The 57,671-nt window shown below is 38.2% G+C and carries 56 protein-coding genes and 4 pseudogenes (2 of these 60 cut by a window edge); 35 read left to right on the top strand and 25 right to left on the bottom strand.

Annotated elements, in window-relative coordinates; all coding sequences use genetic code 11:
• The 5 genes and pseudogenes from AN486_RS01230 to AN486_RS01210 form a co-directional block, all read left to right on the top strand.
• Positions 1-824: the 3' portion of an AarF/ABC1/UbiB kinase family protein gene (locus AN486_RS01230; RefSeq protein ID WP_168634917.1), read on the top strand. The gene continues 862 nt to the left of window position 1, outside the view; the window shows 824 of its 1,686 coding nt (coding positions 863-1,686); the start codon falls outside the window, past its left edge; it ends in the stop codon at positions 822-824.
• Between the two features lie 21 nt (positions 825-845).
• Positions 846-1,574, top strand: coding sequence for a Stp1/IreP family PP2C-type Ser/Thr phosphatase (locus AN486_RS01225; protein ID WP_168634916.1), 729 nt, complete (start codon positions 846-848; stop codon positions 1,572-1,574).
• A 780-nt stretch (positions 1,575-2,354) separates the two neighbouring features.
• Complete coding sequence (locus AN486_RS01220; RefSeq protein ID WP_290598764.1) at positions 2,355-2,552, top strand: NblA/ycf18 family protein; 198 nt, start codon at positions 2,355-2,357, stop codon at positions 2,550-2,552.
• Between the two features lie 464 nt (positions 2,553-3,016).
• A pseudogene (locus AN486_RS01215) lies at positions 3,017-5,006 on the top strand (SUMF1/EgtB/PvdO family nonheme iron enzyme).
• Positions 5,007-5,694: 688 nt separating this feature from the next.
• Positions 5,695-6,528: a DUF4351 domain-containing protein gene (locus AN486_RS01210; RefSeq protein WP_168634914.1), complete on the top strand. Its 834-nt coding sequence runs from the start codon at positions 5,695-5,697 to the stop codon at positions 6,526-6,528.
• 48 nt (positions 6,529-6,576) lie between these two features.
• Here AN486_RS01210 and AN486_RS01205 read toward each other — a convergent pair whose 3' ends face one another.
• The 3 genes from AN486_RS01205 to AN486_RS01195 form a co-directional block, all read right to left on the bottom strand.
• The gene (locus AN486_RS01205) at positions 6,577-7,194 is read right to left on the bottom strand and encodes a hypothetical protein (protein WP_290598761.1); all 618 of its coding nucleotides are present in this window, start codon (positions 7,192-7,194) and stop codon (positions 6,577-6,579) included.
• A gap of 48 nt (positions 7,195-7,242) precedes the next feature.
• Positions 7,243-7,482 carry a DUF1902 domain-containing protein gene (locus AN486_RS01200; protein WP_053538473.1) on the bottom strand — a complete coding sequence of 80 codons (240 nt, stop codon included), beginning with the start codon at positions 7,480-7,482 and terminating at the stop codon, positions 7,243-7,245.
• Positions 7,483-7,642: 160 nt separating this feature from the next.
• Positions 7,643-9,754: a TIGR00300 family protein gene (locus tag AN486_RS01195; RefSeq protein ID WP_168634913.1), complete on the bottom strand. Its 2,112-nt coding sequence runs from the start codon at positions 9,752-9,754 to the stop codon at positions 7,643-7,645.
• 272 nt (positions 9,755-10,026) lie between these two features.
• On the opposite strand from AN486_RS01195, the gene AN486_RS01190 reads away from it, so the two are divergent.
• The 5 genes from AN486_RS01190 to AN486_RS01170 all read left to right on the top strand — a co-directional run bounded on the left by AN486_RS01190 (position 10,027) and on the right by AN486_RS01170 (position 14,158).
• On the top strand, positions 10,027-10,269 hold the full coding sequence (locus tag AN486_RS01190) for an antitoxin family protein (protein ID WP_168359798.1): 243 nt from the start codon (positions 10,027-10,029) through the stop codon (positions 10,267-10,269).
• On the top strand, positions 10,256-10,663 hold the full coding sequence (locus AN486_RS01185; protein WP_290598755.1) for a PIN domain-containing protein: 408 nt from the start codon (positions 10,256-10,258) through the stop codon (positions 10,661-10,663). Before AN486_RS01190 ends, AN486_RS01185 begins: the two co-directional genes overlap by 14 nt.
• 29 nt (positions 10,664-10,692) lie before the next feature.
• The gene (locus tag AN486_RS01180; RefSeq protein WP_290598753.1) at positions 10,693-12,024 is read left to right on the top strand and encodes a hypothetical protein; all 1,332 of its coding nucleotides are present in this window, start codon (positions 10,693-10,695) and stop codon (positions 12,022-12,024) included.
• 45 nt (positions 12,025-12,069) lie between these two features.
• Positions 12,070-12,438: a YlcI/YnfO family protein gene (locus AN486_RS01175; RefSeq protein ID WP_290598751.1), complete on the top strand. Its 369-nt coding sequence runs from the start codon at positions 12,070-12,072 to the stop codon at positions 12,436-12,438.
• Between the two features lie 109 nt (positions 12,439-12,547).
• Entirely contained in the window at positions 12,548-14,158 is a 1,611-nt protein-coding gene (locus AN486_RS01170) for a hypothetical protein (RefSeq protein WP_290598750.1), read from the top strand.
• Positions 14,159-14,259: 101 nt separating this feature from the next.
• Here the strand turns inward: AN486_RS01170 and AN486_RS01165 are convergent, their stop codons facing one another.
• A complete protein-coding gene (locus AN486_RS01165; protein WP_290598748.1) occupies positions 14,260-14,898 on the bottom strand; it encodes a peroxiredoxin in 639 nt (212 codons plus the stop codon).
• Positions 14,899-15,006: 108 nt separating this feature from the next.
• On the bottom strand, positions 15,007-16,443 hold the full coding sequence (glmM, locus tag AN486_RS01160; RefSeq protein WP_290598746.1) for a phosphoglucosamine mutase: 1,437 nt from the start codon (positions 16,441-16,443) through the stop codon (positions 15,007-15,009).
• Positions 16,444-16,656: 213 nt separating this feature from the next.
• Here glmM and AN486_RS01155 point away from each other — a divergent pair, with 213 nt between their 5' ends.
• The 5 genes and pseudogenes from AN486_RS01155 to AN486_RS01135 form a co-directional block, all read left to right on the top strand.
• A complete protein-coding gene (locus tag AN486_RS01155) occupies positions 16,657-17,373 on the top strand; it encodes a heme oxygenase (biliverdin-producing) (RefSeq protein WP_290598744.1) in 717 nt (238 codons plus the stop codon).
• 246 nt (positions 17,374-17,619) lie between these two features.
• Positions 17,620-18,411 (top strand): YdcF family protein, encoded by a 792-nt coding sequence (locus tag AN486_RS01150; RefSeq protein ID WP_290598742.1) that lies wholly within the window; start codon positions 17,620-17,622, stop codon positions 18,409-18,411.
• A 355-nt stretch (positions 18,412-18,766) separates the two neighbouring features.
• Positions 18,767-19,702 carry a cation diffusion facilitator family transporter gene (locus AN486_RS01145; RefSeq protein WP_290598740.1) on the top strand — a complete coding sequence of 312 codons (936 nt, stop codon included), beginning with the start codon at positions 18,767-18,769 and terminating at the stop codon, positions 19,700-19,702.
• A gap of 409 nt (positions 19,703-20,111) precedes the next feature.
• Positions 20,112-20,294 (top strand): chlorophyll a/b-binding protein, encoded by a 183-nt coding sequence (locus tag AN486_RS01140; RefSeq protein ID WP_027402141.1) that lies wholly within the window; start codon positions 20,112-20,114, stop codon positions 20,292-20,294.
• A 152-nt stretch (positions 20,295-20,446) separates the two neighbouring features.
• A pseudogene (locus AN486_RS01135) lies at positions 20,447-20,746 on the top strand (PAP/fibrillin family protein); the annotation flags it as partial.
• A gap of 289 nt (positions 20,747-21,035) precedes the next feature.
• Here AN486_RS01135 and AN486_RS01130 read toward each other — a convergent pair.
• Both AN486_RS01130 and AN486_RS01125 read right to left on the bottom strand, forming a co-directional pair.
• The gene (locus tag AN486_RS01130; protein WP_168634905.1) at positions 21,036-21,332 is read right to left on the bottom strand and encodes a hypothetical protein; all 297 of its coding nucleotides are present in this window, start codon (positions 21,330-21,332) and stop codon (positions 21,036-21,038) included.
• Between the two features lie 259 nt (positions 21,333-21,591).
• Positions 21,592-23,010: a hypothetical protein gene (locus AN486_RS01125; protein ID WP_290598736.1), complete on the bottom strand. Its 1,419-nt coding sequence runs from the start codon at positions 23,008-23,010 to the stop codon at positions 21,592-21,594.
• Between the two features lie 528 nt (positions 23,011-23,538).
• On the opposite strand from AN486_RS01125, the gene AN486_RS01120 reads away from it, so the two are divergent.
• Complete coding sequence (locus tag AN486_RS01120; protein ID WP_290598784.1) at positions 23,539-24,249, top strand: peptidoglycan-binding protein; 711 nt, start codon at positions 23,539-23,541, stop codon at positions 24,247-24,249.
• Between the two features lie 81 nt (positions 24,250-24,330).
• On the opposite strand, the gene AN486_RS01115 is transcribed toward AN486_RS01120, so the two are convergent.
• Positions 24,331-25,659 carry an S-layer homology domain-containing protein gene (locus AN486_RS01115; protein WP_290598734.1) on the bottom strand — a complete coding sequence of 443 codons (1,329 nt, stop codon included), beginning with the start codon at positions 25,657-25,659 and terminating at the stop codon, positions 24,331-24,333.
• A gap of 113 nt (positions 25,660-25,772) precedes the next feature.
• Here AN486_RS01115 and AN486_RS01110 point away from each other — a divergent pair, with 113 nt between their 5' ends.
• The 3 genes from AN486_RS01110 to AN486_RS01100 all read left to right on the top strand — a co-directional run bounded on the left by AN486_RS01110 (position 25,773) and on the right by AN486_RS01100 (position 28,369).
• Entirely contained in the window at positions 25,773-25,976 is a 204-nt protein-coding gene (locus tag AN486_RS01110; protein ID WP_290598732.1) for an AAA-like domain-containing protein, read from the top strand.
• A 732-nt stretch (positions 25,977-26,708) separates the two neighbouring features.
• The gene (locus AN486_RS01105) at positions 26,709-27,914 is read left to right on the top strand and encodes a histidine kinase (RefSeq protein ID WP_199924396.1); all 1,206 of its coding nucleotides are present in this window, start codon (positions 26,709-26,711) and stop codon (positions 27,912-27,914) included.
• Positions 27,915-28,108: 194 nt separating this feature from the next.
• Positions 28,109-28,369 (top strand): chlororespiratory reduction protein 7, encoded by a 261-nt coding sequence (locus tag AN486_RS01100; RefSeq protein WP_053538487.1) that lies wholly within the window; start codon positions 28,109-28,111, stop codon positions 28,367-28,369.
• Positions 28,370-28,486: 117 nt separating this feature from the next.
• On the opposite strand, the gene AN486_RS01095 is transcribed toward AN486_RS01100, so the two are convergent.
• Positions 28,487-29,389 carry a cation diffusion facilitator family transporter gene (locus AN486_RS01095; protein WP_027402148.1) on the bottom strand — a complete coding sequence of 301 codons (903 nt, stop codon included), beginning with the start codon at positions 29,387-29,389 and terminating at the stop codon, positions 28,487-28,489.
• 272 nt (positions 29,390-29,661) lie between these two features.
• Here AN486_RS01095 and AN486_RS01090 point away from each other — a divergent pair, with 272 nt between their 5' ends.
• The 4 genes from AN486_RS01090 to AN486_RS01075 all read left to right on the top strand — a co-directional run bounded on the left by AN486_RS01090 (position 29,662) and on the right by AN486_RS01075 (position 33,574).
• Complete coding sequence (locus tag AN486_RS01090) at positions 29,662-30,009, top strand: hypothetical protein (RefSeq protein WP_027402149.1); 348 nt, start codon at positions 29,662-29,664, stop codon at positions 30,007-30,009.
• A gap of 454 nt (positions 30,010-30,463) precedes the next feature.
• Positions 30,464-31,486, top strand: coding sequence for a hypothetical protein (locus AN486_RS01085; protein WP_233455367.1), 1,023 nt, complete (start codon positions 30,464-30,466; stop codon positions 31,484-31,486).
• Between the two features lie 107 nt (positions 31,487-31,593).
• Complete coding sequence (locus tag AN486_RS01080) at positions 31,594-32,148, top strand: Uma2 family endonuclease (RefSeq protein ID WP_290598726.1); 555 nt, start codon at positions 31,594-31,596, stop codon at positions 32,146-32,148.
• Positions 32,149-32,317: 169 nt separating this feature from the next.
• Positions 32,318-33,574, top strand: coding sequence for an FIST N-terminal domain-containing protein (locus AN486_RS01075; protein ID WP_290598724.1), 1,257 nt, complete (start codon positions 32,318-32,320; stop codon positions 33,572-33,574).
• Between the two features lie 60 nt (positions 33,575-33,634).
• On the opposite strand, the gene AN486_RS01070 is transcribed toward AN486_RS01075, so the two are convergent.
• The gene (locus tag AN486_RS01070; protein WP_053538490.1) at positions 33,635-34,738 is read right to left on the bottom strand and encodes a metallophosphoesterase; all 1,104 of its coding nucleotides are present in this window, start codon (positions 34,736-34,738) and stop codon (positions 33,635-33,637) included.
• 150 nt (positions 34,739-34,888) lie between these two features.
• Here AN486_RS01070 and trmB point away from each other — a divergent pair, with 150 nt between their 5' ends.
• The 4 genes from trmB (at position 34,889) to AN486_RS01050 (ending at position 37,265) form a co-directional block, all read left to right on the top strand.
• Positions 34,889-35,593: a tRNA (guanosine(46)-N7)-methyltransferase TrmB gene (gene trmB / locus AN486_RS01065; protein WP_052150053.1), complete on the top strand. Its 705-nt coding sequence runs from the start codon at positions 34,889-34,891 to the stop codon at positions 35,591-35,593.
• 410 nt (positions 35,594-36,003) lie between these two features.
• Positions 36,004-36,297, top strand: coding sequence for a hypothetical protein (locus tag AN486_RS01060; RefSeq protein ID WP_290598720.1), 294 nt, complete (start codon positions 36,004-36,006; stop codon positions 36,295-36,297).
• 204 nt (positions 36,298-36,501) lie between these two features.
• Positions 36,502-36,687 (top strand): hypothetical protein, encoded by a 186-nt coding sequence (locus tag AN486_RS01055; RefSeq protein WP_290598718.1) that lies wholly within the window; start codon positions 36,502-36,504, stop codon positions 36,685-36,687.
• Positions 36,688-37,022: 335 nt separating this feature from the next.
• Positions 37,023-37,265, top strand: coding sequence for a hypothetical protein (locus AN486_RS01050; RefSeq protein ID WP_290598716.1), 243 nt, complete (start codon positions 37,023-37,025; stop codon positions 37,263-37,265).
• Between the two features lie 308 nt (positions 37,266-37,573).
• Here AN486_RS01050 and AN486_RS01045 read toward each other — a convergent pair whose 3' ends face one another.
• From AN486_RS01045 to AN486_RS01030, 4 genes are all read right to left on the bottom strand, one after another.
• Entirely contained in the window at positions 37,574-38,149 is a 576-nt protein-coding gene (locus AN486_RS01045) for a Uma2 family endonuclease (RefSeq protein ID WP_039204034.1), read from the bottom strand.
• Positions 38,150-38,293: 144 nt separating this feature from the next.
• Positions 38,294-38,692 carry a photosystem II protein Psb27 gene (gene psb27 / locus AN486_RS01040; RefSeq protein ID WP_027402160.1) on the bottom strand — a complete coding sequence of 133 codons (399 nt, stop codon included), beginning with the start codon at positions 38,690-38,692 and terminating at the stop codon, positions 38,294-38,296.
• A 191-nt stretch (positions 38,693-38,883) separates the two neighbouring features.
• A complete protein-coding gene (gene cofH / locus AN486_RS01035) occupies positions 38,884-40,026 on the bottom strand; it encodes a 7,8-didemethyl-8-hydroxy-5-deazariboflavin synthase subunit CofH (RefSeq protein WP_290598712.1) in 1,143 nt (380 codons plus the stop codon).
• Between the two features lie 588 nt (positions 40,027-40,614).
• Positions 40,615-42,195, bottom strand: coding sequence for a glycosyltransferase family 39 protein (locus AN486_RS01030; protein WP_168634896.1), 1,581 nt, complete (start codon positions 42,193-42,195; stop codon positions 40,615-40,617).
• 808 nt (positions 42,196-43,003) lie between these two features.
• Here AN486_RS01030 and AN486_RS01025 point away from each other — a divergent pair.
• Positions 43,004-44,239, top strand: coding sequence for a glycosyltransferase (locus AN486_RS01025; protein WP_290598709.1), 1,236 nt, complete (start codon positions 43,004-43,006; stop codon positions 44,237-44,239).
• Positions 44,240-44,352: 113 nt separating this feature from the next.
• Here AN486_RS01025 and AN486_RS01020 read toward each other — a convergent pair whose 3' ends face one another.
• From AN486_RS01020 to AN486_RS01010, 3 genes are all read right to left on the bottom strand, one after another.
• Positions 44,353-44,634, bottom strand: a complete 282-nt coding sequence (locus tag AN486_RS01020; RefSeq protein WP_053541212.1) for a peptidase — start codon at positions 44,632-44,634, stop codon at positions 44,353-44,355.
• Positions 44,635-44,725: 91 nt separating this feature from the next.
• Complete coding sequence (locus tag AN486_RS01015; protein WP_290598707.1) at positions 44,726-47,317, bottom strand: cation-translocating P-type ATPase; 2,592 nt, start codon at positions 47,315-47,317, stop codon at positions 44,726-44,728.
• A 76-nt stretch (positions 47,318-47,393) separates the two neighbouring features.
• On the bottom strand, positions 47,394-47,621 hold the full coding sequence (locus AN486_RS01010) for an ATP-binding protein (protein ID WP_039201459.1): 228 nt from the start codon (positions 47,619-47,621) through the stop codon (positions 47,394-47,396).
• A gap of 61 nt (positions 47,622-47,682) precedes the next feature.
• Between AN486_RS01010 and AN486_RS01005 the strand changes: the two genes are divergently transcribed.
• Positions 47,683-48,108 (top strand): DUF4363 domain-containing protein, encoded by a 426-nt coding sequence (locus AN486_RS01005; RefSeq protein ID WP_290598704.1) that lies wholly within the window; start codon positions 47,683-47,685, stop codon positions 48,106-48,108.
• Between the two features lie 220 nt (positions 48,109-48,328).
• Here the strand turns inward: AN486_RS01005 and AN486_RS01000 are convergent, their stop codons facing one another.
• A complete protein-coding gene (locus AN486_RS01000) occupies positions 48,329-48,769 on the bottom strand; it encodes a hypothetical protein (protein WP_053538501.1) in 441 nt (146 codons plus the stop codon).
• Positions 48,770-48,870: 101 nt separating this feature from the next.
• Here AN486_RS01000 and petN point away from each other — a divergent pair, with 101 nt between their 5' ends.
• Together petN and AN486_RS00990 are read left to right on the top strand one after the other, a co-directional pair.
• Positions 48,871-48,957: a cytochrome b6-f complex subunit PetN gene (gene petN, locus AN486_RS00995; RefSeq protein ID WP_013189847.1), complete on the top strand. Its 87-nt coding sequence runs from the start codon at positions 48,871-48,873 to the stop codon at positions 48,955-48,957.
• 7 nt (positions 48,958-48,964) lie between these two features.
• Positions 48,965-49,126: a hypothetical protein gene (locus tag AN486_RS00990; protein WP_096666970.1), complete on the top strand. Its 162-nt coding sequence runs from the start codon at positions 48,965-48,967 to the stop codon at positions 49,124-49,126.
• A gap of 484 nt (positions 49,127-49,610) precedes the next feature.
• Here AN486_RS00990 and AN486_RS00985 read toward each other — a convergent pair whose 3' ends face one another.
• The 3 genes from AN486_RS00985 to AN486_RS00975 form a co-directional block, all read right to left on the bottom strand.
• Complete coding sequence (locus tag AN486_RS00985) at positions 49,611-49,853, bottom strand: DUF4327 family protein (protein ID WP_015079328.1); 243 nt, start codon at positions 49,851-49,853, stop codon at positions 49,611-49,613.
• 505 nt (positions 49,854-50,358) lie between these two features.
• Complete coding sequence (rbfA, locus tag AN486_RS00980) at positions 50,359-50,757, bottom strand: 30S ribosome-binding factor RbfA (RefSeq protein ID WP_290598696.1); 399 nt, start codon at positions 50,755-50,757, stop codon at positions 50,359-50,361.
• Between the two features lie 126 nt (positions 50,758-50,883).
• Positions 50,884-51,090: a DUF751 family protein gene (locus AN486_RS00975; RefSeq protein ID WP_072033605.1), complete on the bottom strand. Its 207-nt coding sequence runs from the start codon at positions 51,088-51,090 to the stop codon at positions 50,884-50,886.
• 65 nt (positions 51,091-51,155) lie between these two features.
• Between AN486_RS00975 and AN486_RS00970 the strand changes: the two are divergent.
• Positions 51,156-51,359: pseudogene (locus AN486_RS00970) on the top strand (DNA adenine methylase); the annotation flags it as partial.
• A 115-nt stretch (positions 51,360-51,474) separates the two neighbouring features.
• Positions 51,475-52,104: pseudogene (locus tag AN486_RS00965) on the top strand (DNA adenine methylase); the annotation flags it as partial.
• A gap of 361 nt (positions 52,105-52,465) precedes the next feature.
• Here the strand turns inward: AN486_RS00965 and AN486_RS00960 are convergent.
• From AN486_RS00960 to AN486_RS00950, 3 genes are all read right to left on the bottom strand, one after another.
• Positions 52,466-53,686: a HetZ-related protein gene (locus tag AN486_RS00960; protein ID WP_039201475.1), complete on the bottom strand. Its 1,221-nt coding sequence runs from the start codon at positions 53,684-53,686 to the stop codon at positions 52,466-52,468.
• Positions 53,687-54,093: 407 nt separating this feature from the next.
• A complete protein-coding gene (locus tag AN486_RS00955) occupies positions 54,094-54,753 on the bottom strand; it encodes an L-threonylcarbamoyladenylate synthase (protein ID WP_290598691.1) in 660 nt (219 codons plus the stop codon).
• Positions 54,725-54,901: a hypothetical protein gene (locus tag AN486_RS00950; RefSeq protein WP_290598690.1), complete on the bottom strand. Its 177-nt coding sequence runs from the start codon at positions 54,899-54,901 to the stop codon at positions 54,725-54,727. Before AN486_RS00950 ends, AN486_RS00955 begins: the two co-directional genes overlap by 29 nt.
• 36 nt (positions 54,902-54,937) lie before the next feature.
• Here AN486_RS00950 and larC point away from each other — a divergent pair, with 36 nt between their 5' ends.
• The gene (gene larC / locus AN486_RS00945; RefSeq protein ID WP_290598688.1) at positions 54,938-56,212 is read left to right on the top strand and encodes a nickel pincer cofactor biosynthesis protein LarC; all 1,275 of its coding nucleotides are present in this window, start codon (positions 54,938-54,940) and stop codon (positions 56,210-56,212) included.
• Positions 56,213-56,268: 56 nt separating this feature from the next.
• A complete protein-coding gene (locus AN486_RS00940; RefSeq protein ID WP_290598686.1) occupies positions 56,269-57,201 on the top strand; it encodes a YbhN family protein in 933 nt (310 codons plus the stop codon).
• Positions 57,202-57,421: 220 nt separating this feature from the next.
• On the opposite strand, the gene AN486_RS00935 is transcribed toward AN486_RS00940, so the two are convergent.
• On the bottom strand, positions 57,422-57,671 hold the end of the coding sequence (locus AN486_RS00935) for a TldD/PmbA family protein (RefSeq protein WP_168466530.1). Its footprint extends 1,091 nt past the window's final position; only the last 250 of its 1,341 coding nucleotides appear in the window; its start codon lies beyond the right edge, outside the window — the gene reads right to left on this strand; its stop codon occupies positions 57,422-57,424.

The following is a 57,671-nucleotide window of genomic DNA, read 5'->3' as shown; positions in this document are numbered from 1 at the left end:
ATAATGGTTTCTTCCACGCTGACCCCCACCCTGGTAATCTGGCAGTTAGTCCCGACGGCGCTTTGATTTTCTACGACTTCGGGATGATGGGAACAATTAAATCCAATGTCCGCGAAGGATTAATGGAAACCTTATTTGGTATCGCTCAAAAAGACGGCGATCGTGTGGTAAAATCTCTAGTTGATTTAGGAGCGATCGCCCCAGTTGATGACATGGGACCTGTCCGTCGTTCAGTCCAGTTTATGCTGGATCACTTCATGGATAAGCCCTTTGAAAATCAATCAGTGGCAGCCATCAGTGAAGACTTGTATGAACTCGCTTATGATCAACCATTTAGATTTCCAGCAACTTTTACCTTCGTCATGCGTGCCTTTTCTACCCTCGAAGGCGTTGGTAAAGGTCTAGATCCAGAATTTAACTTTATGGAAGTTGCCCAGCCTTATGCAATGCAGCTTATGACAGATAACAGTAGTTCTGAGGGGAATAGCTTCTTGAATGAATTAAGTCGTCAAGCAGTCCAAGTTAGTAGCACTGCTTTAGGATTACCACGGAGATTAGAAGATACCCTAGATAAAATAGAACGTGGGGATATCCGGCTGCGAGTTCGCTCCGTCGAAACTGAACGCCTGATCCGGCGGCAGAGTAATATACAACTGGCAATAAGTTATGCTCTTATTATCAGTGGTTTTACAATTGCTGGTACAATTCTCCTAGTTAGCCATTATGTCTGGTTAGCAAGCTTTATTGGTTTAATTGCCGCATCAGTTTCATTCATGCTGATTCGGTTGCTTTTACGCCTCGACCGTTATGATCGGATGTATTAATTAATTGTTCACGAAAAATCTATGAAACTTGAATCTACCGGTTGTACAGATCGGGGGCGTATTCGTGCTTATAATCAAGATTCCTACTATATTGATCCCGCAGGGCGATTCTTTATAGTCGCTGACGGGATGGGTGGTCATGCAGGAGGAGAAGAGGCTAGTCGCATCGCTACTGCCGAAATTTGTGCATATCTAGAGCAAAATTGGCAATCCCCCGAATCTTCCTCAAAACTCCTAGAACAAGCTTTATCCACTGCAAATAAAGCCATAGTTCAAGATCAGCAAAATCATCCTGAACGTGCTGATATGGGAACGACAGCCGTAGTAGTAGTTATCCGTCCATCTGAGTTACCTGTATGCGGTCATGTTGGTGATTCCCGTCTCTACCGTCTGCGAGAATCACAATTAGAACAAATTACAGAAGACCATACATGGATTGCCAAAGCCATGAAAATCGGTGATATTACTCTTGATGAAGCTAGGGTTCATCCCTATCGTCATGTTTTATCCAGTTGTTTAGGTAGGGAAGACCTGAATCAGATTGATATTCAGCAACTAACTCTGGAAAATGGCGATCGCCTACTCCTCTGTAGTGATGGACTCACAGAAGAACTCATAGATCAGAAAATCTTTAAATACATCAACGACGCACCCAATTTAGAAAAAGCTGCTCACACCCTAGTTGAAGCCGCCAAAGAACAAGGTGGACACGATAATATTACCGTTGTCCTTGTGTCCGTAAAAGCCTAATTTTCCAGTCTCCCCTCGTTCCCATACTCTGTATGGGAATGAACTCCAGAAGGCTCTGCCTTCAACAACAGATTTAGGCAGAGCCTCTGTGATAGCATTCCCAGTCAGAGACTGGGAACGAGATGAACCCTTCCCCCTTGCCTAACTAAAAAAGTAAATATACTTAACAATTTGTTCAAATTGAGCATTTTTTATATTAACAATTTGATAAAAATATTTTTAATCTCCAAAAATTACAACAGGAGCTTAAATTTCTATAATTTCCACAATTGACATATTGCACCTTGTAGTCTGTCTTAAATAAATAGCAAATAAGCGGTTAAGACATCAGAGAATCAAAATCAGTGCCAAGCATAAAACTTGCCTGTCCGTTGATTTCTCACCCATAACCTCTAAATAGCAATCAACCCATAACTACTGTAATTTAAAGAATTTCCACCAAAATCAAACCATCCAACTTGCACAAATCCGCTCTCTGCGGAGTTGATTCTTGTATCAATAGATTCAATACCAGCACATACCTCGGAAAAATAAATTCAAAAAGATGGGCAAATTGTCAAAGACTTGTTATCTTTCTTAATATAGAGAAACAAATGTTAAGCAAAATCTAGCCCAAGGATTACCTCTTCGGACTTTTATGTAATTCAACAGATTGCAAATAAAGGAACTAAGGAATTTAAATAACAAGCAACAGCCTGTTTTACCTTTAAATACTGACTTCCAACTTTTCAATTCTGTTATCAATTTCGACTTTAAACCTTGTTTGTTTTGGAGTTCATTATGAATCAACGAACTGAACTATCTTTGGAACAGCAATTTAGCATTCGCTCCTTTGCTACACAAGTCCAACACATGAGCCACGAACAAGCTCAGGATTTTTTGGTCAAACTTTATGAGCAAATGGTCGTCCGTGAAGCAACTTACCAAGAAATACTCAAACACCAATGGGGTCTAGAATCAGATCCCAATATGGCATAGGGTTACGAATGAGTAACTTCTCCTGTATCGCAGTGGGCGACCTCCTTCTCTTGCTCGTTTCCAGACAGGAAAAAAGCTGGGGATGCTGGGGCGTTAACTTCGATTACTACTACAGCATAGTGTAAATAGGTTGACACTCCCCGGTCCAAAGACGCGGGGATTCTATAGAGAGTTTCCCTTATAAGAATTTTAGATTTTAGATTTTAGATTTTAGATGAAAAAAATTTGGTATAAGAGGTTGTTTGAAAAGTATTAGATGAAACCGATAATCTCCAGAAACCTAACCCCCCTTCCCCCCTTCCCTACCTCTCCCTAGCCCTCTCCTTAAAGGCTACGGTGTACCACAAGTGGTATCTGCAAGGGTTGATGATGTATTTCATTTAAGTGCATACCGCTATATCAGGAAGGGACAGAAAATTACTTATGTTGTATGATAAAGGTTATACAGTCATCTGCCACAGATTATGATCTGCTGTTTAAACCCGGATTGTTCCCAAGCTATCAACCCTGATCATAACAAGTTCTGTCAAAGTTGCAGAACCCCGTTAATACCATTATTAATCAATCGCTTTCGAGTATTGCGGGTGCTTTCTGCTGAAGGTGGTTTTGGGAGAACCTATTTAGCGGAAGATAGCCAGAAACTCAATGAAACTTGTGTAATCAAGCAACTTGCACCTAAACAGTCGGGAACTTACGCTTTAAAAAAAGCTACAGAATTATTTATTGAAGAAGCTAAACGCTTACAAGATTTAGGAGAACACCCGCAAATAACAATGCTGTTTGCTTATTTTGAAGATAATGGTTTTCTCTATTTAGTACAACAGTTTATTAAAGGGGATAATTTATTAGATGAATTAAAACAAAAGGGTAAATATAACGAAAATCAAATTCGGGAATTATTACTAGATTTATTACCATCTTTAAAGTTTATTCATGAGCGCCAGGTTATTCATCGGGATATTAAACCACAGAATATCATGCGCCGAGCCAGTGATCGTAAGTTGGTATTAATTGATTTTGGGGCATCGAAACAATTAACTACCACAGTTCACACCCAAATAGGAACACGAATAGGTACTCATGGTTATAGTCCACTGGAACAAATTCAGCTTGGTGAAGCTTATCGAGCCAGTGATTTATTTGCTTTAGGTGCAACTTGTTTTCATCTTTTAACAGGGGTTCATCCTTTTAATTTATGGACAAGAAATGGTTTTAGTTGGGTGAATAATTGGCAACAACATTTATCTGTTTCTGTGAGTCAGGAATTGGGGCAAATTTTAGATAAGTTGTTGAAAATTGAGATTCAAGAACGGTATCAATCTGCGGATGAGGTCATCAAAGATTTACAAATTCCTCCTACAGTTTATGTACCTCCAGGGGGAAATCAAATTCCTCGAAATCAAATTTTGGGAAATTCTGGAAGTTCTCAAAATCAAATTTCTCAACATCAAATTTCGGGAAATTCTCCAACTACAATCAATCGTCGCGGTTTTATCTATCGAGGATTATTTTTAGGTGGTATAACTGTCGCATTTGTAGGACAAAGTTTATTTCCTGGGAAGAAAAATCAAACCTCAATTTCAGATACAGCAACTCCTGAAAATACACCAACACCTGAGAATACAACTTCCTCAAATAACCTGAAAACCTTTAGTTTTGAAGTGGTCAGCACTAACGCACGGGGAAATATCACCAACCGACGCAAGGAAAGCGCGAAATACTTTACAGAAGACTTAGGAAATGGTGTGACATTGGAAATGGTGGAAATCCCAGGAGGAACATTTATCATGGGTTCACCGGAAAACGAAGCAAGAAGGAATTCAACCGAAAGTCCCCAACATCAAGTTACTGTTCCTAGTTTCTTCATGGGAAAATATCAATTGACACAGGCACAATATCAAGCTATCATGGGTGGTAACCCTTCTGCATTCAAAGGCAATAATCGCCCAGTTGAACGAGTCAGTTGGAATGATGCAGTTAAATTCTGTGAAAAGTTAAGTCAAAAAACAGGAAAAAACTATAAATTACCCAGTGAAGCTGAATGGGAGTAGGCTTGTAGAGCCGGAACTACTACACCGTTTTATTTTGGTGAAAGCATAACCACTGATTTGGTAAACTATGATGGTAATTACACCTATGTTTCTGCACCAGAAGGCAAAAACCGTCAACAAACCACAGATGTAGGTTCTTTTCCCCCTAACGCTTCTGGTTTGTATGATATGCACGGTAATGTGTGGGAATGGTGTTTGGATGATTATATAGATAATTATAGTGATGCGCCTAGAGACGGTATTGCTTTGACAGGACGAAGCGATGTAAAACTGCTGCGCGGTGGTTCGGTGAGGCGGCTTTCCTGGAGATTGCCGTTCTGCTTATCGCAACTACTACGCTCTCGACAACGGCGACAACGGTATTGGTTTTCGGGTTGTGTGTGGTGGTGCGGCGAGGACTTAGTAGCCCTTTACACTCTTGCTCTTTTGCTCTTTTCTTTTCTTTCTCTTTTCCCTTCTTAACCCCCGCCGTTAGGCGGAAAAATAAAATTTTTTCTTTCGACAGTAAAGCAGATTGTGGTGTCTTTGCTTAGGATAGCACACATTTTTTAAATTGTCAGAATCAGGATATCCGGTTACTGAGCGAAGTCGAAGTACAGGATTTAAGGATTTACAGGATGTTATTGATAAATTGCTGGTTTTCCTTTGCGTCTTTGCGTGAAAATGAATATTCAATATTGTCAGAATCAGGATTTCCAGGATTTGAGGATTTACAGGATGTTATTGATAAATTGCTGGTTTTCCTTTGCGTCTTTGCGTGAAAATGAATATTCAATATTGTCAGAATCAGGATATCCAGGATTTAAGGATTTACAGGATGTTATTGATAAATTGCTGGTTTTCCTTTGCGTCTTTGCGCGAAACTGAATATTGTCTGAATCAGGATTTTTGTAATATCCATATCCCTATCCCTAAATTATTTTAAATGAATTGAGTATTTATAATTTTTATTTTGAAAATTTTATGTTGAAAATCGTATATATTAACATTAATCATAAACTCTTAAACCCTAAAAACACAACTCAAACAAACATCCTGGAAATCCTTAAATCCTGGATATCCTGATTCTGACAATTTAATTTTATAACCTCATGAGTTTTGACAACGTTTGTAAACTACTAGCAGAAAAATATCCCTTTGATTTTGCTAAATGGTTACTTCCCCAAGCACCAAAAACCATCAAAGTCTTAAAAACCGAATTGAGTATAGAACCAATTCGCGCTGATTTTGTCACCTTCTTACAAACAGAAAATCGGATTTTACATATTGAATTTCAAACCAACCCACAATCTAAACCTCCAATTCCTTTTAGAGAGTTAGACTATTCAGTGAGATTAATCCGTACATATCAAGTTCCTGTAACCCAAGTAGTGATTTTCCTGCAAGAAACAAATGATCCAATTGTTTTTACTGAAGAATATATTAACGAAACAACACGACACCGTTATCGTGTAATCAGAATGTGGGAACAAGATTCAGCTTTATTTCTCAATAATCTGGCATTATTACCATTAGCACCATTAACACAGACAAATTCACCTCAAAGCCTATTATCCCAGATTGCCAATAATGTTGCTAAAATTGCAGATAGGGAGACTAAACAGAATATTGCCGCTTACACAGAGATTTTAGCAGGTTTGCGATTTGAGAAAGACTTTATTCGTCAATTGTTAAGTGAGGATATTATGCAAGAATCAGTCATTTATCAGGACATTTTGCAGAAGGGAGAAAGAATTGGAGAACAAAGAGGAGAAGTTAAATTTTGTCTACGTTTACTTAATCAACGGTTTGGGGAAATTGATTCTTTAATAGTTGAAAAAGTCAAAGGTTTACCTGTTGAACAGTTAGAAAATTTAGGTGCTGCGTTGTTTAATATTTCTGAAGTTGCTGATTTAGTAACTTGGTTAAATCAACAAGATCATTAGAAATAATAATTTGTGGTGTTGGGTTTTGCAACCCAACCTACTTGATAATTATAAATTTTTCATTAAAGCTACTAAAATTTTCATTAAAATTTCTAAATCATTGGGGACACGATAAAGGTTTAAATCTTGAGTAATTTCTTTTGATTCCCGATGTAAAATTACAAATTGCCAAATATTACCAATAGAAACTGCACCATACAGGATAGGATTATCAATAGGAGACCAATTATCAAAGGCAATTAATTCTACGGCTAATTGGACAATTCCCCTTTCTAAATCGGCATTTTTAGCTTCAATAACTAATAATTGGTTATCAGCTTTAATATAATAATCAACAACTCCTTTTAATTGATTATTGATATTTAACCCATACTCTACTCTAACTTTAGCATGGGTATAGTGAATTAGTTCCATAATTACAGGAGCAATTAAAAATTCTCTTCTGGCGGTTTCACTGGTTAAACTAATATAGGGTAAACTTTCTTCAATACGATTTTTTAGATCTGTTAATCTTTCTAAATTTTGTTGAGTTGTTGGTAAAGTTAGAGATTGTGATTGAAACTTATAGCCAAAATATCCTATAATTTCATCTGGTTCATAATTCAATTTGAAATAATCAGCAAATGTGTAGGATTGATTAGAGTCAATTATTTGTATTTTTACCATAATTCTATTTTTAACTCTTCTCGATAGGAAAAACCCGCTAATCCCCCATTATACCTCCATAATTAACGGATATTCAAATTGAGAAGGTAAATCTTGTAAATGAAAATTATGATTTTTTTCTTTCTCCAATTCCAATAATACCTTAGCTACATCTTCAGCAATTTCTATAGCTTCTTGTACTGTTTTACCTTCTGCCAATAAACCTTGTAAATCATCACTTGTAGCTACAAAATATTCTTGTTCATCTTCAATAAATTTTTCAATTTTTAGTCGAATTAGCATTTGCATTTAGTTAACCTTGATAGTGAGTACAGGAATAAATGGTACTGCTTATATTATATTTTTCTGTGTCCTCTGCGCCTGGAGCGTGAAAAAAACTTCCAAACCAAAGACACAAAAACGCCCAGAAAAACCCTTTGCGTCTTTGCGCCTTTGCGTGAGATATTTCTTAACCTACATTAGCAACATAAGGACTTGTTAACTTATCCAATTGCTGAGTTAACAGACTGAGGAACAAACCCACATCAGTCACCACACCTACAGATTCTATTGAACCGCGATCGCTCAATTTTGTCACCACAGCCGGGTTAATGTCCACACAAACCATCTTCACACCTGCGGGAGTCATATTTCCCACCCCAATAGAATGCAGCATGGAAGACAGCATCAAAATCATGTCTGCACCTTCAATGATTTTAGAATATTCCTGTTGTGCTAAAATCAAGTTCATTTGGGTATCGGGTAACGGACCATCATCCCGAATTGAACCAGCGAGAGAAAAGGGAATGTTATTTTTCACACATTCATACATCACCCCACTTTTCACCACTCCCGCTTCTACAGCTTTAGCAATGCTACCAAAACGGCGGACGATATTAATGACTTTTAAATGATGTCGGTGGCCACCGCGCACAGCTACACCGCGCTTCATATCCACACCCAGGGATGTTCCCAGCAGGTTTTGTTCCATATCATGAACAGCGATCGCATTTCCACCCAAAAGTCCCTGTACATAGCCTTCTCGCACTAAGCGACAGAGATGTTCACCGCCACCTGTGTGAATTACCACAGGACCTGCCGTAACAACTACTTTACCACCGCTATCCTTAATTTTACGTAATTCCCAAGCCACCTGTTCCACGACTAATTCCACCCGTCTTTCGCTGGAAACACCGGAAGACATAAAGCTGAACTCTTGGGAATTGCGTTGTTCGCGTGATTCAGCTTTGCGGACGGTGCGGATACCTAAAACATCTACAACTACTTTGTCGCCGATTTCTAAATCCCGGAGGAGTTTGCATTTTGCTACTATACCATTAGCAGTTGTGGAAATAGCGATCGCCCCATCCATGCGTTGATTTTGCACCTTCAGCCATTCTCCATTTACACGAATTTCAGTAGGATAAATCGTGCTGACATAGAAATCATCAGGAGCAACACCCGCTTGGATCACAGGTTCTAATCTAGTATCTCGTTCGTCTTGGGGTAAATCAACTGCACCCAAATCAATCAACTGGGAGATGATTTCTTCCATCACTTCGTGAGATGGTGCAGATACCCTCACCTCAGCCGCAGATGTACTTTGACGTTGTTCTCCCAAGTTGAATTTGAGAACTTGGAAACTTCCCCCCATTTCCACAATTAAATCTAAAGCGCGGTTAATTAAACCTGCATCTAGCAAGTGTCCTTCCATGCGAATGACACGACTTTCTACAGAAGCATTAGCGTGAATTTCCTCGCCAATAGGTTCTGTTACCCGCAAAGTCAAGCATTTAGCCGCCCCACCGGCTTTGAGAAATTCTGTTAACGGTGTTTCAATGACTTGGAAACCAACTTCAGCCAAACGTGATTTTAAACTCTCACTGGCTTTGTTCATAATCACGATGCTATCCACATTCACCGCATTACAAGCAAAGTTAACAGCATCAGCTTCTTCAATAGCAATCCGCTTTTCAGGTGCGACGCGCATTTCAATCACGCGGTTAGAGTAAGAATCAAACGCACCAGGATAATACAGCAAATAACCATTCGCCAAAGGACAGAAGCAGGTATCAAGATGATAAAAACGTTCATCCATCAACCGCAAAGAAATCACCTCAATGTCCAGCCATTTAGCCAGGTAGGGGTGAGAATCTAATTCTGACCGGAAACCATATCCAGCCCACAACCAGCGTCCTTCTCGGTCTAGGAGTGCATCACCAGCACCTTCAAAGGGGAGGTCTTTAGGAAGTGTGTAAACATTAAAACCATTTTGTTCAAACCACTGTTGAAAATACGGTTCTTCTCCTTGGCGTTCTTTATGCAAAAAGCGGCTAAGAACGACGTTTTCACCAAGGACTAAACCCGCGTTAGCACTGAATACCATATCAGGCCAACCTTTCTCTGGGGCAACTAAATCAACAATGGCGTGATTTTTAATGACATTGTATAATTTATTCCATTGCTCTACGGCGCGATCGCGTGAGGACTTATGAATATTCCCTTCCATCCAAGGATTAATCACATAATCCACATCATAATGGTCAGGAGCGCACATCAAAAACCGAATTTGGGAAACCATAAAAATCTTACTAACTTCTAAAATGCTACTAATGTCTTCTGGATACAGAGTTTTGGTGATCCAATTCTGTCAAATCTGCTACTTAACCTCTACCTTTTGTTCTTGGTAGGCTTTACAAGGATATCGTTATTATTCTATTACTGCTAGGGACAATGTGAGCGGTAACGTCACAAAGGTTGTGTTGTAATGTAATATTAACTTGTTAATTGATGGGTGACTCTGATTGTTGGCTGAACTTGCTCTACAATAATTAAATTATGGAGTTTTTTATTATGCCCCCTACCCTAAAAGCAGTCTATCGTAACGGCACATTCATTTTGGAAACAGCCTGTAATTTACCTGAAGGTTCTGAGGTGGAATTACTCATTCAATCAAGTTCTATTGTTTCACCTCCCATTTCCGATGTAGAAAGTAAACAACATTTTCTCAAATCTCTAATTTCACGAATGCAGCAAAATCCGATTCCATTAAATGCACCTCATTTTACACGGGAGATGCTGCATGAACGCCGTTGATACTAATATCTTAATTTATGTCAACGATCCCCGTGATCCTATCAAACAAGCAAAAGCATCATCTCTAGTATTGTCTCTAACAGATGGTGTTTTACTTTGGCAAGTTGCGTGTGAATATTTAGCAGCAAGCCGAAAATTAGAAAAATTAGGATATGACAAAACCCAAGCTTATCAATATATTCGTGATTTACAGCAAGTTTGGTACACTGTTATTCCTACGTGGAGTATTATAAATAGTGCTGAAAATCTAATGAATCGTTTCAGTCTTTCCCACTGGGACTCCATGATTATTGCTGCTTGTTTAGAAGCCAAGATCCAAACACTTTATACAGAGGATTTTGGTTACTCAAATATTGACGGGTTGCAGATAATTAATCCTTTCACTGTCTCATAATATCATGCCAAAATTTTGCAGATTTTTTTATGAAACGCTATAGTCAACTCGCTGATCTTGAATCTCTTTTGTTAGATATTGATGATGAAAATATTAGAGCATATGCAGCAGAGGCTATAGTTTCCTATTCTGGGGGAGCGTATCGATCTGCTATTGTCTCTATTTGGATTGCTGTAGTATATGACCTTTACCAAAAGTTTCGCTATCTTGCTGAAACATTCGGTGATCCAGCCGCTAAAATATGCCTTAAGGAAATTGACAAAATTCGCACTCATAAAGATAAAAAGCAAGTTGCTATTTGGGAGAGAACTATTTTATCTCAGGCTTTTAATGATGTTAAAATGTTAACATCTACGGAGTATAATCATCTGGATAGAATTCAAGAAGATAGACACCGTTGCGCTCATCCTGTTTTAGATACTGAAGGTTTTTTATTTCAACCAACACCTGAATTAGTTCGTACACATATTAGAACAGCCATTGAAGTATTACTTAGTCAACCTCCTGTTATTGGAAAAGCCTTATCAAATGCTTTAGAACGTGATGTAGAAGGTAAATATTTTCCAGATAATTTAGAAGGTGTTAGGAATTTTTTAATAGGTCGCCATTTACCAGCTTCGGAAAAATACATAACTAACCTTTTTATATTTTGTCTGAAAAAGATTTTACTTGATGAGCCAGATGACAAAAACATTATTAAACGATATATGTTAGTGTTCGAGTGTATTTTAGAAGAACATCAAGAGTTTTTTAAAGCAATAGATAGAAAAAAGATAGTAGAAATCATTGATAAAACGAAAGAAGATAGATATATATTCTTGTCAGAACTCTTTTTTATAGAACAGGAAATAATTTTTGATGCAACATCTGGTTTCTTAATGGAAAAATTGAAGTCATTTGCAACAGAAAATCATCAAAAATTGGATTCTGTTCAATATTTAATTATGACCTCCACTGAAATATCAGAGTATTTTATTGATTTTTATTCAAATATGAAGTTGAGGGAAAAAATAAATTTTATACATGAAGTAATTAAACTACCTACTATTACTATTTTGAACAATGATCATGATTTTATAACGACAATTTTTAAAATAAATTTGAATATACTTTGTGATTCATCTGGATTAGATGATGCAGAAAAAAATAGTCAGTTAATTTATCCTTTTCTACCGATTTTAGGAGAGTTTTTAATGCTTGAAGAGTATAGCTTTATTGGAGAAAAATTAACACAGTTAGAAAATAAAAATTATATGAATAATGTCATAAATCGCATACTTGAATATGTTGATCCAGTGATTCATGGGTTAATGATTAGCAACAAAAATAGAGATACTTTTAACATAATAGATACTGAATAATCTTAATCTTTTACAAAAAACTATTCAAAATGCAAAACAATCTTTATGTTTACAAGTTATGACACCTACACAGCTAGTAATCAAATTATCCTCTGGAGAAATTTAGCTATGAGTAGATTAACACTGAGATTACCAGAAACACTACACCAACAATTAATCAAGTTAGCTGAAACTGAAGGTGTTTCTTTGAATCAATATATAGTTTATGCTTTAACTCGTCAAGCCGTATCCACAGAGTTTATTCAAGCAACACCAGAAAAAGAAATAATTGAGCAAGAACAAAGTTTTAACACACTGTTACAAAGATTAAGAAAAGCTTCCGAAAGTCAAATTAAATCAGTTTTAGCTGAACGTGAAGTAGTACAACCAGAAGCAGAATTAACTCCTGAAATTATTGCTTCTCTTCAACAATGAATAGCTAACCCGACTAGAGTATGAAGCAAAAAATACTCACTCTCAATAATTAGCGATCGCTATCATGGTAAATTCTTACAGAGGTGAATCATAACAGTTTTATAGAGATATGCAAAACAAAAATAGTCGGTTTCTAGTTGGTAACACCAGAGGCAATAACGTTCTGATGTTTGATGCTTATACAGGCAGTCCCCTGGGGACATTTATCGAAAAGGGTAGACTTGATAACCCTGACACCTTACTCTTCGGACCCGACGGAAATGGTGATGGTAAAAGTGACCTTTACATAGCCAGTGGCACAAAAAAAGGCAGTTCTTCTATATTGAGGTTTGACGGACAAACTGGCAGTTTTATTGATGTATTTGTGGGAGATAATCCCAATACCAACTTAGATGAAAGTGGCGGTTTAATTCGTCCCTATGGTCTTGCTTATGGACCAGATGGTAATTTTTACGTTTCCAGCTTCTTAACTGACCAAATATTACGCTACAATGGCGCGACGGGGGCATTTATTGATGTTTTTGCCCAAGGAAATGGTAAAAAAGATGGCTTAAATGGACCTAATGGGCTACTCTTTATCAATAATAGTCTTTATGTTACCACCCAAGGAAGTGTAGGCACAGTCAATCCTCAAACGGGAGAGGTTAAGGCTGATTTTAGTGCAGGTTTGTCTAGTCAAGTTTTACGTTACGACTCCCTAGCAGCGGGAACAACTCCCACAGTCTTTGCTACTCCCACACCATCACCTGATAGTTTTAACTTTGTCAGTTTGCTGGGTTTAGCGGTGGGTGAAGATAATGATTTGTATGTGAGTGATTTTGCTAACGGTATTCAACGCTATGATTTGGAAACTGGGAATTTAGTCAATACTCTTTCTACAAATTATACAACTAGTCAGTCACCCAGTAATAATTTTATTGGCGGACTTGCTTTTGCGCCTAATGGTAATTTACTCACTGTGGGTTTTAATGTTAGCACTACACAGGGGGCTATTCTCAGCTATGAAAGTGAGAGTAGTTCAGTTGTTAGTCCATTTCAGGTTTTAGTTCCTACAAACCCGGTTCTTGAACGTCCTGTGGGGATAACTTTTTTCCCTACAGAAAATCAGTTGGTATCTGGAACTACTGGAAACGATGACTTGGTTGCGGGTAAAGATTTAGAAGCAGTTGCAGATATTGTATTTACTGGTGCTGGTGATGACAAAGTTGATCTGGCTATCAAAACCTATGCAAGTGATAATAACGTCTTCTTAGGTAGTGGTAATGACGTGATAGATGTCAATAAAAGCGATCGCACTTTTGGCGATTTAGGTAATGATACTTTTTATGCTATTGATGGTAAAGGTGGTAATCGGATGTCCGGTGGTGCTGGTAATGATACCTTTTTCTTGGGTAGTAATGACCGGGCTTTGGGTGGTGATGGTAACGACACCTTCTTTATCCAAACAGGTGGTAATAATTTAATCAGTGGTGGTGCTGGCGCTGATAATTTCCAGATTGTGACTCTCGAACTTCCTAAAACTCCTAATAGGATTTTAGATTTTCAGATGGGTATTGATACTATTAGTATCTTTGGTGCTAAAGGACTTGGTATTTCTGCCACTAACTTAGTATTGAATCAAACTGGTGGCGATATTGAGATTATGTTTGGTAACACAACTCTAGCTATTCTCAATGGCGTTACAGGTTTAAATGTTAATGTCATCAACTTTGTGAATTAAAGCAATACAATGGAGGGCGGGGAAACCCCGCCCCTACTTCGTAGCCTTTATTCTTTGCGCCTTTGCACCTTTGCGTGAGACATATTCATTGTTATGAGAACTTACTTGTTAGGTTGAGGAGTCATCCGCAAATAAGGTTTAATTTCTTCATAACCTTTAGGAAACTTGGCTTTGAGGACTTCAGGATCTTTCAAAGATGGGACAATCACCACATCTTCACCATCTTTCCAGTCTGCGGGAGTAGCAACACTGTAATTATCAGTTAATTGCAGAGAATCAATGACGCGCAAAATTTCATCAAAGTTGCGTCCAGTGCTGGGAGGATAGGTGAAAGTCAGACGGAGTTTTTTATTGTTGTCAATTACGAAAACCGAACGCACAGTGACAGTAGCCGCTGCGTTGGGGTGAATCATATCATAAAGTTCGGAAACTTTACGATCTGGATCTGCCAAAATAGGGTAATTGAGGGTGGTGTTTTGGGTTTCTTCAATATCCCCTACCCAACCATTGTGAGATTCTACATCATCAACGCTGAGAGCGATCGCCTTCACATTGCGTTTGTCAAATTCTGGTTTGAGTTTGGCAACAGTTCCTAGTTCGGTGGTGCAAACTGGTGTAAAGTCAGCAGGATGAGAAAATAGTACCACCCAGCTATCACCAGCCCAGGCGTAAAAGTCAATTTCCCCATGAGTGGAGGCTTGAGTAAAGTTAGGTACTGTATCACCAAGACGAAGAGTCATGTAAGATTCCCTGTATTTTAAGAAAACATCTATATTCTACCGTGACAGTATGACACAAAAGACCGATTACCCCATCGGGCTGTCGCGGTTTGCAACAAAATTTTAAGTTTAAGCCAGGTGTTGTTCAACTTTTGCAACTAATTCATTTGTCCAATGGTGGACAAGTTCAGCATTAGCGGCCTCTACCATAACTCTAATTACGGGTTCTGTTCCCGAAGCCCGAACTAGGATTCTACCATGATCACCCATTGCTACTTCGGCAATAGCGATCGCTTGTTGCACAGGTTGACAACTTTCCCATCCTAAGCGTCGTTCCCGATCTAATACTCGCACATTCCGTAAGATTTGGGGATAGGTTTGGAAACTTTGATCTACCATTTCTCCCAAAGAAAGATTAGCCTCTTTCACCACCGCTGCAATATGCAAAGCTGTTAATAAACCATCTCCAGTCATGGCATAATGACTACACAGGATATGTCCCGATTGTTCTCCTCCCAACATTCCCCCAGTTTTCTGCATTTCCGCTTGCACATATTGATCACCAACAGCGGTACGAATTAATTTACCACCTATTTGTTCCCAAGCTATTTCAAAGCCTAAATTAGCCATAACAGTGGAAACTATTAGATTATCTGGGAGTTGTTGTTTTTGTTGTAAATGGCGACCCCACAGGTAAAGAATGTAATCACCATTAACGGATCTGCCCGTATTATCCACAGCTAAAACCCGATCTGCATCGCCGTCAAAAGCAAAACCCATATCGGCTTGATTGGCGACTACAGCGGCTTGGAGAATATCCAAATGTGTAGAACCGCAATTGACATTAATGCGATCGCCATCAGCTTCATTATGTAAACAAATGACCTCCGCACCCATTTCTGTAAATACCGCCGGTGCTAAACCCACCGCTGCACCCCAAGCTAAATCTAAAACAATCTTCATGCCTTGGAGAGTCAGTCCAGATGCTAAAGGTGTTTGGATAGACTGGCTATATGTTTTAATTAACTCTGTTCGGGAATAATGTCTACCGCAATTATTTATGCTCAAATCGGGGGATAATTGACCTCGTAATCCCGCCTCAATTTCACCTTGTAGGGCTTTAGATAACTTACCACCCTGGGCATCAAAGATTTTAATTCCATTGTCTTCTGGAGGATTGTGGCTGGCGGAAATCATGATTCCCCCAATGGCATCGGTGATGCTGGACAAATAGGCTACACAAGGTGTAGGACATAATCCTAAATACCACACTTCCAAACCAGCAGCAGTTAACCCGGCGCTCAAAGCCATTGCTAACATATCACTGGAATTTCTGGAATCTTGTCCCAGAATAATTGGACCGGGAACAGTCGCATAATTACGGAGGACAACCCCCGCCCAAAAACCCACTTGTAAAGCCAAAGGCGCATTCAGTAAGTCTCCCACCTTGCCACGAATGCCATCCGTACCAAATAAAGCATTAGTTGGCAGTGGTATGGAATTAAACACCCCACTCTTCTCAACTTCGGAAATACAGCCTTGATTTCGAGCCATTGATGAAACCATAAATTTAAAAACTCCACACAATCACACAGGAGAATAGCACTTTCTTCCATTATCCTTGACGTTAATAAAACGCCAAAGAAACTCATTGCTTAATTATTTTTAATATAAATTCTCATCAAATAGTTTTAATCTTACGTTTTAATGGGGTTTTTTCACCATTACGGACAAAAAACTTCCACAGTTAATTTTTTTACAGTTGAGAATTTTAATAATATGAACAGCAATTTAGCAAGCAAATTACGTGTAGGTACAAAAAAAGCACACACCATGGCAGAAAATGTGGGTTTTGTCAAGTGTTTTTTAAAGGGAGTTGTGGAGAAAAACTCTTACCGCAAGTTGGTTGCTAACTTTTACTTCATTTACTCCGCTATGGAAGAGGAAATGGAAAAACACAAGCATCACCCAATTTTAAGCAAAATTTACTTTCCTGAACTGAACCGCAAGCATACCTTAGAGCAAGACCTTCATTACTACTATGGTTACAATTGGCGAGAGCAAATCAAATTATCTCCTGCGGGTGCGGCTTATGTAAACCGGATTCGGGAAATTTCCGCCACTGAACCAGAATTATTAATTGCTCATTCCTATACCCGTTATCTAGGTGATTTATCAGGGGGACAAATCCTCAAAGGTATTGCCCAAACTGCAATGAAGCTGGGTGAAGGTGAAGGAACTGCTTTTTATGAGTTTGCAGATATTACCGATGAAAAGGCATTCAAGGCTAAGTATCGAGCCAATTTAGATGCTATGCCTATTGATGATTCTACAGGCGATCGCATTACCGAAGAAGCAAATGCCGCTTTTGGTGTGAACATGAAAATGTTCCAAGAGTTGGAAGGTAATTTGATTAAAGCCATCGGCATCATGGTTTATAATGCCATGACCCGGAAACGGACAAAAGGTAGCACTGAATTGGTAACTGCGGAATAATACAGCAGGAGTCGGGCGTAAAACTGGCTTGGTGTCTGACTTTGAATCTATATTCTGTACCTCATTAATCTGCCATTTGCTGTAAGTTGAGAAATATTAACTTTTCTCATAATATCTAGGGGTGATAGCCTTATGATTGTTTTTTTGTAGATGAAAGCAACCAGAAGGAAGTTGCCCCTAAATTTTAAGAAATCCTGACATTTCCAAAACCTATACCGTTACATTATCTATTTAGCTTAAACAATTATGTTTTTATACTTATCTAAAATCATCCCCCTATTTTTTTACCCGTTAGGATTAGCCAGTGTAAGTTTAATAGTTGCTTTGATCACCTTACGAAAAAATCCCCGCATTGCGACTATTGCTATTTCCTTATCCTTAGCGTTGTTGCTAATTTGTAGCAATGCTTGGGTTTCCAAATCCTTAGTCCGCAGCTTAGAATGGCAAAACATCCCCACTCCACAAATCCCCAACGCTGAAGCCATTGTCGTCTTAGGAGGTGCAACCAGATCACCAACTTGGCCCAGGGTAATGGCAGATTTAAACGAAGCAGGCGATCGCGTAATTTATGCAGCACAACTCTATTTTCAGAAAAAAGCCCCTATAATTATCCTGAGTGGCGGTCGCATTGATTGGCGCGGTAGTGGTTCTCCAGAATCAGCAGACATGGCAGCTATTCTCACATCCATTGGTGTTCCGGCTGAAGCCATTATTCAAGAACCCAATTCCCTCAATACCCATGAGAACGCTGTCAATGTTCGGAAAATCCTCGAAGCTCGTCAAATAAAAAAAGTATTATTAATCACCTCAGCGATACATACACCCCGATCCTTGAAAATTTTTCAACGTCAAGGCATGAATGTCATTCCCGCACCCACAGATTTTCTAGTTAGTCAAGGGGAACTTCAAGAACTTACCAACACTCCCAAAGCCGCAATTCTCAATTTATTACCTGATACCGATAATTTAGATCAATTCACAAGTGCATTAAAAGAATATATTGGCACTTTTATTTATAGCCTGCGAGGTTGGTTATAGGAGTCCGAAAGAAGGAATCAGGAGTCAGGAGTTCAGAAGAGAGAAGAAAGAAGAAAAGGCGTTACTGAATTGAGGTATGAAATTCCTAAATTGAACCTTTAAAACTCTTACCTTTGCGTCTTTGCGCCTTTGCGTGAGACTAAAATTCATACCCTTAATCAGCAACGCCGAAGAAAAAGGTATTTGCAAAGATGAACATCCCTGAATATTAACTCAAAAATCAGAATTAACATAGAATTTTCGGCGTTGGAGAATTGAGGTAAGAAAGTCAAAAATTCCATCTCTCAAACTCTTACTCTCTGCGCCTGGAGCGTCTCTGCGTGAAAAACCATCCATCCCTTATACCCACATCACCATGACACACAACCACCATCATCATCACGAACATGGACACCATCATCACAATCACACCCCAGCAACATTTAGTCGGGCTTTTGCTATTGGCACTGCATTGAATATAGGATTTGTCATCGTTGAAGCCACCTATGGCTACCTAGCACATTCCTTGGCTTTGTTTGCTGATGCGGGTCATAACCTGAGTGATGTATTGGGACTTCTCCTGGCGTGGGGTGCAAGTTCCCTTGCCCGTCGTCCTCCCAGCCACCGCTATACCTATGGATTGCGTGCCTCATCAATTCTAGCAGCTTTAGCCAATGCCGTAGTTTTACTTTTATCTATGGGGGCGATCGCTTGGGAAGCCATTCGTCGTTTTCATAATTCCGCACCAGTATCAGGAGGAACAATTATTGGTGTTGCCCTAGTTGGCATTATCATTAATACTGCTACTGCACTTATGTTTATGTCAGGACGTAAAAGCGACTTAAACATTCAGGGCGCATTTTTACACATGGCTGCTGATGCCCTGGTATCATTGGGAGTTGTGGTAGCCGGAATTGTGATTTTATTCACCCATTGGCTATGGCTTGACCCATTAGTTAGCTTACTGCTTGTGGGAGTCGTCGTGGTCGGCACGTGGCATTTACTCAGAGACTCTGTAAATTTAGCACTTGATGGCGTACCAGCAGGAATTGAACCCCGTGCCGTGAAAAATTACTTAATTGAATGTCCTGGAGTGTCGAAAATCCACGATCTTCATATCTGGGCTATGAGTACAACCGAAACCGCACTCACAGTTCATTTAGTCATGCCAGGAGGTTATCCTGGTGATGCTTTCTTATGGGAAGTTTCCCAGGAACTCGAACACCATTTTGGGATCAAACACTCTACTATTCAGGTAGAAACAGGCGATTCAGCTTATCCCTGCGCCTTAGAACCAGATCACGTTGTGTGACATACTCCACACACTCCCTTATACCTTGCGGCACGCTTGCGCGAACAGATGAGTGTGGGCTTCTCAGTGACTCCTCTAGGAAGACATTAACTGAGCTTTAAAGCCCTATGCCCTAGGGACTTTTGGAGATAATTTTGAACTTTTTCGATAGGCTGCTTTTCAGCATTTAATTGAGTTACACCTACTGGTTAAGATTATATCAAAATATTTGAAAAAACACCAAGAAAGTGTTCATTCCTCATCGACCACCATTGCTGATTTCACGATGTTAAAAAATCCTGATGCTTGCAACTGATGCACACATAGTTGCAAAAAAAATATAAATAAATATTGTTTTTTTTGCAAAAAAATGTTATATTTATTTACATAAGTCAATAAAACTTAGTAAATCCTAATTGGAGTGCTGATCATGGGTAACGCAACAAAAGCAGCTAACACACCTGTAGCTACAGATCGCAACGGTTGGCGCTGGGGTTTTACATCTGAAGCAGAAATCTGGAATGGCCGTTTAGCAATGATTGGGTTTTCAGCAGCAGCTTTGATTGAACTATTTTCTGGTAAAGGCTTTCTCCACTTCTGGGGTATTCTTTAATTTTTCCATAACATAATTTTTGATTAATCAAAAGCCTGGTAGTTGTCATCAACTGCCAGGTTATTTACTTGAAAAAATACATCATAGTCCCCTCCTCGCTTGCGGGGAGGGGGCTGGGGTCTTTATAACTACATATCAAAAAAATTAATCTTATGAATAATCAAATTTTGAAAGAGAAATTACAAGCAACAATCAAGAGAAATCAAGCTAAAAGTGATGGTTCTCCTATTACTAATTTAAAGCTTGATCAAACTTTAGTCGCAGAAATTGAACAATTAACAGCCGAATTAGAAAGTCTCAATCCTCACCCTCAACCTCTCATTCATGCTACAGCTTTATTAGAAGGTGTTTGGCAATTACAATATTCCACAGCCAGAGAAATCCGTTCTTTAGACTCTCTACCATTGGGATTACAAATAGGTAAAGTTTATCAAGTAATTAATATTGCCGATAATATTTTGCTCCGAAGAGCCTCCCATTTCTGGGGTAATGTTAGCTTTGACAATGTTAGAGGTCGGTAACTATCTTAAAAGCACTGGTTTAACCCTTAAGCCTGTTTAACTTTGAAGTTCTAGAGCAGGGAACTAGCTACGCATCCCCTAGTAGGTCTTTAACTCTTACCTCTAACGTAGTTCTGTTAAGAACTGAGTCCAACTAGGCTTTTACAAGCCCTCACTTACCCGAAGGGAAGTGATGGGTGGTTGACTCTCCATAAAGTTAATGATTTAGCTAACTTGGATTTCACAAGGATATAGTTGCGGTTTTTCCCTTACGGGGTATTTCTACCCCATTTAGGTAGGTTTTTTTGGCATTATTTATGGTATTAATCTTCTGATTACTGCGTTTATTATCTACACCTTCAGCTTGTTTTTTGGCATTATTGATAATCTCAGCAATATCACTCATGTACGCATCTTGATCATCCTGTGATGATTGACAATAACCACCGCATAAAGTTTCTGCTTGTCCGGGATTTATCTCTTCTAGAAGTAACCTGATATCAATCTGATTAATATCGGTATTTATGATTTTATTCATGTTTTTAATGAATCACAAGTACAACTAAATCCCATCCTGACAAAAATCCTCCTAATTTTCATCTATCTATTGGCTAATTTTTTAGATTCTACCGCTCCCCTTATGGAAAAGAATATTAATTTAATTTTTGTAGGTTGGGTTGAACGAAGTGAAACCCAACATTGGCGGTAAGATAGTAAGAGTTGTTGGGTTTCCTTGCGTCAACCCAACCTACAATAAATATTGTTTTACATAAAGGAGGGAACGGTAGAGCCATTTTTTATTTGCGAATAGATAAACTACCGGATGATTCCGTCCGCATTTTTCTAGTTTCTTCCAAAATTTTATCTATATCTTCTTGAGATAGACGTTGAATATAGTTAATTTTAACTTCTTCTAAAAAGTCATTTAGTAAACTTTGAATTTCCACTAAAACTTGTTTTTGCTGTATTTCTGAACTAAATGAAGCTGTGAATTTTTCTATTAGCTGAGTAGAAAGTTTTGCCGCGACAGGATCTTTGATGGTACTAGATAAAGCAGCATAGATATTATTAGTGATTTGCGTGGCTAGTTGTTCACTAATTTGTGTTTGAGCTTTACCTAATCCTGGTAACAGGAGGATATTACTATATCCTGGTAATTGTTGACAAGCAATGGCGATGCTATGGCACAAAATTGCATTTACTTCTGGTTGAATTTTAGGTAACACCTGATTAACCAGAGTTTTAATTAACAATCCAGTAATTGCTTCGACTTCGTTGATATTATTAATATCTATATAAGAACGCAGATGATCTGATTCTAGTAGCCAACGGGTAATTTCACCTCGTTTAATTGAACCTTGAACCTGGTTAATTACTTGAACTACGACAATTTCTGTAATTTCTTCGGCAAAATTAGCAAGAATACCTTGATGAATTTGCCGTCTAATTACATAAAAATCAATTAACTTTGCTTGATCAAGTCTGATTGTAACCGGGATAATTCTTAAATATCGCCAAATTGGTATTATTAAGAATATATCATACCAACGCCAAAGAATTGCTTCCAACCAACTTAAATGGCTATATCTACGTTTTATTAAGAAAGTACGTCCTAGTAATTCTGTGGCAAATAGAACTACAAATGGTAAATCAATTATCCAAAATTTATCTAAAAATTCCCCATTCTCACCAATTTTTCGATAATAGTTTTTAGCAATTCCCGGACGAATTTTCTGGTCAAAAAAAGCTATTTCCTGATTCCAACCATGTTTAGATAAATACTCCTGACTCCAAAAAGTATTAAATGCACCTTTTGCAGATTTTTGTCCGACGTGTTCCCGCATCCGGTTTTTGATTTTTTCCAGCGTTCCACTCTTGCCTGCACCCGCAAAAGGATTACTATCAATCATCTCTTTGCTAAGAAAGTGAAGTTCCTCCAACTTAGTTTTGACTTGAGGAGAGTTTAACCCTGTTTGAATTACCTGTTTTTCTAATCCATCTACTGCTTCTAGATATTGTTTTGTGTCACGATGAGGTTCAATACCTTTGATTGGATCGTATAATCGAGTTATTCCAGGAACTCGACGGAAGTAAAAATCTCTCCAAGGTACATAACTTAAATCAAAGAAAACTAATACCAAATTGACAGTGGCTGTAATTGCCATGACTCTTTCAAACCATAGGTTTTTGTGTTGGGAAATTTTTAATTTGCTCATGATTTCTAGTTATAGTAAATTACAGGTTTACGAAATACAGTAGCATCAGTTTGAAAACCAGTGTCATGAATGTTATAGCAGAAATCAGGAGTCAGAAGTTAGGAGTCTTCTACTATTAGGCGTTGGTGAATTGGGGTATGAAAGTCGAAAATTCTATTTCTCAAACTCTTACTCTCTGCGTCTGGAGCGCCTCTGCGTGTTCGCGCAGCGTGCCGTAGGCATAATAAAATCATACTTTTACTCAGCAACACCGGAAATTATTACCCTTGAGTGCATAATTATTTAGTGATGCAATTAATATCATCAAGACCTTAGTATGTCTGTATAGATTAGCAATAGTGCGTATTTTTATCAGTTCGGAGATATTAGGCAGATGGCGAAAACTAATTTTTGTTATATTCATTAATAATCAATTAGAGTCGAATTAATCAGAATTAATAACTAATTGTTAAGCCATAGGTTAAAAAAACTTCAGAATTACCTGCTAGTGTCTTAGTATCAAGGATTTAATCCCAAGGAGTTTTTATGATGTGGTGTGGTTTAAACAAGTCTAGAGTAACTATAGCTTTAACCTGTATTGTGGCAGCAAGTGTTGTGTCTTCAGATATGACTTTTGCCGCTCGTCAGCGCAACTATAAGCCCGATGAATTCCGATCTGTATTACGTGGATTGGGTTATAACGTTAAGGTTAAAAAAGATCCTCTGACTGATGAGGAAACTAAAAAGGCTATCACTGAATTTCAAACAGGCTACAAGTTAAAGGTGGATGGGAAAGCAGGTCCCCAAACCCAAGATCAAGCTGCTATGATTGTGCAAATTTTGCAAGCTAATTTGAATACTGTACTTAAACCAAAAACTCTACTTCCTCGTGATCAATTCTACAGTCCCCAGTTAGAAGAGTTGGTAAAGGAGTACCAGAAAAAACATCAACTCTCAGAAACTGGGATTGCTGATTTACAACTTCGTCAAAAAATAAATGAAGAAGTTAAAACTATCATTACCAAACCAGTAACTAAACCCGAACCAACAGTTACACCAACAGCTAAACCAACAGTTACACCAACAGCTAAACCAACGGCTAAACCAACAGTTAAACCAACGACTAAACCAACGACTAAACCAACAATTAAACCAACAATTAAACCAACGGCTAAACCAACAGTTAAACCAACAGTTAAACCAACGGCTACAGCTACGCCTACACTTACACCAACGGCTACACTTACACCTACACCGTAAAAGTAAAGTCAAGAATTAGAAATCGGTAAAAAATGACAGGCACAATAGCCTGTCAGATGTTTACTCAAAATCAAATAAAACTCACCTTTTCAGCTTTAAAGCTTCCGTTGCAGATATTCCCTCACCTTGAGTACCGAAATACCATAAAGCTGAACTGGCTTCAGCACGAGTTACAGGTTTTTTGGGTTGAAATAGGGTTGTATAGCCAAAAACTCGGCGAATATTTGATTGTTCAGCGTTCTGGAAATCAGCCAAAACTGCTTTTAATGCTTTCGGTTCAATACTACCTGCATCTTGAAAACCCCAAGTTTGTTTAACGGCTTCTAAATTAGCAGCGGGTAAGGCTTGGCGAGTATCTAAAGGAACTTTCCAGAGGATTAATTGTTCTCGTGTCAAGGGTGCATCAGGACGGAATAAAACCGCTGTGGCATCTCCAGATAAAGCACTGGGAATTAAACCAGCTTCGGCTAATCCTTGAATGACTGGAAAATCGGGATCTTTGGTTAAGATATCCCTAAAAGCTGGTTGAGTGCTGGAGGATGCTAACCGAATTTGTTTGGCTGGATTATTCGCATACATGGCATTATTAGCTGCAACTAACCAGCGGGCATATTCCCGACGGGTGATAATTTTATCAGGGAGAAATTCGTTGGTTTTTGGTTCGATAGATAAAACACCTAATGTAGCTAAATCTTGAATATGAGAGCGCCATTCTGGGGGTGCTTTTTGAATATCAGTAAATTCCTGAGTTGTTAAGGTTTCCGGTTGGGTGGTTGGCTGTAGGGTTGGCTGGGTGACTACGTTAGTATTATCAGTCTTAGGTAATACTGGACCGATAAATTCTGGATTATCTGAAGGGGTAACTGGGTTAGTAGACGTAGTTGGAGAATTGGACGAATATTCAATTAATAATTTAGTGGCTGTTTGCGGTTGATTGGGTGCGGCTTTGGTAACAGTTTGTGGTTTAATTGTGACATTGATGAGTAAATCATTGCGTTTGGCGGAAAAAGTCCCATCTACATCATCTTGAGGCTGTTGGACAATTTGCCAGTTTTTAGCCTGAAATTGCTGGCGGTAAAAGCTGGTGATTATATTACTGGGATCTGCACTTTGCCAACGAATTGATATTTTATTTTCGGAATTAGCTGGTGTAACTTCCTCTAGTTTGGCGTTGGGGTAAATGGGAATATCTGCGGGAAAATCAGCCGGTAATTTAATTGTTGATGTGTTGGGGTTTGGTGTTGTTTGCTGACTCTGAGGTTTGCCAAAGGGAACAGGATTATTTTGCAACTGAGGGTCAGCCGCTAATGATTGTTCTAGGTTTTTAGCAGATTGACTGTTAGCACAGGCTGTTAAGGATAGTAAAACAGCAAAACTCAGGAATACAGCAGGGTAGTTACGGGAAAACACAAAGAAATCACAAATTGATTTTCACCTTCTACAGTAGCATTTTTGAGGTTGGGTAGTCAGCCAGGGAATAAATTCCCTGTCTTAAAGTTAAAGTCGGTTTTAACCGACTGTTTTTGGTTTATTTTTTCTCTCACTGGAAGAAGAGATGCGTTTTTAGCTTAAACTTTTACACATCTATAATTAATAGTGATCTTCCTATGAGAATAGATTCTACTCAAGCTTTAAAATTACGCAGTTTGGGGTTAATTGAATTTAAAGGAAATGATGTGCAATGTCTTTGTAATTTATATCGTTTTTATTTTCAAGAACGTATATAGCAGTTGTCGCGCTTGATGCAATACAATCGAGGGCGCAGGCCCTGCGCCCCTACCAATGTGTAAGTTGCGTAAGTTATGTTATAGTCTAAATTTATACATTTATTGGTTAATGGAATATTGCTTTGCAACGCCAATAGTGGCGGTTATAGGTTTTGAGGAATTGATAGAAAGTTTTCGCCAATGGTTTGAAGTGGTAAGCTGGGAATAAGGCAACTCTGCGGCTGTTTGTAAGAATTGATGGATGGCTTAGGGATGATTTAATGCTTCTATTGGGGAAGCGATCGCAAGTTGCATCGGTGTTACATAATTAGCTATAGGTTGGTATGCACTTGAATGAGTTACAGAATACATGGCAAAGGCCTACATTAAGGGACTCTTGACTTCTACTAAGCTGTTACGCAGCTAAATCTGATATTTCGTAGCCTAGAGTCCTTGCCGTAAGGCTTTCGGGCAAAAAAGTAAATGCGTAACAGCTTAGGGCTATTTTTTGGATTCTGTAAATAATTGCTAAAGGAGGTGACGATAGGTTCAACAATTCCTGACTAGAAGCCTAGTAGCTGTAAAAGTAAGAGCAAATGGCAGCAAAATTCCGAAAAAATCCGCTTTCACCCAAAAATATAGATCGGATTGCAGTAGGAAGAATCTAAAATAGATATTAAATTAGAAAAACAACGGCCATTAAGCAACGTCAGTTCATTTCACCGTCTGTAAAGCGTCCCCAGGTTGTTACCAGTGCTGAAACAAGATGTCATGCAAGTTTCCCAGGATCAGCCTATTTATTCTGAGGCTCCACTCCAACTACTGCTGTTTATTGATGGGCGACCTCAGTCCCGTCAACAAGTGCAGCGAATTCGTGCTTACTTAAAAGAATTAGAGGCTGGGTATAGTTTTGAACTACAAATTATTGATGTTGGCGAACAACCCTATTTAGCGGAACATTTTAAGTTAGTAGCAACTCCTGCTTTGGTTAAAATTCATCCCGAACCTCAACAAACTATTGCTGGTACTAATATTATTCCGCAATTAAAAATCTGCTGGCCGCGTTGGCAAACCGCTGTCACCACTTTTTTGAAGTTACAGGAAGATTCCCAAGAATGTTTGGATGAGAAGAGTCAGGTGATTGCGCCTAAGTCTACCATTCATTCTGTTGCTACTTCGGCGGAGGCAATTCAACTAGGGGATGAAATTTTTCGTCTGAAGCAGGAAAAGGAGAGACTGCAAGAACAGCTACTGTTTAAAGACCGAGTGATTGCCATTTTAGCCCATGATCTTCGCAATCCTCTGACGGCGGCGGCGATCGCTATTGAAACTCTTCAATCTAATTACAATCCAGATACGGGGGAATTTCTCCGCCTGAAACCAGGACTGGCTATACATTTATTAAAACAGGCCCGGACACAAACACGGATTATTGATCGGATGATTGCTGATTTGTTACAGGTCGGGCGGGGTGAGGATATAGAATTGCCAATTGTACCACAAAGGTTACAATTGGGGGAATTGTGTTTACAAGTATTAGAGGAATTGAGCGATCGCTACACAGCTAAATCCCAAACGGTAGAAACAGATATTCCCCAAGATTTACCCTATGTATATGCTGATCCTGAACGCATTCGGCAAGTCCTAGTTAATCTTTTAGATAACGCCATCAAATATACACCTGTTGGTGGTATTATCACTGTAGCCGGATTACATCGGACTACCCAAAAAGTTCAATTTAGTGTTGGTGATACAGGACCAGGGATTCCCGAAGAAAACCGCGATCGCATTTTTGAGAATCTTTTCCGTCTCCAGCGCGATCGAGGCACAGATGGATATGGAATTGGTCTTTGTTTATGTCAACGCATTATCCGCGCCCATTACGGTCAAATTTGGGTAGATTCATCTCCCCACGGTGGTGCATGGTTTCATTTTACAATGCCAGTATATCCATCGTGAATTAGGGAACAGGGAACAGGGAACAGGGAACAGGGAACAGGGAACAGGGAACAGGGAACAGGGAACAGAATAAGAAATTATTACCAATCACCAATCACCAATCACCAATCACCAATCACCAATCACCAATCACCAATCACCAATTACCAATTACCAATTACCAATTACCAATTACCAATTACCAATTACCAAAAATGCCAAATCAATTAATGTATCAACAGGATGATTTTGTTGTTTTAGAGACAAATCAACCAGAACAATTTCTCACCGTAGCTGAATTACTACTCAAGCTGGAAACAACCCTATTGCAAATCTCACAGGAGGATTTACCACTAGATTTACAAAAATTTAATTCAATCAGCCAACAAGCACAATATTTACTAGATACTAGTTGTAATTTAGATTTAGGTCCAGGAAAATATTTACAGTGGTATGCAGTCAGGTTGGAAAAATAAAACCCACAATATTCTTCCCAGGACGATGCTATAATATACTCAGTATGATCAGGAAATGCTATATCCCTACTCCCTATCCCTGATCTAAAAAATATTCTGACTCCTGAATTCTTGTCTTTATCTATGTTCGGTTTCAAAAGTTATGCTCTCAGACTGATATGCAGGTGGTTCAACATGAATGAGAATCCTCACAGGATGAAAACGTTGTTCTAGTTGTTTTTCGACTTCTTCCGTGATGTTGTGGGCTGTCTCTACATCTGGTGCATCTACAATGAGGTGCATTTCTATAAAAACTTGACGACCAATGACACCACGAGAAGCGATATCATGACAGTTGAGGACACCGGGGACGGAAACGGCGATCGCATGAATTGTTTCTGGGGCGATCGCCATTTGATCCACCAACCAAGGTAAATTTTCAGTTAAGACTGACCAACCACTCCAAAATACCAGTAGAGCCACCGGGAAAGCTAGTACCACATCTAACCATTGATAACCCAGCCACACACCAATTAAACCACCAATAACCGAAATTGTCACCCAAACATCGCTCATAGTATGGGTAGCATCAGCGATTAGAATCGAACTACCTACCCTTTTTCCCACATTCCGTTCATAAAAAGCGACAAAAATATTTACTCCTAAAACAATTAATAATAACCACAATTCTGGAGGTGATACTCTCACAGGTTCACCACCTTTGAGAATCCTTTCTACTGCACCTTGGACAATTTCAAAACAGGCTATTCCTAAAAATGCAGCAATACCCAAAGCCCCCACTGCTTCAAACTTATTATGTCCGTAGGGATGCTCCCGATCTGGCAACGGTGAAGAAAACTTAATAGCCACTAATCCTAAGACATTATTAGCACTATCTGTCACACTATGTAAGGCATCAGCCAGTAAGCTTAAAGAACCTGTCCAATAGCCCACCAGGGCTTTTAACCCCATCACGAATATGTTTAGTAATAGTGTAATGATTAAAACTCTTCTTACTTCAGTGCGGTTATCGTAAATCATATATTTATAATTGTGATTTGTGAAAAAAAGGAATAGAGAATTTGTTTTCTTGAACTCTTACTGTACACCAATAAGTATTTGTTGCTAAGAATAAATATATAGAAAATAGGTCAAAACTTGCTAATTAAGAATTTATCTCTTTATTGAACAAAAAGATCCCCGACTTCTTTAAGAAGTCGGGGATCTGGATATGGGATCTGGATATTATAAATATAATAGAGAGCATATTCCGGTAATATAGATAATTACGAATTATTGTTAATAAGTAGCTTATGTCTTCTGTACCTCTAACACTGAATCTAGTAGAAGGTTCTGTTTCCGTCAGTTTTTCACCCCAAGCAGCACAAGAATTAAAAGCAGCAATAGATGAATTAATGAAAAGCCTCAAAGCTGTTGCTAGTAAAACTCCAGGAACAGGTAAAGTCAGTCCCCAACCCTCGTTAGAGTATCGTTACACTGGGGATGTATTCATAGAACTATTCTGCAATCCTAATATCTGGCCTACTCCCTTTGCAGCTAAAGTTTTGTTAACAATTCGCAATCTAGGGATTCGGTTAACGACAGAAGCGGAACTTACCCGTGTGATTGAGGATCTTAATCAGTATTTAGAGCAGTTTTAAATTAACATCTAAACTATGATTTTTGTGATTTTGATGATTTTTATGATGAATCCCTCATCTTCATCAAAATAATCCTAAAAATCATACTTCAGACATTTTTCTCGTTTTCTCGTTCCCATACTCTGTATGGGAATGAATTCTAGAAGGCTCTGCCTTCAATAATAGCAGAGGCAGAGCCTCTGAATAGCATTCCCAGTCAGAGACTGGGAACGAGATAATGAGATACAACTTGTCACAAAACTGAGGTGAAGGTATGGTTATTATCCTCTATTTTGCTTTGGCTTGTGTTATTCCCTATTCTGTGTATACTATGTAATAGGATTTGAGACATTGACAGACAAAACCAAACCTAACTACGTATAATCATCCAGAAAATCCTGAACAAGCCAAGCTATTCGCAGAAAACAATCAACGAGTTTTGTTTTTAGAATGGTGGAATCAAAAATGGTTAATAATGAAAGCTGATTTACAAAAATACTATGATGCTTCTGTTATTAACAAAAACTTAGAAAATTTAACTCTTACTTCTTTAACTCAAATAGAGAAATTTCGAGAAAGATATCTACAAATTGTAGATCAAGAAATGCAAAAACTCAGAAAAGAAACATTTGCAAAGAAAAATACTATCTTTTTGGCTAACTCAAATCCTGAATTTGACAGAATGAAAGCTAACTTTGCTTGGCGCGAAGATTTGTATAATGATATTAGTAAACTTTTAGCTAATATTGCTAGACAACTAGCTGTAGAATTACAAACTGAAGCCTTAAACTTAGTTGAATATATGACAAGTTTATTATGGGGAAGTAATCAAGTCAAAGCTAGACTAATTGAAAATTCAGAAAGTTATTTTTTATCTAAATTAGAAACTAGTTTAACTGTGTTATTTTTACGCTTTGCACGTCCAGTAGCAGAAGTTTTGATTCGTGGACCTGTGAATAGTGATACGCGCAATAAAATTATCAAAAGCCTGGGAGTAGATATTGAAATTGTTGATAACTACTATACTGGCGAAGAACCTGCTTATAGTGTTCTCAAAAGATATGTAAAATATGGTGCTGATTTACTTTTTAACCCGGCAATTCGGGAACAAGTGTTAGGAGTGATAGAAGTAGGAAAATCAAGTTCAACAAATCTCAAAAATGGATTTATGGTTGAACAAGAAGCTGTATTTTTTGAAGTTGAAAATGATATTAATGCCTTTGAAGAATACTTGCGATTTGCAATTTTTAATGCTGCGAGTTTTGAATCATTTTGTATTCAAGAACTTAAAGGTTTAGTTGATGGTTTCAGAGAAAAAGAAGGTACTTGGACTGGGGTAGCTTTGAATGAATGGTTACAAGGAAATCCACTTTTATTAGCAGAAATACCTAATCATTTAAAATCACAGGAATCTAATTTAGAAGTAAGTGAAAGATTACGACAGTTATCTATTACCTTGAAAAGTAATATTATGGAAAACAGAGGAAGAACAATTTAGGGTGGGGAAACCCCCTTTAGATCCCCGACTTCTTAAAGAAGTCGGGGATCTGAATAAGTATGCTATAATATCAAATCATCACAAATATCATTGGAGATCAAAATTATATGACTCTCACAATTAACAACGTAGAAAAAATAGAACAAATATTAAAAGATGATGATAACGACTATCAAATAGAACTACAAGAAGGGAATATTTTAATTATGGGTCCATCGGATATAGAATCTAGTGAAATTGGTGCTGAATTGATTAGATTATTAGGTAATTGGATAAAACCTCGTAAATTAGGGCGAATATTTGACTCCAGTGGTGGGTTTATTATGCCAAATACTGATTTACGCGCTCCTGATGTGTCCTTTGTTTCCGCCCCAAGATTAAAACGGACTGTGAGAGATTTTGGAAATTTAGTTCCTGATTTAGTGGTAGAAATTAAATCAAAAACTGATAGAGTTGCTAAATTAGAAGATAAACTTAAATTATTTTTAGAATTAGGCGCAAAAGTAGGAATTTTAATCAATCCTGATGAATTAACTGTTACTGTTTATCGTCCTAATGGTAAAATCACATTATTAACAGAAGATGATAAATTAACCGTAACTGAATTATTTCCTGGTTGGGAAATTGCCATTTCTGAATTATGGCCACCTGTGTTTGAATAGGTGTTTATATCCTCAATTTTTGATATTAAATCATAAATATACCACTTCCTATACTGAACAACGAGATCCCCGACTTCTCTAAGAAGTCGGGGATCTGACTCTATTCAGCAAGCGACAAAGTTAGTTAAAATAATCAACTAACCCCAAAACAGAAACCAGCCGAAAACTCATGGCAGATCAAATGCAGTGGACAAATGCCCTATCAACTCGTCCTTCCTTAGAAGCGGCTATTAACGATGTTGTAGAACAAGCAGTGGCATCTTTAACAGCACCAGCGGATTTAGGGCTGGTATTCATTTCTTCTGCTTTTATGAGTGAGTATTCCCGACTTTTGCCTTTATTGGCGGAAAAACTTTCTGTACCTGTATTAATTGGTTGTAGTGCTGGGGGTGTCATTGGCAGAAAACAGGCTGGAGAAACGGAAGAAATAGAAGCAGAACCAGCCCTGAGTTTAACTTTAGCCCATCTTCCCGGTGTCGAAATCCAACCTTTTCATATTGTGGCGGAAGAATTGCCAGATTCCGATAGTTCCCCGACTGCTTGGATTGATTTAGTAGGTGTATCACCTTCCGTAGTCCCTCAATTTATTCTCTTGTCTAGTCCCTTTGCTTCGGGAGCAAATGATTTGTTGCAGGGGTTAGATTTTGCTTATCCAGGTTCAGTGGTGGTGGGAGGACAAGCCAGCAGCGGCTTTATGAATGGTCGTGTGGGCTTATTTTGTAATGATAAGTTATATCGGGAAGGTACGGTAGGCATCGCTTTAAGTGGCAATATCGTCTTAGATACAATTGTTGCCCAGGGATGTCGTCCCATTGGTGAACCGTTGCAAGTCACTAAAGCTGAACGGAATATTATTTTAGAGTTAGATGAAAAAGTACCTTTGATGGTGTTGCGAAATTTAATTAGTAGTTTGACTGAAGAAGAAAGGACTTTGGCGCAACATTCTTTATTTGTGGGTTTAGCAATGGATGAATTTCGGCTAAATTTACATTCGGGGGATTTTTTAATTCGCAATGTTTTGGGAGTAGATCCTAATGCTGGGGCGATCGCAATTGGCGATCGCATTCGTGCCGGACAAAGGTTACAATTTCATCTGAGGGATGCCGAAGCATCAGCCCAAGATTTAGAAATTTTACTCCAAGAATATCAAAGTGAAAATGCCGGACAACCTTCTCCCGTCGGTGCTTTGATGTTTACCTGTTTAGGACGAGGAACAGGTCTTTATGGCAAACCTAATTTCGATTCTCAACTCTTTAGCCGTTACGTCCAGGACATACCAATGGGTGGGTTTTTCTGCGGTGGTGAAATCGGTCCTGTCAGTGGCAGAACTTTCCTCCATGGTTATACTTCTGTATTTGCTATTTGTCGTTCTTTAAGGGAACAGGGAACAGGGAACAGGGAACAGGGAATAGGGAATAGGGAATAGGAAATAGGGAATAGAAATTTTCTTGCCTCTTGCCTCTTGCCTCTTGCCTCTTGCCTTTTCCTACTTCCCAATTAAAAGCGTACTATGATTATCAATAAAAGCCGGATTCCCATCATTAACTGCGCTATATTCTTCGATGTAACGACGAACATGAATCGGAAAGTGGGGATATTCTAACATAGCATCACCATCGGCAATTGTCGCCCAAAAGTCCCGTAAACCGGGGGCTAGGGTTTGTGCCTGTGCTAGTGGTAAACTTAAAGGTGGTAAAGTCAATAATTTGAGGACAAAGGGATAAGAGCGATCGCCCATCCATTGCCGTGATAATGTTTGTAAATTGGGAAAATCTGGCACTGATTCCACACGATGAGAAACAACTTGTAACGATTCATTACCCAATTCATCGCGGTTAAATTCTAATACCCGATAAGGATGAGGATAGCTGACTAAGGAACCAGTCGTAATATCATAAATTCCGTCTGCACAAGCCACATCTTGAACGTGCAAATGTCCTGTAAATACTAACTTAACTCCATAGCGTTGTAATAATGTCCGCAGTTCTGGAGCATTTTCCAGCATATAACGATTTGCCATCGGATGATTTGATTGATTAGGTAAATGTTCAACCACGTTGTGATGAATCATAACTAAAACCAATTCATCATCAATCTCTGCTAACTGCTGTTCTAACCATTGGAATTGCTGACTATCCAACCGTCCTATTTGCTGACCTTGATCATCAAATGAGTTAGAATTAAGACCAATTAACCTCACCCCTGGAAATATCTGCTGATTGTAATAATGTTGTTGAGGATTTTCATAACCAAACTTTTGGTAGAAATAGGGAAAATCTGCAAAGCTAATTGATTGTTGATTGGCGATTAAAACAGGGACATCATGATTACCAGGAATAACATAAGATGGAAAAGGTAACTGTGATAACCTGTTTTGTAACCAACTGTGATTCGCTGATTCGCCATGTTGGGTTAAGTCTCCAGGGATCAACAAAAAATCTAAATCTAATTGGGTTAAATGTTCTAATACACTATCAAAAGCCGGAATACTCACTTCCACCAAATGAAACCGACTAGGGTGATCCCAGATTGTTTCAGGAAGCGCAATGTGTAAGTCGCTAACGATAGCAAAACGAAAATTGAGTTTCATTGATTTTAAGAAAATGTTAAAAATAAAGTTGCAAAGATTCTTTTTCTCAAAGTATAACTCTCACTGTGTATACCTGTGCAGGAATATTTAGACTTAATAATATTTGTATACATTTGTTTAAAATTGTGTTTTTTCAAAGGAGCGTAAATTTTGTCACCTGTTCGAGTTCGTCAGCACGTAAACCCCCTGGCAAGTAAATTCCAAACCCCAACCGCTTCTCCAGAATGGGAAAAGATTTATATCCAACAAAACCTACCTCTACATTTAGATATCGGTTGTGCTAGAGGTAGATTTGTCCTCAAAATGGCACAAGTAGAACCAAATTGGAATTTTTTAGGGTTAGAAATCCGAGAACCCCTAGTAGTAGAAGCAAATAGAATCCGCGATGAAATGGGTTTAACCAATCTGCATTATTTGTTTGCAAATGTGAATAATTCCCTCATTTCCTTATTATCAACTTTACCTCAAGATAGCTTACAAAAAGTTACAATTCAATTTCCTGATCCCTGGTTTAAAAATCGCCATGCGAAACGTCGGGTAGTCCAACCGGAATTAGTCACAGAATTAGCGAAATATTTAGCAGTGGGTGGTGTTGTTTTTCTGCAATCTGATATAGAATTTGTAGCAGTGGAAATGTGCGATCGCTTTGATGAACATCCTGCATTTGAGAAGCTAGGAACAACAACATGGTTAGCCCAAAATCCTCTCCCTGTCCCCACAGAACGGGAAATAGCCACTCAAAACAAAGGTGAACCAGTATATAGGGCTTTATTTACAAAGAAAACTGAAATTTTAGAGCCTGGGGTAAATGAGCAATCGTACAGAAACTTACGCTCAGGCTGTAACCCTTGCTAGATTAATCTAAACACGATTAGACTTGTTTGAGTATATATAATCATCCTTTGAACCCGTGTTTAAAAGTGATAAATTACTAACTTTTGTTTTAATGGGTGATATAGTTGATTAACTGGTTAAACACCAAACCGACTTAATCCAACTCAAAAGCCACTAATGTAGATAAAATTAAAGGCTCTTCGGGACTTACTATGCTAGATTAGCCCATCAAATTGTAAAATCCTTACCATATAAGGACTTTAGGTTGATCCATCGGTTGATTTAACATAAGTGTGGCATCAAAACCCATGAAATCCTTTATTTATAAAGGTTTTGGAGTAAATAAATTCATATTTGCCATAACAAGTGCCGAAGAGCCAAATTAACTTATCTATGGAGTTTTATGGCTTCTAAAATCTCAGGAGGCGAAAATGGTTCCTTTACACCTAGAAAAATTAAAAAGCAATACTCTCTTCGCTGTACCCAATGCTTTGAAAAATTTCTTTGGGTTTATTGTTGAAAAAATACGCCCAGAATTAGCGGAAGTTAGAAAATTAATTGAAAAACTAGAAGCTTTACCCAATGTTCAAGCGGCTAGGGGAATACGTAACAAAAATGGTGATTCACGTAAGATAATATTTGAAATACTAGTACCGCAAGGCGGAAGTCAAAAGTCAAAAGTCAAAAGTCAAAATGAAGACAGTATAGGCTTTTGGAGGATTTAGAATGGTTGGTTTATTTACGCCGTTTTGTACTAGCTACCGTGAATCCTAGTGAAAGAATAGACCTTCTAACGGAAGCTACTGATTTTGCAGTTGAAACAGAATGGAAGATGGATGCCCTTACTAAGAGTAGAAATTGGCATCTTGAGGTTCAAGTAGTTAGAAAGTTTAGGGAGGATAAAAAAAATCAAATAATTATTTTCAACAATGACAGAACCAAGTATTTATCTCCTGCAATCTGAAGCTAACGAAGAAAGCGCAAAGATAGCCCAAAAGGATTTTCCTGAATGGGCTATTATTATGTATTTTTATGCAGCTTTGCATCTAATAAATGATGGTTCTTCCGTACCTGTTATGCCAAATATGAGTTTATTTACCCCACAACCCATATAAATAAAGGATTTTATTGTTTTTGATACCAAATTTGTCAAAATAACCAATAAATTAATGTAAAATCCTTATATAACAAGGATCTTGGGATTTAAAAAAAATAATTTAGCATAACAAGTACCGAAGAGCCTAAATGATTATGCTCTTGAAGTAAATCAGATAGATCTACTAAAACCCATCTTCCGCACCCTAAACTGTCACACAACGAAAAATGGTCGTTGGGGGATTTGGGATTAGCGAACTGCTTGCAGCAGCGCTTCGCTATCGCCACATAAAATTTCGACCTTTTTGTATAAAAATCATCCTTTAATATATTAAAAAGTCCGAAATTACCGATTGTGACACCGGGGGGTGCGGAATGTGGGCTAAAAGTAGATGAGGATTCAAAAATATCACAGCATTCTCTTAGAAGAGAATATGTGAAAACTATCAGTAATTATATTAATTGTAAGGATTTACAAGCAAATTATGATTTTCTTTTTAATGAAAGTTTACTAGCTAGATATTTAGTAAATAGAAACGACATTTTAGAATGTAGTGCTAGAGAGTATTATAGCCAATATACTGATAAAGATTTTTAAAAAATCTGTGATAAATTAGAACAAATTAAAATACGATTAGAACAAGCGCAGAAAAGACACAAAGCGGGTAAAAGCAGTAAAAAATAATTAGTTATTTGGCGTTAGCCATAGGGTACAGGATGTAAATTCAAAGCCAGATAAGTAGGTTGGCGTTGAAAATTGTCGTTATGGCAAGGCAAAAGGCAAGAGGCAAGAGGCAAGAGTGAAGAGGGTTTGGGCGATTTTACGTTTCTTTACACAGTTTGGTTTTATTGTGTTCACCTACTTAGCAAGCCAGTTTTACTCCTGACTCCTGCTATGTCTTTCAACTAACGAATTAAACCAGCCCGTTGAAAGATAGTATGAGGAGTGATTTCTAATCCTGGTAATATTTCATGACTAATCATTTGATTTTCTCGAAAAGTCACAGGCAGAGAAGATACTGTAAAGACAGTAATAGTTTGAGAGATTGTATCTACTATCCAAACTAATAGAATCCCCGCTTGTAGATAATAAGTAGCTTTATCAATCATGTCTCCAAAAGTTTGACCAGGAGAAATAATTTCGATTACTAATTCTGGGATAACAGGACAAGCCTCATCTTCAAGCCAGTCAGCAGCAAGACGGTGATAGGAAACATAAGTTAAATCAGGAACGGGTATCCAACTTGTTTGATTTTTGGTTAATTTGATTCCCCATTCCACAACAACACGACCTTGATCTTGCGCCCATGTAGATAATAGTATAAATAATGCTCCTGTGGTTGAGCCATGAAAGAATTTAGGAGACATTTGCTCATTTTTATATTTAGGTACAGCTTCCCCGTCAACCAACTCATAAGTAGTATCATTTTCGGGAAGTGCGAGAAATTCTTCGACAGTAAGCTGATTTTTTAGTTGAGTCATAGTTAGCTTGCAGGGATTAATCTTCCCGCCTTTTATGATAACTAAATTTGGGGATTTTTAGGTGAGAATCGGGTTGGGGAAACCTGGGCGGGGAAGCCCCGCCCTGAATGATGCTGTATCAAGAAACTATCCTTGAGACATACATTAAGCACCACGTCTTAGGGATGCTTCTACTTGCTTGAATTCAGCATCCAGACGTTTTTTCAGTTTTTCAGGAACGGGACGATTAGGATAAGAACTGTAATGTCCTGCAAGGGAATTGAGGGCTGTTCGCATGGTGGTAAAAGAGTTAAGAGCCAAAACAGAAGTATTCCGTTGGTAGCGAGCCGAAAAGTCATTGATTTTTTGACGGGCTTCTGCTTCAAGTTCGGCTTTATTTGGGGAATCTTGAGGTAATTCTAGGGTTTGTCTCAACGTATTGACTACAGTTAAGGTATCTTGACGATAATCCCCGGTTAAACTATCTGGACTACCAGCACAGCCAACTAAACCGATAACTAAAACTAAAACTAGAGAAAGCAAACGCGACCAATAGCTTTTCATAAGCATTAAGTAAAAAAGAACAAGTAAATCAAAATCCATCCTATCTTGAATCGGTATATGGGGAATAGGTCAGTTGTCTCGTTCCCATACTCTGTATGGGAATAAATTCTATAAGGCTCTGCCTTTTCAATAATACTATGAGGCAGAGCCTCTATGATTGCATTCCCAGTCAGAGACTGGGAACGAGATAATTACCCATTACCCATTAGCCGATATAAAGTATCCCGTTGTTGATAGGGTCTTTTCAAAGAAGTTATTGCATTTTGTAAAGTTTCTACTTCCATGCAAGTACCACCCACAGCCCCAGCCATTGTGGTAATGTGTTCTTCCATTAATGTGCCACCTATATCATTACAACCCCAATTTAAGGCTGATGTAGCACCATCTAGTCCCAGCTTTACCCAGCTTGGTTGGTGATTGGGGATGTAATTTCCCAGATAAATTCTGGCTACAGCGGTTAGTAATAGGGAATCAGCGAGAACTGGTTGGTCTCTTCCTACCTTTTTGCGTAGGGATTTGGGGGCTTCTTGACCAACGAAGGGTAAGACAATAAATTCGGTAATTCTTGCAGGATAGCCTTTTTCTATGGCTGTTTGTTGGAGCGATCGCAATTTTTCTAAATGGACAATTTGCTGTTCTGGGGTTTCAATATGTCCAGACAATATGGTACTCGTAGTGGGTACACCTAATTGATGGGCTGTACTGACAATTTCTAGCCAAGTGGCTGTATCAATTTTTTCTGGACACAGTACCCGTCTGACTTCATCATCTAGCACTTCTGCGGCTGTTCCGGGCATAGAACCGACACCAGCATCTCGCAAAGCCTTAATCACATCAGTATAAGAAATTTCATCTAATCTGGCGATAAATTGGACTTCTTGGGGCGAAAAAGCGTGTAAATGTAAGTGAGGAAATTCGTCCTTAATGGTTTTTACCAGTTTGAGATAATAGGGTAAAGACTTACCATTAATTTGCGCTTGTGGGTGTAATCCCCCTTGCATACATATTTCCGTTGCTCCTCGACGCACTGCATCTGTAGCTTTTTCCAAAATCTGCGCCGAACTTAACCAATAAGCATCCGCATCACCATCATCCCGGCGAAATGCACAAAAACTGCAATGTTGCTCACAAATGTTAGTAAAATTAATATTACGATTAATTATGTAAGTAACAGTATTACCAACTTGTTTCTGACGAAGTTGATTTGCTGTAGACTGAATTTGAGCGATCGCCTGTGGGTCAGTTTGTTTTAGTAAAAATACTCCATCATTAGGGGATATATTATCCTCTGCCAAAGCCGATTGCAGAATAGACTCAAAAGTTATAGTAGTCACAGGTGATTAAATATAAGTAGGTTGGCGTTGAAAATTGTTGTTATGGCAAGGCAAGAGGCAAGAGTAAAGAAGTTTTCAGCGATTTTATGTTTCTTGACACAGTTTGGTTTTATTGTGTTCACCTACTTAAACAACTCGTTTAATTTCATAATAAATTGAAATTTGTAACTTTTAAATGTTATTTAACTGATAAACACCATTGTTCTAGAGAATCTTTGTTAAGAGATTATAAATCGAGACTAAGTAGTGAGACAGAATTAATTACACAATGTTATTGCGTAAGCACTGCGTGGCGTTAGCCATATGGAACGAAGTGAAATTAAGCAATCACAACCCTGGCGATTGCTTCCCTTCGCTCGCAATGACTGTAAATATTTTTGTCCAATTACTTACACAGACGAAATTTTTCTCCGCTGGTTAATATTAAGGCGTATTGAGTTTTGTAAGCACAAAGCACAGACTGCGCCAACAAAAATCAAATGGGAGTCTTATACAATTATCAATTATAATCCATTAAGTTTTTTAAATACTTTTTTGACAACACAATTTTTGGTAAACTAGAATCGGGAGAATATTAAGTAATATTGCTTATTTTTTGTATGTATAAAAAGTCCCATTTATACTTTTATGGCTGATAATATAATGTTCATTGATAGCTTGTAGAATATTTATTCTCAAGAGATCCAAAGATTTGAATTGAACAGATGAATGTTTACCGAATTTCTTTTCTAACCCATCAGTGATATATTTTACAAACATTATATGAATTTTCTGAATTGGTGATTTTTCAATATTTAAATTATTCTCATTTAACCCTAGATTCAAATAGTCATTATCCAGAAGAATTGTCCTAAAGTATCCTGTGTTTATTTTTTCTAAAAAGCTATTTTTATTATTTTTTCCAGTTGCTATCATTTGTCCTCCATTAAATGAATCATATTCAAAGGACTTGCCAGAAAGATAGCAGATGAAGATGCTATTATGTATACACAATACAGAACCATCTTGCTGTGCCAAAAAAGAGGCATCTACACGATTCATCTGTTCTTCTTTTGCCAGATCAGGTAAATGGATAATTTGGTGAATACTATCTATAATCATTATCCGTGTAGATATTAGGATACTCAAGCTAATAACTAGGGGGAAAATTTTTGCCAATTTACTTTTGGAATCTAGATAAGAAAGAATTACACCTAGCAATATAGAAAGACTAATAAATGTATCGAAATAGATATTAATATTAGTCCCTAACCCTCCAGAAAAATATATGCCTGTACTAATAGATATAACTAAATATAGAGCAGTAATTCTTAGTTTTAAATGTCTGGCAGCATAAGTTATACCGATAATTGCTAGAATAAACGGAATAAATAACTTGGTTAATAGCAAATCTACACTATTTACAATCTGTGGAATACTATATACACGGCTACCAGTAAGCATTACTTCATGAATAAAATTGCTACCAGATATATTGATACTAATTAAAATAAAACCGCTTGTAATCAAGCCTAAGTAAATCAGCCATTTGAAAAAATCTGGACGTGAAATCAAAAAAAGTTCGATAGTTATAGCCAATGGTAAGGCAATTAAATTGTGTTTTATAAAAATACCCACTGCCATTAGTGCTGCCACTATCAATAAATGATATTTTATTTTAATAGGTCGTAAATAAATTAATAACGCTAATATAATTGGTAAATGCCCTAATAGTTGAGGGTCATTCATGCCTATATAAACTTGAGCCATTGTCGTGAATAAACTTAGGCAAAATATTCCCGATAAAACGGCATAATGAAGGTTTTTAATTAAAATATTAACTATAAAAACTACCATTGTTATTATTAATAACAAAGATAATAACGATAAATATCTTCCTGCCAAAATAGGATTATGGATTAATTTACTAAAACCGCTGACAATATAGAAAGAAAATGGAGGATAGTTAACTGGAGTCCATTGTTGTTGCAAGTTATAAAGTAATTCTCCTGAATTTACTCTAGTCAGATGGTATGCATTCCAAGCCTCATTATAATTTATAAAAATTCCTGAGAAACTTATGCGGTAAATAGGGTAAAAAATCAATAACAATGTTATTATTGATAGTAATCCAATACTTAACCAATAGTTAATTTGTGAAGCTAGAATTTTCTTTAAATATAAATTCATATTCAAATAAAATTATTATAAATTTTTCAGAGAACTAGTTTTTGTGTGAACGTCAATAACATACCATTATATCTTTATCAAGATTATATGCAACATAAATGTTTTCACATTGTAGTTATTCACTCCCCCCTCTAAAATTATCGAAACCCTTGACCTCTCGTTAAGGATAGGGGGGGAGTGTGAGAGTGTGAACAGTTATTTCACATTTTGATCTGGAATGACTTTATCTTTCACAAACCATGACTATTTTTATACTCAAGACGGTTGGGACATGGACTTTTGCCAAATGACAAAGAACCCAAGTCATCTCATTCCCAGTCTCTGGCTGGGAATAAATTCTAGAAGGCTCTGCCTTCAATAATATTAGAGGCAGAGCCTCATCAACTACATTCCTAGTCAGAGACTAGGAACGAGATGTGGTAGGGATTTGAGCTTAAGTTGACACCAATGAGCAGTCCCATTGGTGTCAACTTAACGTAAAACATCTATCCCGCAAAAAACTCAATTCATCTTCCAGTCTCTGACTGGAAATGCATTCTAGAAGGCTCTGCCTTCAATAATATTAGAGGCAGAGCCTCATCAACTGTATTCCTAGTCAGAGACTAGGAACAAGATGTGGTAGGGATTTGAGATTAAGTTGACACCATTAAGCTTTTGCTTTACCCCTTGTATCGTAATAAGGAGAGGGAAAAAGAATAATATTTAATATTAAAATTTATCCATTGTTTCTATATGCCAAAAGTATTGTACTCTATGAAGAGTTAACCTTTATAGGCGATTTAGAAAGTTAAAATTTACTACTGATTTTATGACCATCAACTCATCTAATTCTTTATTAGCAGTTCCTATTGGTACATTGATGATTGCTGAATTTACACCCAAAGAAACAGCCGAAAACAATGCCATTTTCCTATCTTTAGTAATTCCCACGTATCAAGAGCGTGACAATATCGAAAATGTAGTCAATATATTAAGTGGGTTATTGGATAAAGCTATTCCTGGTAATTATGAACTCATTATAGTAGATGATGATAGCCCTGACCGAACTTGGGAAATAGCACAATCTCTGATTCCAGATTATCCCCAATTACGGGTCATGCGTCGTCAAGAAGAGAGAGGACTTTCTTCAGCAGTAATACGTGGCTGGCAAGCGGCTAGAGGGCGTGTATTGGGCGTAATTGATGGCGATTTGCAGCATCCTCCAGAAGTATTAACACAACTGTTGCAGAAAATAGAAGCGGGGGCTGATTTAGCATTAGCTAGTCGTCATATAGACGGTGGTGGTGTGAGTAGTTGGAGTGTAATTAGACGCTTTTTATCCCGTGGAGCGCAAGTTCTAGGATTGGTGATTTTACCGGGAGTTTTAGGTAGAGTTAGTGACCCAATGAGTGGTTATTTCATAGTACGACGAAGTGCGATCGCTAATACCACACTTAATCCTATAGGGTATAAAATTCTTTTAGAAGTCATTGGTCGGGGACAGGTAGGAGAAATTGCTGAAGCCGGTTATGTATTCCGCGAACGCACAGAAGGAGAAAGCAAAGTGACGTGGAAACAATACGTAGACTATATTCAACACTTAATCAGATTACGGTTATCTACTGGGAGAATAGGAAAAATTAGTCAAAAAGTCAACTTTCCCATTGGGCGATTTCTCAGATTTGGTGCAGTGGGATTTAGTGGCGTATTTGTAGATTTAACCATATTTCATATCATGCGTACCGTGATTAACATGGGTTTAACTCGCAGTACAATTTTTTCAGCCGAAGTAGCAATTCTCAATAATTTTCTTTGGAATGATTTGTGGACATTTGGGGATATTTCCCGAAAACAGACAGGAAAACGCCAGCGTTTCAAAAGATTCTTAAAATTCAATATGGTCTGTTTAGCAGGGATAATTATCCAAACATTAGTAGTCAATTTCCTGTTTAATAGCTTAGGTATGAACCAGTATATAGCTAAATTAATAGCGATCGCAGTAGCCACAATTTGGAACTTCTGGGTTAACCTAAAACTAAGCTGGCGAGTCACAGAAGTCAAATAATTTTTGGGAGTCAGGAGTCAGGAGTCAGGAGAAAAAGAAGAAAAAGAAGAAAAGATTTTCTATTCTGAATCCTTGAAATCCATTCATCTGCGTTTATCCGCGTTCATCTGCGTTTAATTATGATTAGGTTTTTTCTTCTGATTGAACAAACCCGACATACTCATACCCGTCACCAATAAACCGATTAATCCGAAACCATTCAAAATCGGATAAATTCCCTGTAAATGAAAAATTTCCCCAGTATGAATTTTCAACATTAATCTAGAAGAAAGTCCAATATTCACAGACCATTCCCCAATAATAGTTGCTAACATTCCCGTTAAAACAGTTAATAAAAGTGGGACACAAACAATAATGCCAATAACACGATGATATTTACGAAATGCTTTTTTCACAGTAACCCTCCAAAGATTTTTAAACGCAGATGAACGCAGATAAACGCGGATGTTACCTTTGCGCCTTTGCGCCTTTGCGTGAGACATATTATTATCTGCGTCCCCAAACCTTCAATCCTTCAAACCACAAAATACTCAATACTCCAGAAGTGAGACTAACTAATAAATCATCAAAATGAAGAACAGAGAACCGGAATAAATGACGTAACACAGGAACATAAAGCACCAAACCCATAAACACCACAGCACCAGCCAACACCCACCAAAGTGCCGCATTAGGAGTGCGTAACATTTCGGGAATAGTCCGCGACCAAGAACGATTACTCAAAATCATACTCAAATTTGAGACAATTAGGGTAGTAAAAGCCAAAGCACGGGCATCAAATTCCCCATGTCCAGAATAAAAAGCCACAGCAAATACAAGCAGTAACACCACTAGCACACTTATCCCTTGCAGCAGTGCTAACCTCAAAGTTCGACGACTGAATAAGGACTCTCTGGGATTACGGGGTGGACGGTTCATGATATTGCTTTCTTCTGGTTCAGCCTCAAATACTACAGTACAGGCAGGGTCAATAATTAAATGCAGAAAAGCAATGTGGATAGGCAATAATACCAGCGGCCAATGAAATATTACCGGAATCAAGGACATTCCCGCAATGGGGATATGCACCGCCAAAGTATAAGCCATACCTTTTTTCAGGTTATCAAATACTCGCCGTCCTAGCCTCACAGATTGGACAATGGCAGAAAAATCATCATCTAGCAAAACTAAATCCGCAGATTCACGGGCGACATCTGTTCCCCTTTCACCCATAGCAATACCGATATTTGCAGCTTTCAAAGCTGGGGCATCATTCACACCATCTCCAGTCATAGCCACGATTTCACCGCAGCGTTTGAGGGCATTCACAATTAGTAATTTTTGTTCGGGAACAACCCGCGCAAAAATATTCACAGTTTGAATGCGAGATAGTAACTCCCCTTCTGGGATTGTTTCCAGTTCTGCACCAGTAATTACTTCTGTGGCAGGTTTTAGACCGATTTGGCGGGCAATATTTTGGGCTGTGGCGGGATAATCCCCTGTAATCATCACTACCCGGATACCAGCGGTGTAACACTCGGCAATGGCTGGGGCGACAGTTGGACGCACGGGGTCAGCCATACCTAGCAGTCCCAAAAAGGCAAATTCAAAGTCATGCTGGGCTTCAGGAAGAGATTTGAGGGTTTTGTTTTTTTGATGTTGCCCAATAACTTTGGCTACACCCAAAACACGCAAACCAGCGATCGCCATTTTATTAATCTGCTGTTCCAAATCTTGCCTTTGTTGGGTGTTAAAATGACAAAGATCAGCGATCGCTTCCGGCGCTCCTTTGGTAGCAACTACTAACTTATTTTCTGGAGATTGCCACACACAGGACATGGCTAATAATTGACCCGTGAGGGGATATTCTCGCAGGATTTCCCAATCTTGATGTAAATGTTCTGTTCTAGCTAAATAATCATCACCCACTTGTTTGAGGGCTTTTTCCATGGGGTCGAAAGGGTCTTTGCGACTGGCTAAAATCCCAAATTCGATTAATTCATGAAAAGTTTCCGGCAGGGCTTCCCGTTCATGGAGGGCAACATCGTAAAATTGCGATGTTAATGTTGTCGGCTGATACACAAATAATTGCTGAACTGACATCCGGTTAAAAGTCAGTGTTCCAGTTTTATCTACACAAAGAACAGTCGCAGAACCCAGTGTTTCTACTACAGGAACACGCCGAGTTAAAACCCTAGCCTGGGAAAATCTCCAAGCCCCCAAAGCCAGGAAAATTGCCAAGACCACAGGAATTTCATTGGGCAAAATTGCCATCGCCAGCGCCAAACCTGCTAAAATTCCTTGTAGCCAATCGTTCCTTGTTGCACCGTAAATAACGATTACAGCTACACAAATAGCGATCGCTACAAAGGTCAATTTACTGACAATTTTTCGAGTTTCCCGTTGCAAAACCGTGTCTTCGGATTCGACAGTTTGCAAGGCTTTACCAATTTTACCCATTTCCGTCTGCATACCTGTGGCATAGACTTGGGCAATTCCCTGACCTTGAACTACTAACGTTCCCGAATAGACAAAAGGTAGATCTTCACCACCAGGACGATGCTGTGTGGCGGTTCTCATTGTGTTTTCTAAATCGGTAGTATCCTGCTTGCGAACGGGTAAAGATTCCCCAGTTAACAAAGACTCATCAAGACTCAAATGGGTAGACCACATCACCACAGCATCAGCAGGAACTCTATCACCCTCTGACAAAACAATCACATCTTCTCGAACTACTTCCCGTCCAGCAATTCGTTGACGTTTGCCATCACGAATAACTAATGCGCGTGGACTAGAAAGATCCCGTAATGCTTCCAGAGATTTTTCTGTTTTTTGTTCTTGGTATAAGTTGATGCCAACAATGAAAAAGATGAACCCTAGTAAAATTAAAGCTTCCTGGGCATCACCCAAAAACAGGTAAATGATACCACATCCTAATAACAGAAGAAAAATCGGCTCTTGGAAGATTTCTAGGGCAATTTCCCAGATTTGACGATGTTGGGTAGATGGTAGCTCATTATATCCTTCTTGTTGGAGGCGATCGCCTGCTACTGACACAGATAGCCCCGTAATAGATTGGAGTTCGATTTTATGAGTCATGATACAAGTTTTGTTTTAGTGGTTACATATCGTGTAAACTACATACATATAGCGATCGCCAAAAAATCCCCAAAATTTATCTTAAAAATCTCTTAAAACTGTTATTCTGAGCAGAGCGTTCCCACTCATAGGCTGATGACCAAGCTGCGCTATTAGAGGCGACACCAATACCAGTATCCGCCACTTCCATAACTACAAAATCATCCCATTTAACGATTTTTATCCTGACCAGACCATCATTAGATGGATATTGCAACGTATTTCCCAGCAAATTGTCAAGTTGCACTTTCCGAGTTCTTGACATTTGCTGTTTTATCATAGGAAATATTAACGGCACAAATAAAAATATCCATTAGGAGTTGACCATGAAGAATTTCAAACCAATGTTAATTATTGCAAGTATCAGCTTACTGGCTTTAGTAGGTTGTAACAAGCCCGAACAATCTGCTACCGAAACTACCCCAGCAGCAACTTCCAATTCTACAAAAAAAGTCCCAGGACAAAAATCCACAGTAAGTAATGCAGGTTTATTCGCCGTAGTCTCCAAAACAAAAACCGCAGTTACATCTGGCAATTTTGTCCAAGCTAAAAAAGAATTTGACAAGTTTGAAGATGCTTGGAAAGAAGTAGAAGATGGCATCAAAGCTAAATCCCGTAATAATTATGACGCTGTAGAAAAAAGTATGGATGAAATTTCAGACGAACTCAAAGCTGCTAAACCCCAAAAAGACAAATTATTAGCATCCTTAAAGTCATTGGAAAAAACTATTAATACTATTCCCAAGTCTTAATAAAATATTGTGAGTTTGACAATATCTAAAATCTGACAACAAAGATCCCCGACTTCTGTGATCAATTTATGATTTATATACACAATCAATAAAAGAAGTCGGGGATCTGTCCATGAACGATACATCAGTCATCTAATTGAGGCTGGTAATAGGTGATAAAATACCTATTTTCATCCTGTTCATCCTGCTATCCTGGATATCCTGATTCTGACAATAAAATTCATGAAAAAGGTTTCAACCATTTCCATAAAATAGCAGTATCCAGAGCAAAAGCAGCCAGAGAAAACCACAATATACTTTCTCCTGCTAAGATTAAAAAAGGCAAAACCGGATTATTTATATCCCAACCAACTTCTATTTGAGTTAAACCCCGCACTAAACCAAAAGCCCAAACTCCACCAGTTTTGAGGTGAGGATTGGCATCTACACGGATAATATAACGATAGGTGACACCAAATAGAAAACCAGAAAACCCGGCTATGACACCATTTAATAACATCTGTAAATTTACTATATCAATTTTATCATAAGTAACTATTGGAAAATACTTATCTAGCCATAAAACATTAATAAAGCTGGTACTAAGGAAAGCTAAACCTAAAGATATACTGCCAATTACTCCCGCTTTTAGGGATTCTAACCGTTCTGCCATGAGTTCCATGATATTGCCAAACCTCCTATCAATATAGTTAATGAATCAACCGCATTTTCCCAGTATGATAAATATTAGAGACCTTTTGTAATTATTTGAAAAGTAGAACTATGATTTTGACACTGGGTTGGGTATCGCTGTTAGTTGTGTTTACATGGTCTATTTCTATGGTAGTTTGGGGACGCAACGGACTATAGAGGCATCGTGGAAAGTCCATTTTTGGGTATTTTAGCCTTATGTGGCGTAGTGCTGCTAGTAGGAGTTACTGGTGGTGTTGTTTATCTAACATTATCAGATTGGCGCGATCGCCGTCGTCTCGAAGACGAAACCCGCGAAGCCCGACGTAGCACTAGCAAGCGAAAATGATTCTATTGCAGCATATATATAGCTGTATTTTGCGTTCAACAGTGTTTATGTAGGGATAATAACTATTTCTATCCCTACATAAATTATACTTATATACAAGGGAATTTATCTATGAGAATGTAGATAGACAATGGGTTTAGGCGTGATCAACCAAAATAAGCGATCGCACCTGAGTTCGGTGTTAGGAGTTTCTCCTTCGGAGACGCTACGCGAACAGAGTTATGATTTTTTCAACGAGATCATAAGGGTTTGAGACTCATATTTGGGGCAGTTTTCCAAAAATTATCTTATGTCGAACTCAGGCGATCGCAGTTTTACCGAAGATTTTACCCAACTTTGCATTGTATCATTATTTCTTTGCGTCTCTGCGTCTCTGCGTGAAATGAAATTCAAGAAATATAGAAAAAAATATACCTGTTTATAGCCAGAAACTACAAACAAGTACAATTAAAAATAACAGTAGTTTATTAAAAAAACAAAATTATTAGTCGTTATCCCATTCTTCGCGTCCGATTAAATCACCAATGCGATCGCGCAGTAAAAAATCACATTTCTCCAATTCACATTCTACACAAACCCACTCTCTAGCCGGGATAAACTGGCAAAGTGTATATATTGGCTGTTGACGACCAACCATTCCCCTCTCCACCAGTCGGCGTGCTTCGTCCTGAATAACATTCAGAGAGTAGTAATTGTAATTGATAGAAGGCACCGTATTCACACTCATGGTTTTTTTTCTCACAAAATTACATCAAAAATACATTTAGATAGCGTTCCCGTTATGCACGAGGAACAAACATGGCAATAATTAAACCTGTGTCCAGGGTTTTGTAGTTTGCTATACGGAACTATTATCATTTTGACGCTATACACCTCCAAATTATCTAAAGAAATGTTAAGTTTGTCAACAAAGGATGACATTCATGATATTTCAACTTCATATTCCTAAGATAACAGCAGTTAAGTTTACTAATCAAACCTAGATATTTACATTTTTAACATTAACTTGTATTAAAATTATTAAAATCATACTAGATTTGCTTTAGCGTTAACTTTATCAGTATATATAAGTCTATGATTTTTGACCTCTATCCTAAGATATAAAATTTGCAATACCCGGAACTCTCTAAAAATAGGGAATCAAGGCATTCCCTATTATCTCCACCTAGAGTGCTTTAACTAGCAACAAGTTCCAGATTTATTTATATTTTGGTTAATTTTGCATTAATAAATCATTCAGCCATCTCTTCTACTACCTCATCCACACTTGCTGATGCTCGTTGTTGCTCCAGTTGGTTTAATAAACTCAGCACCTTAGTACCTCGTTCTATAGAGCGATCTTCCACAAAGATCACTTCTGGAGTCCGTCTTAATCTGACTCTAGCCCCCAATTCACTGCGAACGTAACCCTTAGCTGACTTTAAACCAGCCATTGTTTCCGTTTTCGCTTCCTCCGTTCCATAAATACTCACAAAGATGGTAGCGTGTTGTAGATCCCCAGAAACATCCACATCGGTAACACTGACCATTCCCGTACCCACACGGTCATCCTTAATACCGTTGAGTAGCATTTGGCTAACTTCCCGTTTAATTAATTCAGCAACGCGGGAAACGCGGCGATTTGTAGCCATATAAATTCCGCCTTCTCACAGAGGTTTAATAACATGATTCTAAACGTAAATGAAAGTGGACGGTGCTTGACGTGATAAAATCAACACCAACAGTCCAATAAACTCAACCCTTTCCTGGCTTTTGGTTTACATTGAACTCAATCCCAGCATAGCCCGCACGGTAAGCGTTACGAAAAAAAGACCACCAGTAAACAAACCTAAAATAGCCATCAGCGTCACAGGACGTTTTAATAATGGAAACAGCGGCTCAAGGGTGTTTAGAAAAATACCCAAGACGATACTAACTAAATACCGAGGGTAGCGAAAGACGTTATCCCAAAATCCATCAAACATTTGAATTTAGACTGCCTTATTATAGACTTTATTGATTAGTTAGTTTTTAGTTTAATCGTAAGTAGATGGTAAGTCAAATCCCTAAACAAACTTACCCACGACCATTTTTAAAGTGGGCTGGGGGTAAAACTAGATTGATTTCGCAATATAAAGACCATTTTCCCCAGCATTACCAGACTTACTATGAACCATTTTTAGGGGGTGGAGCAGTTTTTTTCCATTTGCAACCATCTCATGCAGTTTTAACTGATATTAATGCAGATTTAGTTCTTAGAGACTTCCAAGAAATAAATTATCCCAAGAAACGAACCACAGAGGCACAGAGTACACAGAGAGAGAATTTTTGCATCAGTTTTGGGACATTTTTTTATTTGGAAGTCTCTTACTTATCGGTGCGTTAGAGACAATCTTGAAGAATTAATAACTTTACTGCAAGCACATCAGCAAAGACATAATTCAGAGTATTACTATGATGTCAGAAATTATCATAATGGGACAGATTTAACAAAAGCGGCTAGGTTTATTTATCTGAATAAAACTTGTTTTAATGGGCTGTACCGGGTTAATTCTCAAGGAAAATTTAATGTCCCTGTAGGTAAATATAAAAATCCTGGTATTTGTCAATAAGAAGTTTTGCGGGTCGCATCGTTGGCACTCCAGAAAGTAGAAATCAAACAAGCAAATTTTGCAGAAGTGTTGAATTATGCAACTGGTACTAATGACTTTGTTTATTTTGATCCTCCCTATTATCCTCTAAATAAAACTAGCAATTTTACAGCTTATAGTAATTTCTGTTTCGACGAGAATCAACAAATAAAACTCAGAGATATTTTTATTGAATTAGCTGATAAAGGTGTAAAAGTTATGTTATCTAATTCTGATTGTCCATTGATTCGTGACCTTTATAGTGATTTTAATGTTCACACCATATCAGCAGCAAGGTCAATTAATTCTAATGCCCAGAAGCGAGGGAAAATAACTGAAGTATTAGTAACTTCTTATAGAAAATTGTAGAAATCGTAGGTTGGGTAGAACGAAGTGAAACCCAACATTATAACATCTAAGTAAGTTAACACAATAAAACAAAACTGTGTAAAGAGATGTAAAATCGCTGAAAACTTCTTTACTCTTGCCTTACTAAGTAGTGAGACAGAATTAATTACACAATGTCATTGCGTAAGCGTTGCGTGGGGTTAGCCAGATGGAACGAAGTGAAATGAAACAATTGCAAGGGTTGTGATTGCTTCCCTTCGCTCGCAATGACTGTAAATATTTTTGTCCATTACTTATAACAACAATTTTTAACGCCAACCTACTTAACATTTCCATGAAAATGTTGGGTTTACTTGCGTCAACCCAACCGACCAGATGGAATTTAATTATTTTTGGTTTCAGCATGACCGTTACGAATAGACCATGCTAATTCCAACATTTGTGTCCAGCGTTTTTGCAGTTGTTTCGGAGTACATTGAACGGCTTTAGAAATAAGTTGATCACTTTGACAAGCGGTTTTTAGTTCAAAAATTTGTTGCTGCTGTGGTGTGAGTTGATTCCAAAAAATATCCCATTGCTGGGAAGATAAACCTAACTTATGTTCTAAACCAGCACCTAACCATTGATGAACTAATTGCCATTGGTGCTGTTTGGCAAACTTCTCAACATGATATTTAAATCTTTGTTGTAAATAATCCCGTTGACGACTGGTTAAACCGAGAATTTGGTCAATTTCCGGTGCAGAAAGATCCTGGAGTTTGAGAGTCAAGTAATTCATACAATCAGATTGTCCTTGAGACTCCAGATATTTCATCAATTCGGTAATCACGCGATTGCGTTCCGACTCTTCAGAAGGGTCAAAACCAGGTTTAGCAATCATTTGTGAGCGAATTTGCTGCACTGCCACATTGCGTTGATAAGATTCTGCTTCTTCCGTTTTCGCAGAATCCACTGCCATTTCAATATCTACAGTAGTTTCTTGGGGTTGACGACGGGCAAAACCTTGAGCGCGTAAAACAATTAGTTGTTGATTAGCACCACCAGGTAAATTAATCCGGCGTTTGGCATATTGTTCTGTAAATGCCATATACTCAGCTACTTGTAACTGAGTACGGGGGGTGTAATCTTCAGGTAGTTCGGTTTCTCGACGGAAAGCTTTAATTGCTTCGATATAAAAAGCTTGTAAAAAATCTTCAATCAGATTGTAACGAGCCTCAAATCCTAAATCTGAGCCTGCAACAGTTACGTGACGATAAACAATTGCGCCTAAGCTGCTGTGTAATTCTACTCGTCCTTGTTTAGAACCAAGTTGATAGTAACGGAGGCACTTTTGTAAGCGATGTCTTCCTAATGTAATTTGCCAAGACTGAATTTGTCCTGAGTTTTGAATGCGGGAGCTTTTATCACATATCCGTTCTACTTCTTTGGCTATGCGTCCAACAACATCTTGTACACCTGAAGTGGCGGATTTAACTTGAGATTGCATCTCATGGGATAAAAGTTGTACTAATGTATCGCTGGTAGGAACAGACAATTCTTCAAGAGAAATATAGCTATCAAAAGCAGATGTAGAATTAGGCAGATTGGCGATGTTAGCTTTCATGACTTTTCTATAAAATTGGTATTGCACCTTAACTCAAACGCATATACAGTATTTAAGGCCAGTCTCAGGAGTAAAAATCTTTGGGGATTTATGCCTCAAAACTCACCAACTAGACTCCTGATATGTAAACACTGTAGGAAATTTCCAAAGTTAAGGGCTTGTTAATTGTGTCGCTTTATTTTTAGCAACTAAATCAAAGATGGCATAATAGATATTCACTCTGAGGACAAATTGCCAAAACCTTAGTCATGCTAAGATTGGCCGATAGCCTGTGTGGCGTAGCCATAATTTCATGACTGGGATAAGAGTGCCTGGGAGGATGACAATTTCAAAATTGGAGTCAGGTGATCATAATAATTAGCGCAACGGAGTCCAAAACAAGGGGTTGCACTTATAAAGCTTTATTCTTAAACCCAAGTAGCTACAGCTTCCCAACCTAAACCTCTCCGAATAATAACTGGTTCTTCATCGGTCAAATCTAAAATGGTAGACACTTGATATGTAGGTTCTTCGGCAGTGTCGATAATGATATCTACCAATTTATCCAAATGGTCGTATAAATCTACCCGTGACAACATTGGTTGTTTTCCATTTTCAACTATTTCCTGGTCTTCGTCATTTGCTCTAACATGAGCCGAAGTAGAAATAATTGGGTTTCCTAACGCTTCCATTAATGCCAAGCAAACGTTATGATTTGGCACTCGAATTCCTGTGGTTTTGCGTTTGGGATTTTGTACTAGTCGCGGTACTAATTTGGTAGCAGGGAGCAAAAAAGTGTAGGGTCCTGGTATTAACCGCTTCATTAGTCGGTAGGCTGTATCACTTACGAAGGCATAAGTCGCCACATTGGAGAGTGAGGGACATAAAAATGTCAGTGGTTTATCATTTGCTAACTGTTTGATTTGCCGCACTCTTTCCACCGCCGACTTGGAATTCAAATCACAACCAATTGCGTAAACTGTATCTGTAGGGTAGAGCATGATAGCGCCACCTAATAGCGCTAACTTTATTTCCTCTATTCGGCGGCTTTGAGGATTATCAGGATGAATGGTGAATATTTTGGCCATAATGATTATTGGTAATGATTATTGGTAATGGGTAATGGGTAATGGGTAATGGGTAATTGGTGATAGTTTTACCACTGACAACTGACAACTGTACGGGCGAAGCATTTGGAGAACTATTTTTGGCAATGACCGATAATTTATCTTCCAAATGCTTCGCCCCTACTAACAACTAACAAATAAATTTATGAATAAAATCGCTTATCTTCAATGCCCAACAGGGATTTCTGGTGATATGTGCTTGGGGGCGTTAGTCAGTCTCGGTGTGCCTGTGGAGTATTTGGTGGAAAAACTCAATGGCTTGGGAATTGCGGCAGAATACCGATTACGGGCGGAATTGGTTCACCGTCAAGGTCAACAAGCGACTAAGGTTGATGTGGATTTGGTTTCTCATCACCACCATCATCATTCTCATAATGAACATGATCACCACCACACCCGTCATTTGCCAGAAATAGAGGAGATGATTCTCAAGGGGAATTTGCCAGTGCGGGCGGAAGCTTGGAGTTTAGCTGTTTTCCGACAGTTAGCAGTGGCAGAGGGGGCTGTTCATGGCATCGCACCGGAAAAAGTTCATTTTCATGAAGTGGGGGCTGTGGATGCTATTGTGGATATTGTTGGTACTTGCTTAGGGTTGGATTGGTTGGGTATTGATTGCGATCGCCAGGGTTTGCCTTTGCTATACTGTTCTGCATTTCCAACTGGAGGTGGTACTGTTAATGCGGCACATGGAAGAATGGCTGTACCAGTACCAGCGGTGTTAAAGTTGTGGGAAATGCGGGGTTGTCCAGTTTATAGCAATGGTATTGACAGAGAATTGGTAACACCAACGGGGGCGGCGATCGCTACTACCTTAGTAGAAGACTTCGGTTCACCACCACCAATGACTATCAAACAGATAGGATTAGGGGCGGGTTCTCTAGATTTACCCATTTCTAATATACTACGGCTCTGGTACGGTGAAAATGAATCTTTACAGACTGATAACTCTGATTTAGGGGAATATTCTCCAAATCTAGAAACTATTACTGTCCTCGAAACTCAAATAGATGATTTAAATCCGCAAGTATTTGGTTATGTGTTTGAGGCTTTATTTGTTGCGGGTGCGGTGGATGTTTTTACCCAACCCATAGGGATGAAAAAGTCACGAACTGGAATTTTATTAACTGTGATTTGTCATCCTGAAAAGTTAGCTAGTTGTGAGGATGTGTTATTTCGAGAAACTAGCACTTTGGGGATTCGTCGTACTACTCAAAAACGGTCATTTTTACAAAGGGAAATGCAAAAGGTGGAAACTATTTATGGGACAATATCTGTAAAAGTTGCCTGGACAGGAAAAGCTACAGAAAAGGTAATTACTAATGTGCAGCCAGAATATGAAGATTGTGCAGAATTAGCAAGACAAAATAATATTCCTTGGCGAGAAATTCATCGGTTAGCGTTAGAAAGTTGGCACAATTAACCAGATCCCCGACTTCTTCAAGAAGTCGGGGATCTGAATATTTCAATAAATCTAAAATGAAGAAAATTGTCCGGTGGTTGATTTTAGGTGGTACGCTATTTTTTTTGTTGAAAGCATTAAAAGATAATTGGTTGGGAGTTAGTGCTATTCGGATTAGTGCAAATGGATGGTTAATATTAGTAGCTGCTACATTTATAACTTTACTGGCACATATTTGGGCGGGTTGGATTTGGACTTGGGTACTAAAAGAGTTGAATCAATCTGTATCTGCTATTGAATTTATTCAAGTTTATTTAAAAACGAATATTGCTAAATATTTACCTGGGAATGTTTGGCATTATTACGGGCGAATTATGGCGGCTAAAAATGCTAATATTCCTACTAATATTGCTACTTTAAGTGTTTTATTAGAACCATTATTAATGTTAGCAGCAGCTTTAATTATTATTGTTTTATTTGGGAGTGAACTTGTTGTTAATAATCTGAAATTTAATTTAATGATTCTGCAATTTCTGAGTTTAATAATTGTCTTGGGTATACTTCATCCTCAATTTTTAAATCCAGCTATTAAACTTTTAGATCGGTGGAAAAATAAAAAATCTCATGGAGAAAATCAATTAATTAATAGTTTTATAATTAAACGTTACCCGGTGAAACCCTTATTAGGAGAATTAGTTTTTTTAGGGTTGAGGTGTGCTGGATTTATTTTAACTATGTTGGCTTTAACTTCTGTAAATTGGGCGCAAATACCCTTATTAATGGGGGCTTTTAGTTGTGCTTGGGTATTGGGGCTAGTTGTTCCTGGTGCGCCTGGTGGTTTAGGAGTATTTGAAACCACAGCGATGTTACTGTTACAATATCATTTTCCGGCGGCTTTGGTGATTAGTGCGATCGCACTTTATCGGCTCATTAGTATCTTAGCAGAAACCACAGGAGCAGCCATAGCTTCCTTACATCAAAGAATTAAGAGAACTCCACAAAAAAGATGAACTGCTTGCAGCAGCGCCTCGCTATCCAATCTTGTGTGATGGTCATCTTGCCCGTCCTTGTATTATTAGTGGGCTTTTCGTCCCGCACCACAAGAAATTTTGGGATATTTTTTTAATTGGAAGTCTCTTAACAACCTTTCTCCTTGTCCTCTGTGTCCTCTGTGCCTCTGTGGTTCGATAAAATATCTTTAAACCGCAGACGCACAGAGTGAAAAAGATATTAATCCCCAGTAATAGAAAGTTCACTCACCCAAACTCTAGGAGCAACTCCTCCTGGTGTTAATTCCACCTCTTTCTCGACATAAACAATTGATTTCAAAAGTTCCAAGAAATCCCCAGCTACCGTTGCGGACTCAATACTGGTTTTCTCACCTTTGTTAACTAACCAACCATCAAAAGGCAAAGAAAAAGAACCTTGTAAAGCCTTAACACCCGCATGGAGAGCTTGTAAATCATCAATTAAAATCACA

Origin of the sequence: Anabaena sp. AL93 (assembly GCF_001672085.1) — a bacterium.
GTDB lineage: Bacteria > Cyanobacteriota > Cyanobacteriia > Cyanobacteriales > Nostocaceae > Dolichospermum > Dolichospermum heterosporum.
Note: the sequence above shows the minus strand (reverse complement) of the source record. Positions and strands in the feature narration are given on the sequence as shown.

Bases quoted from the DNA above. Each gene is read 5' to 3' on its own strand.
- AN486_RS01225 (WP_168634916.1), top strand. From the start codon at position 846: ATGAAACTTGAATCTACCGGTTGTACAGATCGGGGGCGTATTCGTGCT.
- larC (WP_290598688.1), top strand. From the start codon at position 54,938: ATGAATAAAATCGCTTATCTTCAATGCCCAACAGGGATTTCTGGTGAT.
- AN486_RS01195 (WP_168634913.1), bottom strand. From the start codon at position 9,754: ATGGTTTCCCAAATTCGGTTTTTGATGTGCGCTCCTGACCATTATGAT.
- AN486_RS01085 (WP_233455367.1), top strand. From the start codon at position 30,464: ATGAAAGCTGATTTACAAAAATACTATGATGCTTCTGTTATTAACAAA.
- AN486_RS01205 (WP_290598761.1), bottom strand. From the start codon at position 7,194: ATGGTAAAAATACAAATAATTGACTCTAATCAATCCTACACATTTGCT.
- AN486_RS01150 (WP_290598742.1), top strand. From the start codon at position 17,620: ATGTTTTTATACTTATCTAAAATCATCCCCCTATTTTTTTACCCGTTA.
- AN486_RS00985 (WP_015079328.1), bottom strand. From the start codon at position 49,853: ATGAGTGTGAATACGGTGCCTTCTATCAATTACAATTACTACTCTCTG.
- AN486_RS01170 (WP_290598750.1), top strand. From the start codon at position 12,548: ATGCAAAACAAAAATAGTCGGTTTCTAGTTGGTAACACCAGAGGCAAT.
- AN486_RS01145 (WP_290598740.1), top strand. From the start codon at position 18,767: ATGACACACAACCACCATCATCATCACGAACATGGACACCATCATCAC.
- AN486_RS01010 (WP_039201459.1), bottom strand. From the start codon at position 47,621: ATGTCAAGAACTCGGAAAGTGCAACTTGACAATTTGCTGGGAAATACG.
- AN486_RS01120 (WP_290598784.1), top strand. From the start codon at position 23,539: ATGTGGTGTGGTTTAAACAAGTCTAGAGTAACTATAGCTTTAACCTGT.
- AN486_RS01080 (WP_290598726.1), top strand. From the start codon at position 31,594: ATGACTCTCACAATTAACAACGTAGAAAAAATAGAACAAATATTAAAA.
- AN486_RS01000 (WP_053538501.1), bottom strand. From the start codon at position 48,769: ATGGAACTCATGGCAGAACGGTTAGAATCCCTAAAAGCGGGAGTAATT.
- AN486_RS01175 (WP_290598751.1), top strand. From the start codon at position 12,070: ATGTTTACAAGTTATGACACCTACACAGCTAGTAATCAAATTATCCTC.
- AN486_RS01005 (WP_290598704.1), top strand. From the start codon at position 47,683: ATGAAGAATTTCAAACCAATGTTAATTATTGCAAGTATCAGCTTACTG.
- petN (WP_013189847.1), top strand. From the start codon at position 48,871: ATGATTTTGACACTGGGTTGGGTATCGCTGTTAGTTGTGTTTACATGG.
- rbfA (WP_290598696.1), bottom strand. From the start codon at position 50,757: ATGGCTACAAATCGCCGCGTTTCCCGCGTTGCTGAATTAATTAAACGG.
- AN486_RS01200 (WP_053538473.1), bottom strand. From the start codon at position 7,482: ATGCAAATGCTAATTCGACTAAAAATTGAAAAATTTATTGAAGATGAA.
- AN486_RS01025 (WP_290598709.1), top strand. From the start codon at position 43,004: ATGACCATCAACTCATCTAATTCTTTATTAGCAGTTCCTATTGGTACA.
- glmM (WP_290598746.1), bottom strand. From the start codon at position 16,443: ATGGTTTCATCAATGGCTCGAAATCAAGGCTGTATTTCCGAAGTTGAG.
- AN486_RS01030 (WP_168634896.1), bottom strand. From the start codon at position 42,195: ATGAATTTATATTTAAAGAAAATTCTAGCTTCACAAATTAACTATTGG.
- AN486_RS01045 (WP_039204034.1), bottom strand. From the start codon at position 38,149: ATGACTCAACTAAAAAATCAGCTTACTGTCGAAGAATTTCTCGCACTT.
- AN486_RS01055 (WP_290598718.1), top strand. From the start codon at position 36,502: ATGACAGAACCAAGTATTTATCTCCTGCAATCTGAAGCTAACGAAGAA.
- psb27 (WP_027402160.1), bottom strand. From the start codon at position 38,692: ATGAAAAGCTATTGGTCGCGTTTGCTTTCTCTAGTTTTAGTTTTAGTT.
- AN486_RS01210 (WP_168634914.1), top strand. From the start codon at position 5,695: ATGAGTTTTGACAACGTTTGTAAACTACTAGCAGAAAAATATCCCTTT.
- AN486_RS01125 (WP_290598736.1), bottom strand. From the start codon at position 23,010: ATGAGCAAATTAAAAATTTCCCAACACAAAAACCTATGGTTTGAAAGA.
- AN486_RS00955 (WP_290598691.1), bottom strand. From the start codon at position 54,753: ATGGCCAAAATATTCACCATTCATCCTGATAATCCTCAAAGCCGCCGA.
- AN486_RS00975 (WP_072033605.1), bottom strand. From the start codon at position 51,090: ATGTTTGATGGATTTTGGGATAACGTCTTTCGCTACCCTCGGTATTTA.
- AN486_RS01165 (WP_290598748.1), bottom strand. From the start codon at position 14,898: ATGACTCTTCGTCTTGGTGATACAGTACCTAACTTTACTCAAGCCTCC.
- AN486_RS01185 (WP_290598755.1), top strand. From the start codon at position 10,256: ATGAACGCCGTTGATACTAATATCTTAATTTATGTCAACGATCCCCGT.
- AN486_RS00960 (WP_039201475.1), bottom strand. From the start codon at position 53,686: ATGAAAGCTAACATCGCCAATCTGCCTAATTCTACATCTGCTTTTGAT.
- AN486_RS01070 (WP_053538490.1), bottom strand. From the start codon at position 34,738: ATGAAACTCAATTTTCGTTTTGCTATCGTTAGCGACTTACACATTGCG.
- AN486_RS01015 (WP_290598707.1), bottom strand. From the start codon at position 47,317: ATGACTCATAAAATCGAACTCCAATCTATTACGGGGCTATCTGTGTCA.
- AN486_RS01220 (WP_290598764.1), top strand. From the start codon at position 2,355: ATGAATCAACGAACTGAACTATCTTTGGAACAGCAATTTAGCATTCGC.
- AN486_RS01130 (WP_168634905.1), bottom strand. From the start codon at position 21,332: ATGAATAAAATCATAAATACCGATATTAATCAGATTGATATCAGGTTA.
- AN486_RS01090 (WP_027402149.1), top strand. From the start codon at position 29,662: ATGTCTTCTGTACCTCTAACACTGAATCTAGTAGAAGGTTCTGTTTCC.
- AN486_RS01075 (WP_290598724.1), top strand. From the start codon at position 32,318: ATGGCAGATCAAATGCAGTGGACAAATGCCCTATCAACTCGTCCTTCC.
- AN486_RS01095 (WP_027402148.1), bottom strand. From the start codon at position 29,389: ATGATTTACGATAACCGCACTGAAGTAAGAAGAGTTTTAATCATTACA.
- AN486_RS01100 (WP_053538487.1), top strand. From the start codon at position 28,109: ATGCCAAATCAATTAATGTATCAACAGGATGATTTTGTTGTTTTAGAG.
- AN486_RS01155 (WP_290598744.1), top strand. From the start codon at position 16,657: ATGAACAGCAATTTAGCAAGCAAATTACGTGTAGGTACAAAAAAAGCA.
- AN486_RS01060 (WP_290598720.1), top strand. From the start codon at position 36,004: ATGGTTCCTTTACACCTAGAAAAATTAAAAAGCAATACTCTCTTCGCT.
- AN486_RS01180 (WP_290598753.1), top strand. From the start codon at position 10,693: ATGAAACGCTATAGTCAACTCGCTGATCTTGAATCTCTTTTGTTAGAT.
- AN486_RS00940 (WP_290598686.1), top strand. From the start codon at position 56,269: ATGAAGAAAATTGTCCGGTGGTTGATTTTAGGTGGTACGCTATTTTTT.
- AN486_RS01140 (WP_027402141.1), top strand. From the start codon at position 20,112: ATGGGTAACGCAACAAAAGCAGCTAACACACCTGTAGCTACAGATCGC.
- AN486_RS01190 (WP_168359798.1), top strand. From the start codon at position 10,027: ATGCCCCCTACCCTAAAAGCAGTCTATCGTAACGGCACATTCATTTTG.